Origin of the sequence: Franzmannia pantelleriensis (assembly GCF_900102875.1) — a bacterium.
Lineage (GTDB): Bacteria > Pseudomonadota > Gammaproteobacteria > Pseudomonadales > Halomonadaceae > Franzmannia > Franzmannia pantelleriensis.
This window is the reverse complement of sequence record NZ_FNGH01000005.1, coordinates 226,730-273,518: the sequence shown is the minus strand read 5'-3', so window position 1 is coordinate 273,518 and position 46,789 is coordinate 226,730. Positions and strand designations below refer to the sequence as shown.

General features: G+C 65.2%; 46 protein-coding genes (1 of these 46 only partly in view). 11 read left to right on the top strand and 35 right to left on the bottom strand.

All coding sequences use genetic code 11. The features are described 5' to 3' along the window. The 8 genes from BLT16_RS21015 to BLT16_RS08420 all read right to left on the bottom strand — a co-directional run. Positions 1-113, bottom strand: a 113-nt coding sequence (locus tag BLT16_RS21015; protein WP_245701542.1) for a pyruvate kinase, incomplete at its 3' end; no start/stop codon positions are given. Beyond that, entirely contained in the window at positions 110-1,432 is a 1,323-nt protein-coding gene (locus tag BLT16_RS08450) for a glycerate kinase type-2 family protein (protein ID WP_089658086.1), read from the bottom strand. The genes BLT16_RS21015 and BLT16_RS08450, both read right to left, overlap by 4 nt. A gap of 222 nt (positions 1,433-1,654) precedes the next feature. Further along, a complete protein-coding gene (locus BLT16_RS08445; protein ID WP_089658085.1) occupies positions 1,655-2,539 on the bottom strand; it encodes a 2-hydroxy-3-oxopropionate reductase in 885 nt (294 codons plus the stop codon). Between the two features lie 200 nt (positions 2,540-2,739). Continuing rightward, positions 2,740-3,516: a hydroxypyruvate isomerase gene (gene hyi / locus BLT16_RS08440; RefSeq protein ID WP_089658084.1), complete on the bottom strand. Its 777-nt coding sequence runs from the start codon at positions 3,514-3,516 to the stop codon at positions 2,740-2,742. 243 nt (positions 3,517-3,759) lie between these two features. After that, complete coding sequence (gene gcl, locus BLT16_RS08435) at positions 3,760-5,535, bottom strand: glyoxylate carboligase (RefSeq protein ID WP_089658083.1); 1,776 nt, start codon at positions 5,533-5,535, stop codon at positions 3,760-3,762. 283 nt (positions 5,536-5,818) lie between these two features. Beyond that, positions 5,819-6,307 (bottom strand): ureidoglycolate lyase, encoded by a 489-nt coding sequence (locus tag BLT16_RS08430; protein WP_089658082.1) that lies wholly within the window; start codon positions 6,305-6,307, stop codon positions 5,819-5,821. Between the two features lie 94 nt (positions 6,308-6,401). Next, positions 6,402-7,235: a bifunctional allantoicase/(S)-ureidoglycine aminohydrolase gene (locus BLT16_RS08425; protein ID WP_089658081.1), complete on the bottom strand. Its 834-nt coding sequence runs from the start codon at positions 7,233-7,235 to the stop codon at positions 6,402-6,404. 201 nt (positions 7,236-7,436) lie between these two features. Continuing rightward, positions 7,437-8,300 (bottom strand): MurR/RpiR family transcriptional regulator, encoded by an 864-nt coding sequence (locus BLT16_RS08420; protein ID WP_089658080.1) that lies wholly within the window; start codon positions 8,298-8,300, stop codon positions 7,437-7,439. A gap of 283 nt (positions 8,301-8,583) precedes the next feature. On the opposite strand from BLT16_RS08420, the gene BLT16_RS08415 reads away from it, so the two are divergent. Then, positions 8,584-10,035 carry a YfcC family protein gene (locus BLT16_RS08415; RefSeq protein WP_218124424.1) on the top strand — a complete coding sequence of 484 codons (1,452 nt, stop codon included), beginning with the start codon at positions 8,584-8,586 and terminating at the stop codon, positions 10,033-10,035. A 93-nt stretch (positions 10,036-10,128) separates the two neighbouring features. Here BLT16_RS08415 and puuE read toward each other — a convergent pair whose 3' ends face one another. After that, positions 10,129-11,055 carry an allantoinase PuuE gene (gene puuE / locus BLT16_RS08410; RefSeq protein ID WP_089658079.1) on the bottom strand — a complete coding sequence of 309 codons (927 nt, stop codon included), beginning with the start codon at positions 11,053-11,055 and terminating at the stop codon, positions 10,129-10,131. 82 nt (positions 11,056-11,137) lie between these two features. Beyond that, entirely contained in the window at positions 11,138-11,818 is a 681-nt protein-coding gene (locus BLT16_RS08405; RefSeq protein WP_089658078.1) for an aspartate/glutamate racemase family protein, read from the bottom strand. A 321-nt stretch (positions 11,819-12,139) separates the two neighbouring features. Here BLT16_RS08405 and BLT16_RS08400 point away from each other — a divergent pair, with 321 nt between their 5' ends. Next, positions 12,140-13,498, top strand: coding sequence for an NCS1 family transporter (locus BLT16_RS08400; protein WP_089658077.1), 1,359 nt, complete (start codon positions 12,140-12,142; stop codon positions 13,496-13,498). A gap of 75 nt (positions 13,499-13,573) precedes the next feature. Here BLT16_RS08400 and BLT16_RS08395 read toward each other — a convergent pair whose 3' ends face one another. The 9 genes from BLT16_RS08395 to uraH form a co-directional block, all read right to left on the bottom strand. Further along, entirely contained in the window at positions 13,574-14,296 is a 723-nt protein-coding gene (locus BLT16_RS08395; RefSeq protein WP_089658103.1) for a GntR family transcriptional regulator, read from the bottom strand. Beyond that, positions 14,296-15,303, bottom strand: a complete 1,008-nt coding sequence (locus BLT16_RS08390) for an ABC transporter ATP-binding protein (protein ID WP_089658076.1) — start codon at positions 15,301-15,303, stop codon at positions 14,296-14,298. The genes BLT16_RS08395 and BLT16_RS08390 overlap by 1 nt, the downstream gene beginning before the upstream one ends. Continuing rightward, the gene (locus BLT16_RS08385) at positions 15,300-16,373 is read right to left on the bottom strand and encodes an ABC transporter ATP-binding protein (protein WP_089658075.1); all 1,074 of its coding nucleotides are present in this window, start codon (positions 16,371-16,373) and stop codon (positions 15,300-15,302) included. Before BLT16_RS08385 ends, BLT16_RS08390 begins: the two co-directional genes overlap by 4 nt. Continuing rightward, positions 16,370-17,260, bottom strand: coding sequence for an ABC transporter permease (locus BLT16_RS08380; RefSeq protein WP_089658074.1), 891 nt, complete (start codon positions 17,258-17,260; stop codon positions 16,370-16,372). Before BLT16_RS08380 ends, BLT16_RS08385 begins: the two co-directional genes overlap by 4 nt. An 18-nt stretch (positions 17,261-17,278) precedes the next feature. Beyond that, positions 17,279-18,232 (bottom strand): ABC transporter permease, encoded by a 954-nt coding sequence (locus tag BLT16_RS08375; protein WP_089658073.1) that lies wholly within the window; start codon positions 18,230-18,232, stop codon positions 17,279-17,281. 60 nt (positions 18,233-18,292) lie between these two features. Further along, entirely contained in the window at positions 18,293-19,924 is a 1,632-nt protein-coding gene (locus tag BLT16_RS08370; RefSeq protein WP_089658072.1) for an ABC transporter substrate-binding protein, read from the bottom strand. Positions 19,925-20,261: 337 nt separating this feature from the next. Next, positions 20,262-20,978 (bottom strand): GntR family transcriptional regulator, encoded by a 717-nt coding sequence (locus BLT16_RS08365; RefSeq protein ID WP_089658071.1) that lies wholly within the window; start codon positions 20,976-20,978, stop codon positions 20,262-20,264. A 194-nt stretch (positions 20,979-21,172) separates the two neighbouring features. Then, entirely contained in the window at positions 21,173-22,375 is a 1,203-nt protein-coding gene (locus BLT16_RS08360; protein WP_089658070.1) for a urate hydroxylase PuuD, read from the bottom strand. Positions 22,376-22,426: 51 nt separating this feature from the next. Further along, entirely contained in the window at positions 22,427-22,780 is a 354-nt protein-coding gene (uraH, locus tag BLT16_RS08355) for a hydroxyisourate hydrolase (RefSeq protein WP_089658069.1), read from the bottom strand. Positions 22,781-22,931: 151 nt separating this feature from the next. Between uraH and uraD the strand changes: the two genes are divergently transcribed. The 4 genes from uraD to BLT16_RS08335 all read left to right on the top strand — a co-directional run bounded on the left by uraD (position 22,932) and on the right by BLT16_RS08335 (position 26,251). Beyond that, entirely contained in the window at positions 22,932-23,456 is a 525-nt protein-coding gene (gene uraD, locus BLT16_RS08350) for a 2-oxo-4-hydroxy-4-carboxy-5-ureidoimidazoline decarboxylase (RefSeq protein ID WP_089658068.1), read from the top strand. 105 nt (positions 23,457-23,561) lie between these two features. Next, positions 23,562-24,395: an IclR family transcriptional regulator gene (locus BLT16_RS08345; protein WP_089658067.1), complete on the top strand. Its 834-nt coding sequence runs from the start codon at positions 23,562-23,564 to the stop codon at positions 24,393-24,395. Between the two features lie 77 nt (positions 24,396-24,472). Next, a complete protein-coding gene (gene pyrB / locus BLT16_RS08340; protein WP_089658066.1) occupies positions 24,473-25,501 on the top strand; it encodes an aspartate carbamoyltransferase in 1,029 nt (342 codons plus the stop codon). Between the two features lie 108 nt (positions 25,502-25,609). Continuing rightward, entirely contained in the window at positions 25,610-26,251 is a 642-nt protein-coding gene (locus BLT16_RS08335; protein WP_089658065.1) for a hypothetical protein, read from the top strand. On the opposite strand, the gene ruvX is transcribed toward BLT16_RS08335, so the two are convergent. From ruvX to BLT16_RS08295, 8 genes are all read right to left on the bottom strand, one after another. Beyond that, complete coding sequence (gene ruvX, locus BLT16_RS08330; RefSeq protein WP_089658064.1) at positions 26,248-26,688, bottom strand: Holliday junction resolvase RuvX; 441 nt, start codon at positions 26,686-26,688, stop codon at positions 26,248-26,250. The two genes, BLT16_RS08335 and ruvX, sit on opposite strands and share 4 nt — an antisense overlap. 16 nt (positions 26,689-26,704) lie before the next feature. After that, complete coding sequence (locus BLT16_RS08325) at positions 26,705-27,262, bottom strand: YqgE/AlgH family protein (protein WP_089658063.1); 558 nt, start codon at positions 27,260-27,262, stop codon at positions 26,705-26,707. A gap of 30 nt (positions 27,263-27,292) precedes the next feature. After that, positions 27,293-28,180, bottom strand: a complete 888-nt coding sequence (locus BLT16_RS08320; protein ID WP_089658062.1) for a cell envelope integrity TolA family protein — start codon at positions 28,178-28,180, stop codon at positions 27,293-27,295. 10 nt (positions 28,181-28,190) lie between these two features. Next, a complete protein-coding gene (gene gshB / locus BLT16_RS08315) occupies positions 28,191-29,147 on the bottom strand; it encodes a glutathione synthase (RefSeq protein WP_089658061.1) in 957 nt (318 codons plus the stop codon). A gap of 76 nt (positions 29,148-29,223) precedes the next feature. Next, complete coding sequence (locus BLT16_RS08310) at positions 29,224-29,907, bottom strand: CvfB family protein (protein ID WP_089658060.1); 684 nt, start codon at positions 29,905-29,907, stop codon at positions 29,224-29,226. Then, on the bottom strand, positions 29,897-30,646 hold the full coding sequence (locus BLT16_RS08305; protein WP_089658059.1) for a 16S rRNA (uracil(1498)-N(3))-methyltransferase: 750 nt from the start codon (positions 30,644-30,646) through the stop codon (positions 29,897-29,899). The genes BLT16_RS08310 and BLT16_RS08305 overlap by 11 nt, the downstream gene beginning before the upstream one ends. A 38-nt stretch (positions 30,647-30,684) precedes the next feature. Further along, a complete protein-coding gene (secB, locus tag BLT16_RS08300; protein WP_089658058.1) occupies positions 30,685-31,200 on the bottom strand; it encodes a protein-export chaperone SecB in 516 nt (171 codons plus the stop codon). Positions 31,201-31,248: 48 nt separating this feature from the next. Beyond that, positions 31,249-31,671: a rhodanese-like domain-containing protein gene (locus BLT16_RS08295; protein WP_089658057.1), complete on the bottom strand. Its 423-nt coding sequence runs from the start codon at positions 31,669-31,671 to the stop codon at positions 31,249-31,251. A gap of 407 nt (positions 31,672-32,078) precedes the next feature. On the opposite strand from BLT16_RS08295, the gene gpmI reads away from it, so the two are divergent. The 3 genes from gpmI to BLT16_RS08280 all read left to right on the top strand — a co-directional run bounded on the left by gpmI (position 32,079) and on the right by BLT16_RS08280 (position 36,207). Further along, entirely contained in the window at positions 32,079-33,644 is a 1,566-nt protein-coding gene (gpmI, locus tag BLT16_RS08290; RefSeq protein WP_089658056.1) for a 2,3-bisphosphoglycerate-independent phosphoglycerate mutase, read from the top strand. 8 nt (positions 33,645-33,652) lie between these two features. Beyond that, on the top strand, positions 33,653-34,807 hold the full coding sequence (locus tag BLT16_RS08285) for a murein hydrolase activator EnvC family protein (protein WP_245701531.1): 1,155 nt from the start codon (positions 33,653-33,655) through the stop codon (positions 34,805-34,807). 110 nt (positions 34,808-34,917) lie between these two features. Then, positions 34,918-36,207, top strand: coding sequence for a S41 family peptidase (locus BLT16_RS08280; protein ID WP_089658054.1), 1,290 nt, complete (start codon positions 34,918-34,920; stop codon positions 36,205-36,207). Positions 36,208-36,276: 69 nt separating this feature from the next. Here the strand turns inward: BLT16_RS08280 and BLT16_RS08275 are convergent, their stop codons facing one another. Genes BLT16_RS08275 through BLT16_RS08255 form a run of 5 tightly spaced genes read right to left on the bottom strand, consistent with a single transcriptional unit; the run spans position 36,277 to position 40,760 of the window. Beyond that, positions 36,277-37,014, bottom strand: a complete 738-nt coding sequence (locus BLT16_RS08275) for an MBL fold metallo-hydrolase (RefSeq protein WP_089658053.1) — start codon at positions 37,012-37,014, stop codon at positions 36,277-36,279. Next, positions 37,011-38,066, bottom strand: a complete 1,056-nt coding sequence (locus tag BLT16_RS08270; protein WP_089658052.1) for an ABC transporter ATP-binding protein — start codon at positions 38,064-38,066, stop codon at positions 37,011-37,013. The genes BLT16_RS08275 and BLT16_RS08270 overlap by 4 nt, the downstream gene beginning before the upstream one ends. Further along, positions 38,063-38,833, bottom strand: coding sequence for an ABC transporter permease (locus BLT16_RS08265; RefSeq protein WP_089658051.1), 771 nt, complete (start codon positions 38,831-38,833; stop codon positions 38,063-38,065). Before BLT16_RS08265 ends, BLT16_RS08270 begins: the two co-directional genes overlap by 4 nt. 2 nt (positions 38,834-38,835) lie before the next feature. Further along, positions 38,836-39,684 carry an ABC transporter permease gene (locus BLT16_RS08260; RefSeq protein WP_089658050.1) on the bottom strand — a complete coding sequence of 283 codons (849 nt, stop codon included), beginning with the start codon at positions 39,682-39,684 and terminating at the stop codon, positions 38,836-38,838. A 2-nt stretch (positions 39,685-39,686) separates the two neighbouring features. Next, on the bottom strand, positions 39,687-40,760 hold the full coding sequence (locus tag BLT16_RS08255) for an extracellular solute-binding protein (protein WP_089658049.1): 1,074 nt from the start codon (positions 40,758-40,760) through the stop codon (positions 39,687-39,689). Positions 40,761-40,884: 124 nt separating this feature from the next. On the opposite strand from BLT16_RS08255, the gene BLT16_RS08250 reads away from it, so the two are divergent. Next, positions 40,885-41,517 (top strand): TetR/AcrR family transcriptional regulator, encoded by a 633-nt coding sequence (locus BLT16_RS08250; RefSeq protein WP_089658048.1) that lies wholly within the window; start codon positions 40,885-40,887, stop codon positions 41,515-41,517. A 12-nt stretch (positions 41,518-41,529) separates the two neighbouring features. Here the strand turns inward: BLT16_RS08250 and BLT16_RS08245 are convergent, their stop codons facing one another. Next, on the bottom strand, positions 41,530-42,744 hold the full coding sequence (locus tag BLT16_RS08245; RefSeq protein WP_089658047.1) for a UbiH/UbiF/VisC/COQ6 family ubiquinone biosynthesis hydroxylase: 1,215 nt from the start codon (positions 42,742-42,744) through the stop codon (positions 41,530-41,532). Between the two features lie 201 nt (positions 42,745-42,945). Between BLT16_RS08245 and BLT16_RS08240 the strand changes: the two genes are divergently transcribed. Next, on the top strand, positions 42,946-44,328 hold the full coding sequence (locus tag BLT16_RS08240; RefSeq protein WP_089658046.1) for a uracil-xanthine permease family protein: 1,383 nt from the start codon (positions 42,946-42,948) through the stop codon (positions 44,326-44,328). Between the two features lie 56 nt (positions 44,329-44,384). Here BLT16_RS08240 and ubiH read toward each other — a convergent pair whose 3' ends face one another. Both ubiH and pepP read right to left on the bottom strand, forming a co-directional pair. Continuing rightward, positions 44,385-45,599, bottom strand: coding sequence for a 2-octaprenyl-6-methoxyphenyl hydroxylase (ubiH, locus tag BLT16_RS08235; RefSeq protein ID WP_089658045.1), 1,215 nt, complete (start codon positions 45,597-45,599; stop codon positions 44,385-44,387). A 65-nt stretch (positions 45,600-45,664) separates the two neighbouring features. Next, on the bottom strand, positions 45,665-46,789 hold the 3' portion of the coding sequence (pepP, locus tag BLT16_RS08230) for a Xaa-Pro aminopeptidase (protein ID WP_089658044.1). The gene runs 234 nt beyond the window's last position; the window shows 1,125 of its 1,359 coding nt (coding positions 235-1,359); the start codon falls outside the window, past its right edge — the gene reads right to left on this strand; its stop codon occupies positions 45,665-45,667.

Sequence of the window (46,789 nt, the reverse complement as noted above, 5' to 3'; positions counted from 1 at the left end):
ACCACGTCGACGCCGGCCTCGAGCATGGCTTCGAGGACGCCCTCGCGGTCGCTGGCCGGGCCCAGGGTGGCGACGATCTTGGTGCGGCGGATGGCAGGCAGGTCAATGCTCATGAGGCCCTCGGCAGCACCAGAATGGCGCGCAAATCGTTGACATTGGTGCGAGTCGGACCGGTGATGATCAGGTCGTCCAGCGCGGCGAAGAAGCTGTAGGCGTCGTTGCGCGCCAGGTGGTCGGCAACCGACAGCCGCGCGGCCTGGGCGCGGTCCCAGCACTCGGGGCCGAACAGCGCCCCGGCGTTGTCCTCGGAGCCATCGATGCCGTCGGTATCGATAGCCAGGGCATAGATGCCCTTGGCGCCCTTGAGGGTGTCGAACAACCCCAACAGATACTCGACATTGCGCCCACCGCGACCGTCGCCCTGGACGGTGACACTGGTCTCGCCGCCGGAGAGAATCAGCAGCGGCGCGCTGATCTCGCCCTGAGCGGTTAACGCCATGCGCCCCTGGGCGCGTCCCAGGTCACGCGCCTCGCCTTCGAGGTCGTCACCCAGCAGGCGCACCTGCACGCCGCTGCGCTCAGCGCGGGCCTGCGCAGCTTCCAGGGCATCGCTGGCCTTGGCCAGCACGCGTGAGATGTCGCGAGTAAAGCCAGGCGAGCCGACCTGAGGGGCCGAGACATCGCTCACCAGGTGGCGACGCACGCTGTCGGGAATCTCGATGGCGTGGCGCTCGAGGATCGCCAGCGCATCTTGCGGGGTGGTGGCATCCGGCAGTGTCGGGCCCGAGGCGACTAGCGTTGGATCGTCGCCGGGCACGTCGGAGATCAGGTAGGTCACGACCCGTGCCGGATGCGCCGCGGCGGCCAGGCGGCCGCCCTTGATTGCCGACAGGTGGCGGCGCACGGTGTTGATCTCGCGAATCGGCGCCCCGCAGCGCAGCAGCGCCTGGTTGATGGCCTGCTTCTGGCGCAGCGCCAGCCCTGCCGCCGGCAGCGTCATCAGCGCCGAGCCGCCGCCCGAGATCAAGACGATCACCAAGTCGTCTTCGCCAAGCCTGGCCACGCTATCGAGCATGCGGCGGGCGGCCTGCTCGCCGAGGTCATCGGGCATGGGGTGCGATGCCTCCAGCACCTCGATGCACCGCGCTTTGCCCTGTGGCGGCACCCCATGGCCATAGCGGGTCACCACGACGCCGTCGAGAGCAGCGTCCGGGTAGTGCTGTTGCCAGGCCCGCTCCAGCGCCCGCGCCATGGCGGCGGCCGCCTTGCCAGCGCCGACCACCACGGTGCGGCCGGCCGGTGGCGTTGGCAGGTTGTCCGGCAGCAGGCTGTCGGGATGGACGGCAGCGACGGCGCCCTGTGCCAGACGCAATAGCCACTGGCGTGTCGCCTCCGTGCTGGTAAAGGGGGGAGGGGGGGTAAAGGCATTCATTGGTCAACTCCTCACAGCACGCAGTGCGCGACGCAAGTGAAAGCGGGATAGCGTATCGGGGAAGCAAAAAAACCGGTGACAAGCCGTATGTCGCAGGGGGGGCACCTGTCACCGGTGGAAGGCCACATGCCGTGGCGATGGCAGACGACGACCCGACGCCTGCCAACTCATGCGGAGCGCTTGCGCGCTCCCTGTTCTAGCGCCCTCTTGGAGGCGTGAGGCTCAGCTGCCGACTTCGTGGTTGGCGAGCTGCTCGAGAGCACGCAGGATGCCGGCGTGGTCCCAGTCATCGCCACCGTGAGCAACACAGGCCTGGAACAGCTGCTGGGCGTTGGCGGTGCCGGGCAGCGACAGGTTGAGGCTACGTGCCCCCTCCAGCGCCAGGTTCAGGTCCTTCTGATGTAGTTTGACCTTGAAGCCCGGGTCGAAGGTGCGCTTGATCATGCGCTCGCCGTGCACATCGAGGATCTTCGACTGTGCCAGGCCGCCTAACAGCGACTCGCGCACCTTGGCCACGTCGGCGCCGGCCTTGGAGGCGAACAGCAGGCCTTCCGCCACCGCCTCGATGGTCAGCGCGACAACGATCTGGTTGGCGACCTTGCAGGTCTGGCCGGCACCATGATCGCCGATATGGGTGATGGTCTTGCCCATCACCTCGAGGAGCGGCAGGGCGCGCTCGAAGCCTTCCGCTGTGGCCCCCACCATGATGGTCAACGCGGCGTTGATGGCACCGCCCTCGCCGCCGGACACCGGCGCATCGACGTACTCACCGCCGGCGTCATGGATGCGCTTGGCGAAGTCCTGGGTGGCGATCGGTGCAATCGAGCTCATGTCGATCACCAGCGTGCCGGGCTTGAGGCCTTCGATCACGCCGCCTTCGCCGAACAGCACCTGCTCGACGTCTGGGGTGTCGGGCACAATGGTGATGATCACCTCGGCCTCGGCGGCGACGGCTGCCGGGGTATCCAGCTCGCGCATGCCCTTTTCGGCCAGGCTGGCGTCCAGCGCGCCGCGCTTCACCGTCAGCAGCTCATGGCCAGCGTCCAGCAGGTGGCCGGCCATGGGGCGGCCCATGATGCCCAGGCCAATAAATCCGATCTTGCTCATGATATGTCTCCTTTCAGCTTGTCGCTGTGCTTTCTGAATTAGCGCTCGTTGCCAGCTAATCGAGAGATGAGCGCCGGGGGCAAGTCGAAGCGAGGGTTATTTGCCATGGATGGCAATTGTAGCGCCCAGGGATGGGGTCACAGCGCCCTCGCGTAGGCTTGCCGCCGGAATAGCTCATCGCCGACGGGGACCCCACCTAATCATCGCACGCTATCCAGCCAGCCCAGCCCCTCGCGAGTACTGGCAGCCGGCTTGTACTCGCAGCCGATCCAGCCGTCGTAGCCGAGCCGGTCGAGGTGGGCGAACAGGAACGGGTAGTTGATTTCACCCGACCCCGGCTCGTGGCGCCCGGGGTTGTCGGCCAGCTGCACGTGAGCGATCTGCGCCAGGTGCGTCTCGATGGTCGGGGCCAGATCGCCCTCCATGATCTGCATATGATAGATGTCGTACTGCAGCTTGAGATTAGCGCTTCCTACCGATTCGAACAGCGCCAATGCCTGCTCGGTGCGGTTGAGGAAGAAACCCGGAATGTCGCGGGTGTTGATCGGCTCGGCGAGTAGCAGGATGCCTGCCGCTTCGAGCTTGTCGGCGGCATAGCGCAGGTTGTCGATCAGCGTCTGGCGCGCCTGCTCCTGGCTGACGCCCTGGGGCTGAATGCCGGCCAGGCAGTTAACCTGCTTGCAGCCCAGCGTCGTGGCATAGTCGATGGCCTGCTCGACCCCGGCGCGAAATTCCTCGACGCGATCAGGATGGCAGGCGATCCCCCGCTCGCCGGCGGCCCAGTCGCCGGCCGGCAGGTTGTGCAGCACCTGGGTCAGGCCGTGGGCATCGAGTTTGGCCTTGATCTCACTGGCCGGGTAGTCGTAAGGAAACAGGTACTCGACGCCCTTGAAGCCGGCCTGGGCGGCGGCCTCGAAACGGTCGAGGAACTCCTCCTCGGTAAACAGCATGCTGAGGTTGGCGGCAAATTTGGGCATATCGAATCTCCGTTGGGTCGTACGTCATTGCTCGGGGCTTGTCTTGCGACAGGCCTGCGAGGAGGCGCTGTGAATACATCCCTGTACGCTACCGATTCCCTGCGGCGCTCTCGCATCCTGCTTCCGCTTGCAGGGCCGGTGCTGGCCATCCATGGCCAGCCCGTTCGGAGCAGTGCTCCTCACCCCTGGAATCGGACCTCCTCTGCGGCCTGTACCAAGCGCCCCTTGGTCAGTGTGCAGGTTTCATGTCAGGGCGCTGATCGAGGTCGGCGCATCGGTCTGGTTCTCGGCCAGGTCCTCGAACTCGTTGACGCCGTCCAGATCGGTGCCCATGGCGATATTGGTGACCCGCTCGAGGATCACCTCGACCACTACCGGCACGCGGTGCTCGCGCATCAGTTTGCGGGCCTGCTCCAGCGCCGGGGCGATCTGCTCGGGCTCGGTCACACGCAGGGCCTTGCAGCCCAGGCCCTCTACCACCGAGACGTGATCGACACCGTAGTCGTTGATCTCCGGGCAGTTGATGTTCTCGAACGACAGCTGCACGCAGTAATCCATGTCGAAACCACGCTGGGCCTGGCGGATCAGCCCCAGGTAGGAGTTGTTAACCAGCACGTGGATATAGGGCAGCTTGAACTGGGCGCCTGCGGCGAGCTCCTCGACCATGAACTGGAAGTCATAGTCGCCGGAGAGCGCTACCACTTCGGCGCTCGGGTCGGCGCGACACACCCCCAGTGCGGCCGGGATGGTCCAGCCCAGTGGACCGGCCTGGCCGCAGTTGATCCAGTGGCGCGGCTTGTAGACGTGCAGGAACTGCGCCCCGGCGATCTGCGACAGGCCGATGGTGCTGACATAGCGGGTGTCGCGACCGAAGACCTTGTTCATCTCCTCGTAGACGCGCTGCGGTTTGACCGGCACGTTATCGAAGTGGGTCTTGCGCAGCAGGGTGCGCTTGCGCTCCTGGCACGACGCGGCCCAGGCGCTGCGGTCCTTGAGCGTACCCGCCGCCTGCCACTCCCTGGCGATCTCGACGAACAGCTCGAGGGCCGCGCGGGCGTCGGAGACGATGCCGTAATCGGGACCGAAGATGCGCCCGATCTGGGTCGGTTCGATATCCACGTGAACGAAGGTGCGCCCCTCGGTATAGGTCTCGAGGCTACCGGTGTGGCGATTGGCCCAACGGTTGCCGATGCCCATCACTAAGTCGGACTCGAGCAGGGTGGCATTGCCGTAGCGGTGGGAGGTCTGCAGCCCCACCATGCCCGCCATCAGCGGATGGTCGTCAGGAATCGTGCCCCAGCCCATCAGGGTCGGGATCACCGGCACCCCGGTGATCTCGGCCAGCTCGGTGAGCAGCTCACTGGCATCGGCGTTGACAATGCCGCCCCCAGCGACGAGCAGCGGGCGCTCGGACGCATTGAGCATCGCCATGGCCTTCTCGGCCTGGGCCCGTGAGGCGCTGGGCTTGTAGGCCGGCAGCGGCTCGTAGGTGTCCGGGTCGAACTCGATCTCGCTCATCTGCACATCGATCGGCAGATCGATCAGCACCGGCCCGGGGCGCGAGCTGCGCATCAGCTGGAAGGCCTGCTGGAAGGCTCGGGGCACCTGGGCCGGCTCGAGCACGGTGACCGCCCACTTGGTCACCGGCCCAGCGATGGCCTGGATATCCACCGCCTGAAAGTCCTCCTTGTGCAGCTTGGCACGCGGCGCCTGGCCGGTGATGCACAGGATGGGGATGGAGTCGGCGCTGGCCGAGTAGAGCCCGGTGATCATGTCGGTGCCGGCGGGGCCGGAGGTCCCGATGCACACGCCGATATTGCCGGCCTGGGTGCGCGTATAGCCCTCGGCCATGTGCGAGGCGCCCTCGACGTGGCGGGCCAGCACGTGATCGACACCGCCGACCTTGCGCATGGCGGAATAGAAGGGGTTGATGGCGGCGCCGGGGACACCGAACGCCATCTCGACGCCCTCTTTCTTCAACACGTGAATGGCGGCTTCTGCTGCGGTCATCTTGGCCACGACGATTCTCCTCAGTGACGTGAGCAACGGTTGTTGTATACCAAGCTAGACCGCCATCGAATCGGCGTCAATATTTTATGGAAAATATTTCCACTAAAAATATTATAACGGTTATTCGGCTCCTTTATTCAACCAGATGCCGATTGAGCAACAGGCAAAAACCGCTTCATGCTGCGGCCTTGGCGAGCACCGAACGGGCACGCCAAGAGGGCAGGAGGCAAGCCCCCCGCCCGCTAGAGCAGATGCTGATCGACACCGCCACGCTCGGCGGCAATGGGGTGAGTCAGTCGAGGCTGACGCGCAGCGCCAGCGGATACTCGTCGCAGTTATTACCCTCGCCGCCGCGGTCGACGACCAGGAATTCGCCCTCGCGCTCGAGCACCGACTGGATGGCATGCCAGGTACCCGCACGGTAGTTGACGCCCTGACGCCCATCGGTGACGAAGGCTCGTACCTCGGCAGGATCGATCTCATCGCCTGGCGGCGCCACCACGATGATGAAGCGCTCCTGGTGCAACGGCATGAAGGCCTGACTGCCCTGGGGGTGGCGCTCGAGGAAGTCGAGCTCGAGCGGCACATCCACCGGCTGGCTGACGAAGATGCTGATCAGCGTATGCGCCTGCTCACCCAGGGTCTCGACCTTGGCCAGGTCGTGATAGCGGCGGGTGCGCCCGGCGTTGATATGGAAGTAGTCCGCGGTGCGCGTATCGATGACATCACCAAAGAGGGCGAAGGCCTCCGGCGTCAGCGGTGCGGCGTTGAGTTCCAGCATGTCGATCTCCTCATTAGGTACCAGCGCTATCTATGGGTAGCGTTCCAGCGAGAGGCGCCGGCGCCTCTCGCTATCCGAAGTGCTCTGCTCGGTCTCAGCGAGCCCCGAGCCGCAGCGCTGGATGACGGTTGACGTCCTTGTAGAGCAGGTAGCGGAACGGACCCGGGCCGCCGGCATAGCAGGCCTGGGGGCAAAAAGCACGCAGCCACATGAAGTCGCCGGCCTCGACCTCCACCCAGTCCTGATTGAGGTGATAGACCGCCTTGCCCTCCAGCACGTAGAGGCCGTGCTCCATCACATGGGTCTCGTCGAAGGGGATCACGCCGCCCGGCTGGAAGGTGACGATATTGACGTGCATGTCGTGGCGCACGTCCGCAGGGTCGACGAAGCGCGTGGTGGCCCAGCGCCCCTCGGTGTCGGGCATCTCCAGCGGCGCGATATCGTTCTCGTTGGTGACGAAGGCCTCCGGCACCTCGAGCCCTTCGACGAACTCGAACGCCTTGCGCACCCAGTGGAAGCGCACCGGCGCCGCCGACTCATTGCGCAGCTGCCAATCGCTGCCGGGCGGGATAAAGGCGTAGCCGCCCGGTGTCATGTGGTGGCGCTCGCCGGCCAGGGTCAGGGTCATCTCGCCCTCGACCACGAACAGCACCCCCTCGGCGGCTGGGTCCAGCTCGGGCCGTTCACTGCCGCCGCCCGGCGCCACCTCCATGATGTACTGCGAGAACGTCTCGGCGAAGCCCGACAGCGGCCGTGCCAACACCCACAGCCGCGTGTCGTGCCAGAACGGCAGGTTGCTGGTGACGATATCGCCGAACACCCCCTTGGGGATCACCGCATAAGCTTCGGTGAACACCGCACGATCGCTGAGCAACTGGGTCTGGGGCGGATGCCCGCCGTGGGGGGCGTAGTAGCGTCGTGTCGTCATGCTCGGCTCCTCATGTGCAATGGCGGCCTAGGCATCGGCCGCAAAACCTATCTCTCACGTCTTGTGAAACTATATTCCCAAGGTTAACGTGTCCAGAAACTTTTGTTTCATGCGTTGGCAAACGAGAGGGCGTCCATGCATCTGGATCACGCCATCGCCTCACCGAAACCTCCCTATCCGCCCGGCAGCTACGCACAGGCGTCAGGGGGACAGCTCGTCCAGGCTCGAATAGAGCTCGCTGACGCTATCAATACGCGCTCGGCCCTGTACCAGCCGCTGGTGCAACAGCCCATTGGCCAAGAGACTCACCAAGCTCATGGCACTGGCATAACTGTCAAAAGCAGAAATGCTATCCAACGGACACTCCAGCCACCAGTCAGCCTGGACAGCGTAACCCGCAGCCGTCGCGTCACCGATCAACAGTACCCGAACGGGCATCTCGGTCAGGGTGTCCATCAGAGCGTCAAACAGCTTAGGGCGGCGCCGAAACCCGAACACCACGACCAGATCGTCCTCTGCCAAACCGGCCAGCTCCTCAGCCAGAGACTGGTTTGGCTGTGGCGCCAGCACGACATCACCACGAATTTGAACCAGCTGTTGGCGACAATGCATGGCCAGCGGGTAACTGTTGCGGAACCCCACCAGCAAGAGCCGTTGCGCTCGGTCCATGGCCTCAACAATGATCTCGAACGTAGCTGGTTCAATGCGCGACAAAACGCGCTGCAGATTGTCCTGCTCGCGCGCCATGTGGCGCTTGAAACGCTCACCGTTTCCACTCGCCGTGTTGGCATCGGTGACGAGCGGCATACCCAAGCTGCGAAGTTGCCGAGCATGCCGCTTCACAGACTGAAAGTTTTCAAAACCGAGGCGCTTAAAGAGACGGCTGACCGTGGACTTGGAGACGCCAGTCAGCCGGGCCAGGTCAGCCGCACTATAGACGGCCAGGTCATCAAAGTGATCCAGAATGAAACTGGCCACCCTCTGCTCCTGGGCACTCAGGTCGGCATACTGAGCCGATATCCGCTGACCAATGTGTGGCGTCATGGCCACCTGTGGCGTCCTCAAGTGCACCTCCTTTACGCGCAATCCACAACTGTCGAACTACGCCGGAAGGCGCAATTCTTCACAACCAGAAATATTGCGGAAATAATTTCCATAAACCATGATGACTGGTATGAAGTGCCGATAAATCCGCCACCCCCGCTCAGCATCACCCCAACGCATCATCCCCACTCTATCCACTACTGGCATGGGGCAGGTGACACCCGAAGCGCTACGACACCATAACGACACCACCACTCCCGACACCATTGATGTCGACTCCCTCAACAACAACGCGAGGTACATCATGACCAACTCCAACTCTTCGCCAAACCACCGCGACAGCGCCAATGATGGCCAAGGAGGCTGGCTCAGGATTCCCCATATCTACGTGATCCTGTTCGTATTTATCGCCATCGCTGCGGTGGCGACCCACTTTGTTCCTGCCGGTGAGTTCGAGCGCATCCCCGGCCCTGAGGGACGCATCACCATCGACCCCGAGTCGTTCCAACACGTCGAGCCTTCGCCAGTGGGCGTGGTCGACTTCATGCTGGCCATCCCAAACGGGCTGATGAGCGCCGGGGAGGTGGTGTTCTTTACCTTCATGATCGGCGGCATGTTCATGGTACTGCGACGCACCGGCATCATCGAGATCGGCGTCGACAAGCTGACTCGACGCTTCGCCAACCAGAGCCTGCTGATGATCCCGGTGTTGATGACGGTGTTTGCACTGGTCGCCACCATCATCGGCACCCAAGAGCTGGCGTTGGTCTATGTGCCCGTCATCCTGCCGTTGATGATCGCGCTGCGCTTCGACTCGGTGACCGCCGCCGCCGTGGCGCTGTGTGCTACTACCGCCGGCTTTGCCACCGGCGTGCTTAACCCGATCAACACCGGGCTCGGTCAGCAGCTGTCGGATCTGCCACTCTATTCCGGCTTCGGCCTGCGTGCAGTCGCCTTTGCCATAGTGCTTGGCGCCGGCATCTACTTCGTGATGCGCTACGCGCGCAAGGTACGGGATAATCCGGCACTGAGCCTGATGGCCGGCGACGCTACAGAAGCGGAAAAGCGGGACACCTACCAGCATGCCAATGACGAAGGTGCGTTGGTCGCCAATGCCCGTCAGAAGCTGGCGGCCCTGGCCACCTTCGCCTTCTTCGGCATCCTGGTCTATGGCGTGCTGCAGCAGGGCTGGTTCATGATGGAGATGGCCGGCCTGTTCATCGTCATGGGCATCGTCGTCGGCCTGATTGCCGGGCTCTCTACTGAAGCCATCTGCGAAGGCTTCAACAAGGGTTTTCGCGACGTACTGGTAGGCGCCATGATTGCCGGTGTGGCCCGGGGGGTGGCCGTGGTGCTTGAGGATGGCCAGATAATGGATACCCTGGTGTTCGGCCTTGGCAACCTGGTCGGCGAGCTGCCCACCATGCTCTCGGCGATCGGCATGTACTTCGCGCAATTGGCCTTCAATTTCGTGGTGCCATCTGGCAGCGGTCAGGCGTTGGTGACCATGCCAATCATGGCGCCGCTCTCTGACATTATTGGGGTCACTCGCCAGACCGCCGTGCTCGCCTTCCAGCTCGGTGACGGCATGGGCAATATCCTCTACCCGACCTCCGGCTACTTCATGGCCACCCTGGCCATCGCTGGTGTGCCCTGGCAGAAGTGGGTCAAGTTCTTCTTCCCGCTGTTCTGCGTATGGGTATTGATCGCGCTGGCCTTCCTGGCCTTCGCCCAGGCGACCCAGTGGGTCGGATGAGAGACTAGCCGTTACGCCAATGCGTCTGCCCCCTCGCCTAATCGGGCGGGGGGCAGGCCTGGACAAGGCAATCACCCTCCCCAGCATACCCACTCAGCGTTGCCGTGCAGGATGCTGCTCGGCCCAGTGGCGAGCAATATCCACGCGCCGCGTCACCCAGACCCGGTCGTGCGCTTCGATATGGTCGAGGAAGCGCTGCAGGGCACGGAAGCGTCCGGGGCGGCCGATCAGGCGACAGTGCAGGCCGATCGACATCATCTTCGGTGTGTCCTCACCCTCGGCGTAGAGCACATCGAAGGCATCACGCAGGTACGCGAAGAAGTGATCACCGGTGTTGAAGCCCTGGGGCGTGGCGAAGCGCATGTCGTTGGTATCCAGGGTGTAGGGCACCACCAGGTGGTCATGGGTCTCGCCCTGACTGTCCTGCTCGCGGGTCCAGAACGGCAGGTCATCGCCGTAGTAATCGCTGTCGTAAAGAAAGGAGCCCTCGTCGAGCACCAGCCGGCGCGTATTGACGCTGTCGCGGCCGGTGTACCAGCCCAGCGGTTTCTCGCCGTAAAGGGTCTGGAAGATCTCGATGGCACGCTGCATGTGCTCGCGCTCGAGACTCTCGGGCATGCCCTGATAGTGCAGCCAGCGGTAGCCGTGGCAGGCGATCTCGTGGCCCAGCTCCTTGAAGGCGTGCGCCACCTCGGGATGACGCTCCAGCGCCATGGCCACGCCGAACACGGTCAGCGGCAAGCCGCGTCGTTCGAACTCATTGAGCACCCGCCATACCCCGGCCCGTGAGCCGTACTCGTAGATCGACTCCATACTCAAATGCCGCTCGGGATAGGCCTCGGCGCCGACGATCTCGGAGAGGAACTTCTCGGAGTGGCTATCGCCATGCAGCACGCAGCTCTCGCCACCCTCTTCGTAGTTGAGCACGAACTGCACCGCGATCCTGGCCTTACCCGGCCAGTTGGCTTGAGGCAGGGAGCGGCCGTAGCCGATCAGGTCGCGAGGGTAGTCCTGGGTCATGGTCGAACCTCTCCTTGTTATACTGACAACATTTTATGTATACAATTTAAAGATAGAGTGTGTTCAGTTGACTTGCAAGTCCTCAGTTCCCTCCGCTGATGGCGTTCAGCAGCATCATCGCCTGCGTCTGGGCGAGCGCCGCATCCAGGCAGTCGATTACCCGGCACGCTTTCTCCAGCGGCAGTTCCGCTGCAAGCCCCGCGAACGCGGCCCCCCCCACGATAACAACCTCTGGTGACAGCTGTTGCTGCTGCCTCTCCAAGGTCGACGCGAGGCGCTGTCCCGCCAGATCACGCTGCGCCGGCAGGCGAAGGTCGTCGATGGAGATGGCGTCGATACCCACGCAGTGGCGCGACACCCCGAGATCATTGAGCTGATCCTCGATCATTCGCGGCCAGCGCTGCCCTGGCGTAATCACCGAGAAGCGCCCCCCCAGTTGCAGCGCGCTCAGCACCGACGCCTCGAGCATGCCCACTACCGGCACAGGGCTGATCTCACGCACTGCAGCGATACCCGGCTCGCCGAAACAGGCCAGCAGGATAGCGTCGAAACCTGCAGGGTCAGTGGCCAGATGATGCTCCGCCAGGCCCACCACGGCGGCGCCGGACAGCGCACAGTCACGCCGCGAGGCAATATAGCCGACGCTATCGACGGCGGTGTCGGCCACCACCTCGACACTGGCTCCCAGCAAACGCCTGGCCTTGGCGGCCATCTGTTCGGTCATGGCGAGATTGGCATTGCCATTGAGTAGCAGTAAACGCATGTGCGCCTCCTCATTCCACCCCCGGCGAATTATCCGGGGGACATATTGTATACAGGATATCCGAAAAAATGGCGTCAGCCCGCCATGGAACCCACGCGCTATGTTGCTTCTCGCCTCATCAAACATGGCAGCTCTTCTGGCTTTCAACCTAATGCGCTGTTTTTAAACGCATAAATAACTTGCGGCGATCAGCATTCATGGCTTGCAATTCAGCATAGCCTTGACTATTTTTGTATACAAATAAAAATTACTTTGTTCACGACACCACGCAACGCAGGTCGTACCACAACAATCACCAACTACCTTTGCGAGGACCGCGATATGACCAACAGCGATCAGTCAGCGGCACAGGCCGAGCTCTCCAGTTCGCCTACCAAAGCGCCAGGCCAGGAGAGCCTAGCCCCCCAGCAGACCCGTATCATGGGTCGCCCCTCCTACTTCCTGGCCTGGTTCGGCGGCTGCGTGTCGATCGGCACCTTCGCCATGGGCTCCAGCGTGGTCGGCACACTCAACCTGATCCAGGCCACCCTGGCGATCGCCATCGGCTGCTTCGTCATCGGTATCGCCCTGGCCATCAATGGCGCTCCCGGCTACAAATACGGCATCCCCTTCATGGTCCAGGCACGCAGCGCCTTCGGCTTTGCCGGCACGCGCATTCCGGGATTGGTGCGGGCGGTACCGGCCATCGTCTGGTACGGCTTCCAGAGCTGGATTGGTGCCGGCGCCCTGAATATGGTGTCGGCGACGCTATTCGGCTTCGATAATCTGATCTTCTACTTCATCAGCTTTCAGTTTCTGCAGATCGGTCTGTCGGTGATGGGTTTCCAGGGCATCAAGTGGCTGGAGAATATTGGCAGCGCCTTTATCCTCGCCTCGCTGATGTACATGTTCTACGCCACGGTGCAGCGCTACGGTGACGAGCTCTCCGCCAGCCTGCTGACCATGGAAGGCTCCTGGGGCATGCCCTTCTGGGGCGCCACCATGCTGTTCCTGGGTATCTACAGCACTATGATGCTCAACGTCAGCGACTACTCCCGCGAGCACAAGACAGGCACCGGTCCGGGCCTGCTGACCACCATTTATGCCATGTCGATCCTGCCCTGCACGCTGTTCATGGGGCTGATCGGCTACATGGTCTCCGAGGCCACCGGCACCGCCGACCCCATCCAGGTGTTCGCCAATGCCGTGGACAACACCCCGCTGCTGATGACCACCCTGCTGTTCATCGCCTTCGCCCAGGTCACCACCAACGTGCTTAACAACGTAGTGCCACCGACCTACGTGCTGATGGACGTCTTCAAGCTGAAGTTCCCGATCGCCACCGTGATCGTCGGCCTGCTGGCCTTCGCCACCTTCCCCTGGAAGCTGGTGCAGCCCGAATCCGCTGCCGGCCTGCAGCTGTTCGTGCAAACCTACTCGGCCTTCCTCGGCCCGATCTTCGCCATCCTGGTGGTCGACTACTACGTGATCCGCCGCCGCACCCTGGACATCGCCAAGCTGTATGACGAGGCCGGCCCCTACCAGGGCGTCAACTATGCGGCGCTGATCGCTACTCTGGTGGGTATCGTCGCCGCCCTGACCTTCTCCGCGGTCTCCTGGTACGCCAGCCTGATCCCGGCCGGGATCACCTACTACCTGTTGATGCAGCACTGGGCACCCTGCCAGCGCTTTCGCCAGTGACTACCGCACCTGTGACTCCGCCCGGCACCTGCCGGGCGGAGACGCCTCTGCCAATAATGACAACGCTAGCTTTTCTCATCCGCCAAAGATGCGCTGCAGGTCGGGAGCGCCGCTGGGCTCCTCGACCACCGTCAGCGAGGCCTCGATGGCCTTGAGATGGCGGCTCATGAAGGCGGCGGCGCGTTCTCCATCCCCCTGCTCCAGCAGGCGAATCAGTTCGTCATGGTCGTGGGACTCGCAGCCGAGGTGGCCAGGGTTGCCGTAGACGGCCAGGATCAGCGAGGATCGCGAGCAGAGCCTGGCCACGAACTCGGCCAGGGTAGCATTGCCGGCGAGCAGGGCCAGCCGCTCATGGAACATCGCCGAGAGCTTGATCGCGGTGCTCTGCTGGCCGCTGCGCAGCGCCTCGTGCTCACGCCGTGCCAGCTCGCGCAGGGCACTGACAGCGGCCGGCGTGAGATGTCTGGCGGCGGCGGCCATTAGCCCACACTCGACCAACTGGCGCGCCGCGAAGACCTCGCTGGCTTCCTCGACGGTGGGTCTCGTCACACTGGCGCCGCGGCGCGGTGTCAGGGTGACCATCTGCTCTAGGGCCAGGCGCTGGAGGATCTTGCGGATCCCGGTGCGACTGACGCCAAACACCTCCGCCAGGGCATCTTCACGTAGGCGTGCACCGGGCTTGAGGCGCTGCTCGATGATCGCCTCGCTGATCGCGCGATGAATCGCCTCGTGGCGCTCGGCGCCGTCGCCTGCCTTGCCACGACCGCGTGCGCCCGTCCCCGGTCGCGGCCCTGTCATCACGCCGGCAGCCGGCAGCAGGCCGCCCAATGGATGTCGCTCAACCCTCGTGCAGCAGGCACCGCCGCCAGGCACTCGTCGCTGGCCTGCGGACAGCGCGGCGCAAACGCACAGCCCTGGGGCAGTTCGGCGAGATCGGGCGGCGCCCCGGGAATCGCCTCCAGCCGTTGACCACGCTGCGCGCCCGAGGCACGCGACGCCATTAGTCCTTGCGTGTAGGGGTGCTGGGGGGCGCCAATCAGCTCCTCGACGCGCCCCGACTCGACGATGCGTCCGGCATACATCACCGCGATACGGTCGGAGATCTCGTTGGCGACCCCCATATCGTGGGTGACGAAGATCACCGACATCCCCAGCTCGCGCTGCAGGTCGCGCAGCAGCAGCAGAATCTGGATCTGCACCGTGGCGTCCAGCGCCGTGGTCGGCTCATCGGCGAGCAGCAGCTTGGGCCGACAGGAAAGTGCCAGTGCGATCATCGCCCGCTGGCTCATCCCCCCCGAGAGCTCATGGGGATAGTTGGCCAAGCGGCGCTGGGCCGAGGGGATGCGCACCAGCTCGAACAGCTCCAGCGCCCGCGCCAGCCCCTCGCGACGGCTGACGCCCTCATGGCGGCACACCGTCTCGGCGATCTGCTCGCCAATCGTGTAGACCGGGTCGAAGGCCAGCATCGGCTCCTGGAAGATCATCGACGCCGTGCGCCCGCGAAAGCGGGTCAGCTGGCGCTGCGACATCGCCAGCACGTCCTGGCCGTCGACGCTGACCCGGCCCGAGATTTGCGACCGCCGCTCCGGCAGCAAACGCATCAGGGTGCGCAGGGTGACGCTCTTGCCCGAGCCGCTTTCGCCGAGGATGGTCAACACTTCGCCGCGCTCGAGGCTCAGGTCGACGCCGTTGACGGCGTGTACCTGCCGCGTCGGGGTGCGAAAGTGCACGGTCAGATCGCTGATCTCGACCAGCGGGGGCTGGGACGCGGCAGCGGGGTCGGACGTCGCAGCAGCTAGGCTCATGTCGGGCTCTCCTCTGAGATGCGCTTGACGGGCACCGCACCGGCCATGACCTCATCAGCGCGCCGGCAGGCGACCTGGTGCGCGGTACCACAGGCTTCGAGTGCCGGCTCGGCGTCGCGACAGGCGTCCTCGACCATCGGGCAGCGTGGGCAGAAGCGACAGCCCGGCGGCAGGTCGATGGGGTTGGGCGGGTCGCCGACCAGCGGCGCCTGCTGGGTGCGCTGGTCGGGATTCATCGACGGCATCGCCGACAGCAGCGCCCGGGTATAGGGGTGCGCTGGTGCACGATAGAGCGCCTCCACCTCGCCCATTTCGGCGACCTTGCCGAGATACATCACCATCACCCGATCGCTGATATAGCGCACCACGTTGAGGTCGTGGGAGATGAACAGATAGGTCAGGCCATACTCCTGCTTGAGATCCATCAGCAGATTGAGCACCTGCGCCTCTACCGACTTGTCGAGCGCCGAAACCGCCTCGTCGAGAATCAGCAGCCGCGGCTCCAGCGCCAGGGCGCGGGCGATATTGACCCGCTGGCGCTGGCCTCCCGACAGCTCATGGGGATAGCGGTGAGCAAACAGACGGGACGACAGCCCCACCTGATCGAGCAGGCGCCGCGCCCGCTGGCGCGACTCGCGGCGATTCACGCCGTGCACCTGGGGGCCGAAGGCGATCGAGTCTTCGACGCTCATGCGCGGATTGAGCGAGGCGTAGGAGTTCTGAAACACCATCTGCACCTGGCGGCGCATCCCACGTACCGAGATACCGCCGCGCTGGCCGATCGGGTCACCATCGAAGACCATCTCGCCGTGATCCGCGGCCAGCAGATGCATCAGCAGCCTCGCGGTGGTCGACTTGCCGCAGCCGGACTCGCCGACGATGCCAAGTGTCTCGCCCTTGTAGACATCGAAGTCGACGCCGTCCACGGCATGCACCCGTTTCGCCTGGCGGCCCATCCCACCGCGGGTGATGGTGAAGTGTTTCTGGAGGCCACGCACCCGCAGCAGTGGCTGCGCCTTACCGCCGCGGTCGAGTGCGTCGTGCCGTGAGAGCGATAGCGAGTTGTTCATAGCTTGACGTCCATGGCCGAGCGCAGCCCGTCGCTGAGCATGTTGAAGCAGATCGACACCGTGAAGATCATCATCCCGGGCAGCACCGCCACCCAGGGATTGACGTAGATGGCGTCGCGCATGGTGTTGAGCATCAGCCCCCACTCCGGCATTGGTGGCCTGGCGCCTAGCCCCAGGAAGGAGAGCCCCGAGGCAAGGATCATGCTGACGCTGATCAACGAGGTGGCGTAGACGAAAATCGGCCCCAGCACATTGCCCAGCACATGGCGCCGGATGATGGTCAGACTGCGGGCGCCGCTGGCGCGGGCCGCCTCGATGTAGTCGACGCTGCGCACCTGGGTGGTGACGCTCTCCGCCACTCGAGCGATCGGCGGGATAAAGACGATCGTCAGCGACAGCAGCGAGTTGACCAGCCCGGCGCCCAGCGCACCGGCCAGCGCCACCGCCAGCAGCACTGCGGGAAAGGCGTAGAACACATCGATCACCCGCATGATCACGCTGTTCGTTCTGCCGCCAACGAAGCCGGCGACGATGCCGATGGCGCTGCCGATCACGAAGGCGTTGATCACCGGCATCACGCCGATCAGCAGCGACAGCCGGGCGCCGTGGATCAGTCGCGACAGCACGTCGCGCCCCAGCTCGTCGCTGCCCAGGGGGTAGCCCGGCGAGCCGATTGGCTGCAGGCGATTGAGCATGCTGGTCTGGAACGGGCTGGCCGGTGCCAGCCACGGCGCAAACAGCGCCGCCAGCAGGATCATCAGCAGCACGATACCCGATACCAAGGCGACTGGGTCGCGGCGCAAGCGGCCAAATACCGCGCCCCAGTACCCCTGGACCGGAGCGGGCACAGGCGCGTCGGCCTGAGCGCCATCGAGGGTCAGTGACATAGCGTACTCCTCGGCCGTTCAGCCACGCTGGATCCGGGGGTCCAGGCGCGCCTGGGCCAGATCGACGATAAGATTGAGCATCACGAAAAACAGCGCCAGCACCAGGATGGTCCCCTGCAGAATCGGCAGGTCACGCTGGAAGATGGCGTTATTGAGCAGCAGGCCGGTACCCGGCCACGAGAACACCGTCTCGACCAGGATCGACCCGCCGAGCAGATAGCCCAGCTGCAGGCCCATCACCGCCAGCGCGGTGGGCGCCACGTTCTTGACCACATGGCGAAACACCTGGCGCTCCGCCAGGCCCTTGGCGCGCAGCGCCTCAACGAACTCGTGGGCCAGGATATCGGCGACCATGGCGCGAACCGTGCGTGTTACCACGCCCATGGGAATCACTGACAGGGTCACCGCGGGCAGGATCAGATGGCGCAGATAGGCCCACTCGACATTCCAATCGCTGGAGCTGCCGGGGCCGGCCCCCGAAGAGGGCAGCCAGTTGAGCTCCACCGAGAAGATGATCACCAGCAGCATGCCCAGCCAGTAGTGCGGCACGCTGACGCCTCCCACGGCGATGCCGGTCACCAGGCGATCGAGCAGCGAGCCCTGAAAGTAGCCGGCCAGGGTGCCGAACACACAGCCCAGGGTGAAACCGATCAGCGAGGCGGCAAACGCCAGCAGCAGGGTGTTTTTCAGGGCACTGAACACCTCGGCGGTGACCGCGCGGCCGTTGGCCGCCGACAGCCCCAGGTCGCCCTGCACCGCACGCAGCACCCAGCGGCCATACTGCTCGGGTAGCGGGCGGTCGAAGCCGTAGGCGCGCTGTACCATCGCCACCACCTCCGACGGTGCGTCGGGGGAGACCACCGCATCCATCGGGTCGCCCGGGGAGAGGTGGACCAGCGAGAAACAGAAGAAGCTCACCGCCAGCGCAATGGGAATGACGTAGAGCACGCGCTTGAGGAAATAGATAGGCATGCGATCTCCAGGCGGGCAGCGACACGCCGGCAATGCTCAGCCGGCGTGTCGCTGCGCGGCTCACTCTTCGATGTAAACCGGGGTCAGGTCCTGGAACCAGTTCTGGGCCTGCACGAAGCCCTGTACGCGGGGGTTCATGGCCCGCGGCCCTACGTCGTGGGCCACCCACAGCCAGGCCGCATCGTCGACCATGCGCGCATGGAACTCGGCCAGCAGCGCGTCCTGGGCCTCCTGGTCGAAGGTCACCTTGGCTTCATCGAGCAGGCGATCGTACTCGGGGTCGTCCATGTAGCCCCAGTTGAAGCCGTTGGGCGGTGCCATGCTGGAGTGCATGAAGCGGTAAAAGGCGGCGAAGGGGTCGAGCCAGCCGAACGTAATGTTGGTGGCATGGGCGTCTAGGCTGGTCTCATGATCGGCCCCGCGGCGCCAGTTGGGGAACAGCGACTCCCAGTCCATTACCTCGAACTCCAGCTCTATGCCGACTTCTGAGAAGGTCTGCTGGATATACTCGTTCATCGCCAGCGGCTGCATCTGGCCGGAGCCGGAGGTGGAGATCAGCACCTTGATCTCGACCGGGTTATCCGGGCCATAGCCGCTCTCCGCGAGCAGCCGACGTGCCTCGTCGGGATCGTAGCTGATCTCGAACTCGGGCTCGCCAAACCAGGGGTGATCTGGGTTCACGGTACCCACTGCAGGCACCATCAAGCCCCCCAGAAGCGTCTCGAGGCCTTCACGATCCACCGCCAGGTTGGCCGCCTTGCGCACGTTGATATCGCGCCACGGGCTGCCCTCGAGCATCGAGAACTGGTAGGGCCAGGTGTGCGGATAGGGGTTGCTGGTAATGGTCATGCCCTGGGACTCCATACGCGCGATGGCGTCCGCGGCCGGCGATTCGATCCAGTCGACCTGGTCGGAGAGCAGCGCCGAGGTGCGGCTGCTCGACTCCGGCATCGGCAGCAGCTCCACGCGATCGACCTGCGGCACGCGATCGGCATCCCAGTAGTCGGCAAAGGGTTCGAGCACGGCGCGCTCCCGCGGCACCAGACGGGTCAGCTTGAACGGACCGGTGCCGGAAGGCTGGCGGGCAAACTCATCCCAGTCGCCGTCCAGCGCTTCCCACTGCGCCGGGCTAGAGAACAGCAGGAAGGTCAGCTGATAGGGGAACCAGGCATCCGGCTCACTGGTGGTAAAGCTGATGGTGTAGTCGTCGACCTTTTCGTAGCCATCCATGGAGGGGATACGGCCACGCACGTTGCCGGCCTGGCGGGCATCGAACTGCGGTGAATCCTCGTCGTAGACCTTGTCGAGATTCCAGATCGCCGCATCGGCGTTCCAGTCACTGCCGTCATGGAAGGTCACGCCTTCACGCAGATGGAAATGCCACACCTGCTGGTCGTCCTCGTCGACTTCCCAGGACTCGGCCAGACCCGGCGTCAGACCGCTGACCTCATCGGCGGACGACATATCCCAGTTGATCAGCGCATCGTAGATGGTGTAGCCAACGAAGCGGTAGCCTTCGAAGCCGCTATCCGGCTGGCCGGTGGTCAACGGAATATCCGACGCCGTCATGGCGATGCGTAGGGTTTGCTCGGCCTGGACGGTCGTTGTCGATGCCAGGGCGGCGAGGCCGAGGCTCAGGGCAGCGACGGGAGCCGCCCAATGCCAGGTTTGCGCAGTTTTTTTGTATACCATTGTTGCACTCTCCCCTCGTGGGTTTACCAGCCAGGCGACGCGACATCGCCTGTACTGCTAGAGGGGTTAATGCAAGAGTGGGGCCAGCTTTGCCGCGACAGGCGCGATATTCCCGCCAATATCGAAGAGCACTAAAATACAAAGACAGGATAATTTCGTATACAACAATAGCTTGGCTGCGTCTGTCGAGATACGAAGGAAGCGACTGTCCGTCGCTGCGCTGGCAGAGGCGACGGAGTCGATAGGGCGATTTTCCCCCACCCGATGCACCAAGGCGTGGCGCTAGTACCCGATCAGGGCACCGTCGCAGGGCAAGGGAGGAGGCGGCAATGTGGCATCAACCGCTGAAGATCTGCTCCAGATCGGGTACCTCTTCTTCTTCCTCGACGATCGACAGCGAGGCCTCGATGGCCTTGAGGTGACGGCCCATGAAGGCCGCAGCGCGCTCGCCGTCACCCGCCTCGAGAAAGCGGATCAGCTCGTCATGGTCGTGGGACTCGCAGCCCAGGTGGCCAGGGTTGCCATAGACCGCAAGGATCAGCGACGAGCGCGAACACAGCCTGGCGACAAAGTCGGCCAGGGTGGCATTGCCGGAGAGCTGGGCCAGGCGTTCATGGAAGGCCGCCGAGAGCTTGATCGCGGTGCTCTGCTCGCCGGCGCGCAGCGCCTCACGCTCGCGGTGCGCCATATCCCGCAGCGCGCTGGCATTGTCAGGCGTCATGTTGCGTGCCGTCGCCGGCATCAGGCCGCACTCGACCATCTGGCGGGCATCGAAGACATCCTTGGCTTCGTCCGCAGTGGGCCGTGTCACGCTGGCCCCGCGCCGCGGCGTCAGGGTCACTAGCTGCTCCAGCGCCAGGCGCTGCAGGATCTTGCGGATGCCGGTGCGGCTGACCCCGAACACCTCGGAAAGGGCGTCCTCGCGAAGTCGCGCACCGGGCTTCAAGCGGTGCTCGATGATCGCATCGCTGATCGCCCGATAGATGGCATCGTGCCGTTTGGCGCCATCGCCGTTCTTGCCCAGGCGCTTGCGCGGCTGGGCCTCGCTGGACATTGCCGTGGAAGCGGGTTGTCGCTCTGTCATGGTCGGCCTCTCTCCTCATCCTCGGCGTGGCAGGCGCTCGCTCCCGGCGCTACTGCACGCTTGCCATATCGGCCATTGTATACACATTGCCACAGCCGATACGACTGCGGCCCGCCGAGTTGGCGGGCCGCAGAGACGGCAGGCGAATGCCTGGGGATCAGCCGTTACTCACGCCAGGCAGCAATGGCCTCACGCTCCTCGTCGGTCATGTTGGTCATGTTGCCGAGCGGCATGTAGCCGCTCGCGACCACCTGCTTGATCTGACTCATCTGACGGCGAATCTGATCCTCGGTGTCGTAGGCGACACCGGCCGGCGCCGAGGAGAAACTGGCATGGCTGGGGCTCTGGGCATGACACTGCACGCAACGGTCCTCGATGATGGTGGTGACCTCGGCCATCGCCGTGCCCGCTTCGCCCTCGACGGCCGGCGCGCCTGAACCAGCCGGCATCGCCACCCATAGCGCCACGGCGATCAGGGCAGTGCCCGCCGCCGGGTAGGCCGGCTGGATCTTGCCCGAGTGCATCAGCACGAAGAACTGGCGGATCAGCGCCCCGGCGAAGATGAACAGCGACATGATCACCCAGGCATGGTCGTGGTTGTAGGCGAACGAGTAGTGGTTGCTGATCATCAACAGCACCACCGGCAGGGTGAAGTAGGTGTTGTGCACCGAACGCTGCTTGCCGCGCTTGCCATCCAGTGGATTAGGCGTCTCGCCGGCCTTCATCGCCGCCACCATGCGCCGCTGGCCGGGAATGATCCAGAAGAACACGTTGGCCGACATCGCCGTCGCCATCACCGCGCCGGTGAGCAGGAAGGCGGCACGTCCCGAGAACATCTGCACGCTGAGGTAGGCCACGACCACCATCATCACCGCCACGGCGAGACTCAGTAGCCCATCGCGTTCCATGTTGGGACTGATGCGCTTGCACAGCTCGTTGTAGACCACCCAACCGCCGAACAGGAAGGCCAGTGCCAGGATATTGGCTTCTGCGCCGCTGAGGTTGGCGGCCCACTCCCAGTTGCTGCTCGGATTGACCAGGTAGAAACTGGGGTTGGCCATGTACAGCAGCACGAACAGCGCAAAGCCCGACAGCCAGGTGGTGTAGGACTTCCAAAACGACCAGTGCAGGTCATCGGGCAGCTTGGCGGGTGCCGTGGCGTACTTCTGGTTGTGATAGAAGCCGCCGCCGTGGACCGCCCACATCTCACCGAACACGCCCTTGTCGCGATCCTCGGCGGCCTTGGGCTTCTTAAGGCCGTTGTCCAGCATCACGAAGTAGATCGATTCGCCGATCCAGGCAATGGCGGCGATGACGTGCAGCCATCGCAGCAGCAGGTTGGCGAACTCCAGGAGAAAGGATTGCATACGCTAGCTCTCGCTGTGGTTATTGTGTCGTCTCTCGGTCAGGGGCCCCGCTCAGCTGCCTCGGTAGCTCGAATAGCTATACGGCGACAACAGCAGCGGCACGTGGTAGTGCTCGCTGGCATCGGCGACGCCAAAGCGCAGCGGGATACGATCGAGGAAGCGCGGCTCACGACCGGCAACCCCCTGACGGGTCAGGTACTCTCCGGCGTGGAACAGCAGTTCATATTCGCCAACGGTGAAAGCATCACCCTCGAGGATCGGCGCGTCGCAGCGGCCATCGTCGTTGGTCACTACTTCGCCGAGGCGGGTGCGCTGCTCGCCCTCGAGGCGGAATACCTCGATACGGATACCGTGTCCGGGGCGGCCTAGCGAGGTATCGAGTACGTGCGTCGTCAAACGTCCCATGGGGATCTCCTATTGTTGGTGAGGTCGCTACTGCCTATCCTATGAAGACAGTTTTAGCTCTAAAGAGAGTACATTTCAAAGTTTTTTTGTATACAGTAAGTGTATTGCTTTCTTTCTCCCCTCGACGAGCACGCCCAAGGAGGCCGCCAGGATGAGTACTACCCAACTGACCCCACGCCCCAGTCAGCTCGACCGTAGCGCCTTCGTGGCAAGCTTCGGTGATATCTACGAGCATTCCCCATGGATCGCCGAACTGGCCTGGGATGCCGGTCTCGGCAGCGATCAGGACAGCCCCGCCGGCCTCGCCGCGGCGATGGGCGAGGTGCTACGCAGCGCCAGCGCCGAGCGTCAGCTCGAGGTCATCCGCGCCCACCCCGACCTGGCCGGCAAGGCGGCGCTGGCCGGCGAACTGACCGACGACTCGACCCGTGAGCAAGCCGGTGCCGGGCTCGACCAGTGCAGCCCCGAGGAGCTGGCACGCTTCGAGCGTCTCAATGACGCCTACAAGACCAAGTTCGGCTTTCCGTTCGTGATGGCGGTGAAGGGTAACGACCGTCATGACATTCTCGCCGCCTTCGAGACCCGCCTCGACAACGACCTCGACGAGGAGCGTCGTACCGCCGTCGAGCAGATCAATCGCATTGCTCTGCTACGCCTGGAAGGTCGTGTCGGCTAGCACCAGCAGGCAGAATGGAATCGATTTCCGTCAGCACGACAGTCCAACGCCGAGCGTGTATCCTGTGCGCAGTGATCACTGATGCACGGGGACGGAGAGCAAGGCGTGAGCGAGACCAAACGCAAGGCGGTAGGCCGACCGGCCGGGTCGGGCAAGAGCAGCGGCGGGCACAGCCAGTCGTTGGTGCGTGGGCTGAACATCCTCGAGGGGCTGGCCGCAGCGCCGGTCGGCCTGGCGCTGTCCGATATCGCTCAGATCGTCGGCCTGGCGCCCTCGACCACGCACCGGCTACTGCAGGCGCTGCACAAGCAGGGCTTCATCACTCAGGATGCCGAGCTGGGGCTGTGGAAGATCGGCGTCAAGACCTTCCAGATCGGCAACACCTTCCTCGAGTCGCGCGATTTCGTCGCCACTGCCCGGCCCTATCTGCGTCGGCTGACTGACGAGAGCGGCGAGTCGGCTAATCTGGGCATCCGCGACGACGGCATGGCGGTGTTCCTGGCTCAGAGCGAGTCGCCGCAGATGATGCGCATGATCACGCGCCTCGGTTCACGGGCGCCGATGCACGCCTCGGGGGTCGGCAAGGCGCTGCTTGCCTGGCTCCCGGAAAAGGAGGTCGAACGCATCCTGCAGGCCCGCGGGCTGCCCAAGGTCACCGACAACACCATCGATACCCCGGCCCGGCTGCGCCAGGGCATGGCCGAGATTCGTCGCCAGGGCTACGCCTGCGACCGCGAGGAGCATGCCGTAGGCCTGCACTGCGTAGCCGCCTCGATCCACGACGAACAGGGCAGCCCGTTGGGGGCCATCTCGGTCTCCGGTCCGGTGGCGCGAATTCCCGAGTCGCGGCTTGCCGAGCTCGGCGGCCTGGTCAGCCGTGCCGCCCGTGAGATCACCACCCAACTCGGTGGCAGACTGCCCAGCGCCGAGGAGTATTGATCACCGCGGGCCCGTGCCGTACCGCGCGTTCGCGGTTACACTGAGCGCCAGTTTTCCGCCGCACTACGAGGCCCGCGATGAGTCCCCACCTGCTGTCCGTCGATTCCCTGTCACGCGATCGCGTCGATCACCTGCTGCGGGTCGCCGCGCGCATGGAACCCATTGCCCAGCGCCGCCAGGTCACTCGGGTACTGGAAGGCGCCGTGCTCGGCAATCTGTTCTTCGAGGCCAGCACCCGCACCCGGGTCAGCTTCCACGCGGCCTTCTGTCGGCTCGGCGGCAGCGTCTGCGACACCACCGGTTTCACCTTCTCATCGATGGCCAAGGGCGAGTCGCTCTACGACACCAGCCGGGTGATGAGCGGCTACTGCGATGCCATCGTCATGCGCCACCCCGATCAGGGCTCGGTGGCCGAGTTCGCCGCCGCCACCCATGTGCCGGTGATCAACGGCGGCGACGGCCCCGGTGAGCACCCCAGCCAGGCGCTGCTCGACTTCTATACCATCGACAAGGAGTTCGCCCGCCTCGGCAAGCCGCTGGCTGGCGCCCATGTGCTGCTGACCGGCGACCTCAAGTACGGTCGCACGGTGCACTCGCTGATCAAGCTGCTGTCGCTCTACGACCCCTTGCGCATCACCTTGGTGGCACCGCCGGGGCTGGAGATGCCAAGCCACTTGATCGACCTGGTCGCATCCCGCGGACATCGAGTCGAGCAGCGCGAAAGCCTGGCCGACAACTATGCCGACGTGGATGTGGTCTACACCACGCGCATCCAGAAGGAGCGCTTTACTGCCGAGATGAGCGAGGGCTTCAGCCTGTCGCGGGACTTCAGCGTCGACCGCGACTTCATGAACAAGCGCTGCGGCCGCAACACCATCGTCATGCACCCGCTGCCCCGCGACAGCCGTGCCGAAGCCAACGACCTCGACGTCGATCTCAACGGCGACCCGCGTCTGGCGATCTTCCGCCAGACCGATAACGGCATTCCGGTGCGCATGGCAATCTTCGCCACCCTGCTGCAGGTCGAGGACCTGATCGAGAAGGATCTGCGCCCGGTGCGTTGGTTCGTGCCCGAGCGGGTCGGGGTCGATGACGCCACGTCCTAGCCAATGGGATAGGCTGCCGAATAGCGTGGAATGTGCGAGACTGCGAATATCGGCCGGACATCGTTCACCAACAACAACCATGCGTACCGTCAAGGAGTCACAGCGACCATGAACATGCACACCGCCTACCTCTCACTGGGAGCCTTCTACAGCCTGCTGATCGCCATCGGCGCCTTGGCGCTGCTGATGGGCGGCGGCTCGGCCATGTCGATCGTGCAACTTGGCATTGGCGCTCTGGCAGTGGTCGGCCTGTGGGGCTATACCCTGAGGCGCGGCTTCATGAATCCGCGCATCTGGCGGCCGTTGGCGGGCATCCTGGCGATTGCCGTGGTCCTGCAGCTGATCCTGGTGCTGACTGCCGGGCTGTCGAAGACTGACATCACCTGGATGCTGATCAGCGCGGTGTTCTCGGCGCTGCTGGTCGTGATCCTGTTCAACTATGGCAACCGCGACCAGGCGCTGTGGGCCTCCGAGGCCGACGTCGAGGGAGGCAAGACCCTCGAGGCACTGCTCAAGCGCCAGTCGCCGCTGAGCGCCGAGAACGTCACCGACAAGCGTAAAGCCAGCGTGACCGTGGGCTGCGAAGGCAATCACTACAGCGTACGCGTACGTCGCGAGCACGGTGGCGAGGTCGAGCAGTTCGAGGAGCGTTTCAATCACCCGGCAACGCTGGCGTTCTTCATCGAGAAGTACACCTGCATCACCGCCGACGACATCGCGCAGCAGAACGCCGCTAGCAAACAGTCCTAGGGTATCAACCCCTCCTGGCGAGCAAACCAGCCCTCCAGGATCAGCACCGCGGCAATGCCGTCGACGCTATCGTCACGGTAGTTGCCACGGTGCCCCGCCTCACGGGCAATGGCCTTGGCCTCTCGGGTCGAGCCGCGCTCGTCGGCCATTTCGCAGGGAATGCCGTAGCGGCCGAACAGCCGCTTGCCAAATTTGCGCGCACGCACGCTCATCTCCTGCTCCTCGCCGTCGCGGGTCAGCGGCAGGCCAACCACGAACAGGTCCGGCCGCCATTCGTCGACCAGCTGAGTGATCACCGACCAGTCGGGAATCCCGTCGCGGGCGCTGAGCGGCTGGAGCTGGCGGGCACTAGCCAGCAGCTCGTTGCCCACCGCCACGCCGATCCGTCGCGTGCCGAAGTCGAAGGCCAGGATCAGGCGTTCACCGGCCTTGCCCATCAGCCGTGCCTCCGGGTCATGAATGGCCCGCCTCGCGACTCATCAGGTTGAGATCCACGCCCAGGCTACCGGCAGCGGCCTGCAGGCGCTGCTCGGGCAGTGTATCGAAGAGAATCTGCGCGCTGCCCTCCACGGTCAGCCAGGCGTTCTCCTTGAGTTCGTTCTCGAGCTGCCCGGCCTCCCAGCCGGCACACCCCAGACACACCAGAAACTGCTCAGGGCCGCGGCCGTCGGCCAGCGCCTGGAGCATGTCCATCGACGTGGTCAGAGCGATCTCCTCGGCGACCTGGATGCTGGAGTCCCAGGCGCTGGCCGTGCCGCGATGCAGGATGAAGCCGCGATCCTTGTGCACCGGCCCACCGTAATAGACCGGCGCATCGCGGTGCGGGCTGTCATCGCCGCCCAGGTCGAGTTGCTCGAACAGGGCATCGAGGGTCAGGTCGAGGGGGCGATTGACGATCACCCCCATGGTGCCATTGTCATCATGATCGCACAGGTAACTCAGGCTACCGGCGAAGTTGGCGTCCTCTAGATGAGGCATCGCCAGCAAAAAATGGTGTTTCAAGCTTTGCATGGGCCTCCCGGGCGCGGGGCGGTCCTGCCCTCATTGCACGCCGATATGATTGCCTTTCCCGAAGCGCCAGACACGGGTAATCGACAGACTGTCGAGCGCCCCCAGAGCGTCGTCGAAGGGCGGGTAGGGAGCCGCGCCGCGCACGGTTGCCAACGCCACCCGATCGAGTTCGGGATGTGGCGACGATTGTACCACCTCTGACTGGCGGAGCTGACCATCACGGCCGATCACCACGCGGATCCGCAGCTCGCCATCAAGATGCGGCGGCGCTGGATAGTCGCGATTACCGTAGGTCTCGATGCGTCGCGTCCAGGCCTCGATATAGCGCGCCTCGGCGGCCTCGCGGGCGGCCTGGCGAGCGTCTCCCGCCTGCTCGGCGGCCAGCGTGGCGGCCTCACCTTGCTGGCGCTGGCTCAGCGCCGCCTGGCCAAGCAGATCGCGACTATCACGCGCGCCCGCATGAGCCTCGGGCCGTGGATCGGCCAGGGCCGGCACTTGCGCCAGCGCTGGATCGACACGGGTCGGGCTCGACGCTCCCTCGCTGGCGCTGACCACCGCCGTCAGCGGTGCCGCTGGCGTGGCAGCAAGGTCAGGCGTCAACTCGCCGGCCTCGACGGCGGGGGCCGTAAGCGCCTGGTCGGCGGCAGCCAGGCTGGCCGCCGCCGCGCTGGCGTGGGTGTCACCGCGTGCCTGCTGGTCGGCCTCGGCGATGCTGTCGCTGTCCACCGGCTCGCGGTCCGGCTGGCTGACCAGCACCACGTCGATGCTTGTGCGTTCTACCACCTCGGGACTCAGCGTCCAGCTTGCCACCCCCCCCAGGACCGCCAGGTGCAGCACGATCGCCAGCGCCCAGGCCAGCCAACGCCGATAGGCGCGGGTGACCGGAGCATAGTCGATGGCATCGCCGACGCTGGCCACGAGGGTCGCCTCAGCCTAGCCGCCGCAGGATGGCGTCCATGAGCAGCCCGGCGATGTCGGTACCGCGCTGGTCGTCGATCTCGCGCACGCAGGTCGGGCTGGTGACGTTGATCTCGGTGATGTAGTCACCGATCACGTCGAGGCCAACGAACAGCAGTCCCTTGTCGCGGATCATCGGCTGAACCTGTTCGATCAGCCAGTGATCGCGGGCGGTCAGCTCGCGGCTGACGCCGGTGCCGCCGGCGGCCAGATTGCCGCGGGTCTCGCCGGCCATCGGCACCCGCGCCAGGCCGAACGGGACCGGTTCGCCGTCGACCAGCAGGATGCGGGTGTCACCGTCACGGATCTCAGGGATATAGCGCTGAGCCATGATCTGGCGCTGACCGCGCTCGGTGAGGGTCTCGATGATGGCGCCGAGATTGCGGCCCTCGGACTGGACGTGGAAGATGCCACTACCACCCATGCCATCCAGCGGCTTGAAGATCACGTCGCCATGCTCAGCGTGGAAGGCGCGCAGCACCGGCTCGCTGCACGATACCAGGGTCGGCGTGCAGCACTGCGGGAACTGCTGGGCGAAGAGTTTCTCGTTGCACTCCAGCAGCGCGCGGGTCGGATTGACCACCAACACACCCTCACGCTCGGCGAAGCCGAGCAGGTGCACGGCATTGAGAAAGTGGGCATCCACCGGCGGATCCTTGCGCATCAGGATCACGTCGAGCTCGGCCAGCGGCCGCGCGGCTGGCGCGCCCAGATCGAACCAGTGCTGGGGGTCGCGATGCACGTAAAGCTCGGACTGCCGGGCATAGGCGCGGCCGTCCTGCAGGAACAGATCCTCCTGCTCCATGTAGACGAGCGACCAACCGCGGTCCTGAATCGCCCACAGCATCGCCATGGTGGTGTCTTTCTTGAAGGCGATATCGGCAATGGAGTCCATCACCACGCCAACCCTGAGTGCGCGCTTGCTCATCGAGGGGTATCCATGCAGTCAACTGATAGTGGACGCAGTATGACCCAGCGCCTCTATCGAGACCAAGCCGGGGCAGTCACTCCACGCGGCGGGCGCTCGGCACCAAGCGAATGCCGCCCTCCTCGATGACGATCAAGCGGCGCTTGTAGAGCCGCCCGATGGCCTGCTTGAAGGCACTCTTGCTGACCCCCAGGCGCGCCTTGATCTCCGGCGCCGGGCTCTTGTCGGCCAGCGCCAGGTAGCCACCGCTTTCGCGCAGCGCCTTGAGCACCGCCTCACCTACCACGTCTAGCTTGGCTTCGCCCGGCGGCAGCAGCGACAGGTCCAGGCGACCGTCGTCGCGTACCCGCTTCACGTAGCCGACCAGGCGCTGGCCGCGACGCGGTGCACGGGGCAAGTCGTCGTGATAGAGCAGGCCCCAGTAGCGGTGGTTGACCACCGCCTTGACGCCCAGGTCGGTCCGGTCTTCGACCACCAGGGCCACTTCATCTCCCGGCGCCAGCCCCTCGGCGGCGTCGATGATGAAGCGATCGAGCCGCTGCGAGGCCACCGGACGGCCCTGCTGATCCTGATAGATCATCACCAGCACCCGCTTGCCCACATCGGGGCGGAAGCGCTGCTCGCCGAACGGCAGCAGCAGATCCTTGGGCTGGCCCCAGGCCAGAAAGGCCCCGGTGGCGTTGACTGTGACCACCTCCAGATAGGCCACCTCGCCGACGCGGGGTAGCGGCGAGGGACGCTTGGCGGTATCAGTGATCATGCTCAGACTCCTGATCGAGATCCCCGAACCGATACTGCAGCAGCGTCAGCGCCACCACCGGAGCGGTCTCGGTGCGCAGGATACGCGGGCCGAGGGTGAGGGGGGAGAAGCCGGCGTGCCGGGCGGCATCGACCTCGGCTGGGGAGAGGCCACCTTCGGGGCCAATCAGCAGGGCGACCGAAGCAGCGGCCTCGGTGCTCTCGAAGGCGCCGTCGGTAGCCGGGTGCAGCACCAGGCGCAGCGCCTCATCACGGGCCGCCAGCCAGTCGCCGAGCGGCTGCGGCGGGTGCACCGGCGGCACGCTGGCACGGCCGCATTGCTCACAGGCACTGACCGCCACCGCCTGCCAGTGGGCGAGCTTCTTGGCTTCGCGCTCGCCCTTGAGGCGCACGTCGCCGTGCTCGGTATACAGCGGGGTAATGGCGGCCACCCCCAGCTCGACGGCCTTCTGGATGGCGTAGTCCATGCGGTCACCCTTGGAGATCGCCTGGCCCAGATGGACCACCAGTGGCGACTCACTGCGCCCGGGGGCAACGGCCTCGACGCGCGCTACCACCCGCTTGCGTTCGGCTTCGACCAGCACCGCGTCGGCTTCCTGGCCGCGCCCGTCGAACAGCGCCAGCCGCTCGCCGGGGCGCATGCGCAACACGCGGCCGACGTGGCGCGCCGCGCCCTCGGGCAGAACGACGTCGCCGCCGACACTGAAGTCGGCGGCGACGTGGATGCGCGGGCCGCTCAACGAGGCGCTCCGCAGGTCACGAGCAGGTGCATAGGCCCTTACTGCGTGGTTTCGCTGGCCTGTTGGGCCTCGCGCTTCTTCTTCTGGGCGTAGATCGCTTCGAAGTTGACCGGCGCCAGCATCAGCGGCGGGAAGCCACCGCGGTTGACCAGATTGTCGATGCATTCACGAGCATAAGGGAACAGCATATTGGGGCAGAAGGCGCCCAGGGTATGCTCGAGTTGCTGCCCTTCGATGCCGGCGATACGAAACAGGCCGGCCTGCTCGATCTCGGCCAGGAACGAGGTGTTCTCGGTCTCGCTGTGCTTGACCTCAGCGGTAACCTTGACCACGACTTCGTACAGATCATCGCCAATCTGGCTGCTCGAGGTGTTGAGATCGAGGCTGACCTTGGGCTTGAACGGCTGCTGAAACACCGCCGGCGCATTGGGCGACTCGAAGGAGATGTCCTTGACGTAAATGCGCTGCAGGGAGAACTTCAGCTGGGGCTTTTCCTGTTCGCCGGCAGCGCCCTGGGGGTTGCTGGCTGCGGGCTGATTGTTGTCTTCCGCCATGAGATAGGTCCTTGACGTCTGTTGCGTGTGAAAAGTGAGTAGCGCTGGTTACTTCTTGACCACCGGCATGCCGTCGGCCTGCCACTGAGTCATGCCACCCTTGAGCTTGAAGGCGCGTTCGAAGCCGGCCTTCTCCAGCTTGGCCTGGGCGGCACCGGATGACTGGCCGTGCTTGCAGACCACGATGATCGGCTTGTCCTTCGACTTTTCCAACTCGCTGATGCGGTTGTCGAGCTTGCTCTGGGGGATGTTGCGTGCCCCGGCAATGTGCCCGGCCTTGAAGTCATTGGCTTCACGGATATCGACCACCACGGCGTCCTCGCGGTTGATCAGCTGGGTCGCCTCGCTGGCCGAGACGCCGCTCTTGCTGCTGCCTCTCACCTCATAGGCGATCCAGGCGGTAAGCACCAACAGGAACGCCCCCACCAGCAGCGGGTGGTTCTGCACGAATTCGAAGAGCTGGTCGATCATGGGTCCGGATAACTCTTGTTGGGTAACGGTAGCGCCGAGCGGCGCCCAGTATACACAAGCTGCAAGATAACGTCTGTGCAGGGCGGCGCCGACGCCAGGGCTTTAGCAGCTAGCAGCACCGCTCGGGGTGGTCGCGGTTGCACACCCAAGCGAAGGACGCCGGGGGCAGGCCGAAGAGGAGGTGTCGATGCCATGGATGGCATCGGTAGCGCCCATGGATGGTTCACAGCGCCTCCTCGCAGGCCTGTCGACGGATCAGTCCGAGCGAGACCGCTTCCCGTAATAGCCCTGCCGCCAGGCTGACGCCCGACGCGGCTGTGCGATATGATGCCCCAAGGAGCCGTGAGTCGCGACCCCGGGACGCCATATCGCCACCGGGCCACGACCTTATCAATGAGGCCAATTGCATGTCTGATGCCACCCCGCGCCCCGTGGCGCTGATCATCCTCGATGGCTACGGCCACAACGAGGCCCTCGAGGCCAACGCCGTCGCCGCCGCCGATACCCCGGTGATGGACCGCCTGCAGCGCGATTGCCCCAGCAGCCTGATCCACACCGACGGCCAGTACGTCGGCCTGCCCGAAGGCCAGATGGGCAACTCCGAGGTCGGCCACATGAACCTCGGCGCCGGGCGCATCGTCTACCAGGACTTCACCCGCATTACCAAGGCCATCGAGGACGGCGACCTCGACCATAACGCCGCCCTGACCCATCCCATCGACGACGCCGTTGAGTCCCGGCGCGCGGTGCACCTGCTCGGCCTGCTATCGCCGGGTGGCGTGCACAGCCACGAGGACCATATCATCGCCATGGCCGAGCTGGCGGCACGGCGCGGCGCCCAGCGCATCTACGTGCACGCCTTCCTCGACGGCCGCGACATGCCGCCCAAGAGCGCCCTGGCCTCCATCGAGCGCGTCAACGAACGGCTCTCCGAGCTGGTCGGCGCCGATAATGGCTTTATCGCCTCGGTGATCGGCCGCTACTACGCCATGGACCGCGACAATCGCTGGGATCGCGTCGAGAAAGCCTACCGCCTGATCACCGAAGGCGTTGGCGAATTCGACGCGGTGAGCGCCGAGGTCGCACTGCGCGAAGCCTATCAGCGCAACGAGACCGACGAGTTCGTCAGTGCCACCAGCGTGCGCCCCGACAATGCGGCGGTGGTCATCGAAGACGGCGACGCGGCAATCTTCATGAACTTCCGCGCCGACCGCGCCCGCGAGCTGACACGCGCCTTCGTCGAGGACGGCTTCGACGGCTTCGAACGACGCACCCGGCCACGGCTCGCCGGCGATGGCCTGGTGATGCTGACCCAGTACGCCGCCGACATCCCGGCGCCGGCGGCCTTTCCGCCCGTAGCGCTGACCAACACCCTGGGCGAGGTGGTTGCCAACCGCGGCCTGACCCAGCTGCGCATCGCCGAGACCGAGAAGTACCCCCACGTGACCTTCTTCTTCTCCGGCGGCCAGGAGGCCGAATACCCCGGCGAGACCCGCATCCTGGTGCCATCACCACGGGACGTGAAGACCTACGACGAAAAGCCCGAGATGAGCGCCTATGAGGTCACCGACAAACTGGTTGCCGCCATCGAGTCCGGCGCCCATGACCTGATCATCTGCAACTACGCCAACGGTGATATGGTCGGTCATACTGGCGACTTCGACGCCGCGGTCAAGGCCATCGAGACAGTAGATGTGTGCCTGGGCCGGGTGGTCGACGCCATCCAGCGCGCCGGTGGCGCCTGCCTGGTCACTGCCGACCACGGCAATGCCGAGCAGATGGTCAACCCCGAAACCGGCAATCCGCATACCGCCCATACCACTTTCGAGGTGCCGCTGGTCTACGTCGGCTCGCGCTCCGTTCGTCTGCAGGACGACGGTAGCCTATGCGATCTGGCCCCAACGCTGCTGGCGATGATGGGCGAAGCGGTCCCCGAGGAGATGACCGGCCGCGTGCTGATCGACGATGCATGAGGCCTAGCATGCGTCGCAGCCTCCGGTACGGCCCGGCGGCCCTCGCCGTCGGGCTGCTACTCAGCCTGCCGCTAGCGGGCCATGCCAGCGAGGACCGCGAGCGCCGCGCCGAGGAGCGTCTGGACGCCATTGGTAGCGAGATCCAGGCGGTGTCGCGGCGCCTTGAAACGACCCGCGAGGACCGCGACGACGCCGACCGTGCGCTACGCGAGGTGGAGACCGCGCTGGCCGACACCCACCGCCGCCTGGATACCCTCCAGGCCGAGCGCCGCGAGGTGGCCGACGAGATCGACGAACTCGAGCGGCAGCGCGGCGTGTTGGAGGCCGAGCGCGACGCCCAGCTCGAGGCCCTCGCCACCCAGCTCGAGGCGCTCTATCGGCTGGGTCACACCCCGCAGCTCAAGCTACTGCTCAATCAGGATGACCCGGCACGCCTCGACCGCCTGCAGACCTACCTCAACCACCTGAGCCGCGCGCGCAACGAACGCCTCGATGCCATCGCCGCCCTCGATGAGCGCCTGGTCGAAAACCAGGCCTCTCTGGATGCCCGCGACGCCGAGCTGGCTGCACTGGGCGACGAGCTGGCCGAACGCAGCGCCGACCTGGCCGAGCAGATGCAGGAACGCGAAGCGCTGGTGGCCTCGCTGGATGCACGTTACGCCAGCGAGCAGCAACGCCTCGACGGCCTCGATCGCGACCGCGACGACGCCGAGCGAGTGCTGCAGCAGGTCCGCGAGGAGATGGCACGACTCTCGGAGCCGCCGCCTTCCACCGCCATCGCCGAGACTCAGGGCGACCTGCCCTGGCCGGTACAGGGGTCGGTGACCTCGAGTTTCGGCCGCGGTGACGGCATCAGCCGCAACGGCATGCTGATCCAGGCCGGCGAAGGCACCCCGGTCACGGCCGTGCACAGTGGCCGAGTGGTATTCGCCGACTGGATGCGCGGCTTCGGTAATCTGCTGATCGTCGACCACGGCGATCAGGTCATGACCCTGCATGCCCACCTGCAGCACTTCTCCGCCGAGGTCGGCAGCGCCGTGTCGCGGGGTGACGTACTGGGTGCGGTCGGCAACAGCGGCGGCCAGGGCCGCAGCGCGCTCTACTTCGAAGTGCGGCGTAACGGCGAGCCGATCGATCCTCAAGGCTGGATCGCACAACGCTGAGGAAATGTGGTCATAAGGCCACTATGGATTCACCGACGGCGCAGCGGCTATGCTGGGCATCTCCATCGGCGTGCGCTGGTGCCGTCTCTTACCTGCGGATCGGAGTCATCATGCTCGACACTGCTTGCAAACCCCTGATCGCCCTGGCCGCCTCGCTGGCGCTGCTGGCGATGCCCCTGCACGCCACGGCGGCCAACAGCACGCCGGTCAATGAGCTGCCGGTCGAGGATGTTCAGACCTTTGCCGAGATCTTCGAGCGCATCAAGCGCGCCTATGTCGACGAGGTCGACGACAGCACCCTGCTGCGCAACGCCATGCGCGGGATGCTCAGCGAGCTCGACCCGCACTCGGCCTACCTCGACCAGGACGAGTTCCGCTCTCTGCGCGAATCGACCCAGGGCGAGTTTGGCGGTATCGGCATCGAAGTCGGCATGGAAGATGGCCAACTGACGGTGATCACCCCCATCGACGACACTCCTGCGTCTCGCGCCGGCCTGCAGTCCCGCGACCTGATCATGCGCGTCGAGGGCCAGTCCACCGATCGCATGTCGCTGCAGGAGGCGGTCAACCTGATGCGCGGCGAGCCCGGCACCGACCTCGAGATCACCATCCAGCGTCGCGGCGAGGACAGCCCCCGCGAGATCACCCTGACCCGCGAGGTGATTCGCAGCGAGAGCGTGCGCAGTGAACTGCTCGAGCCCGGCTACGGCTACCTGCGGGTCAGCCAGTTCCAGAACCGCACCGGTGATCAAGTGCGCCAGGCGCTGTCCCGTATGGAGGCCGACGCCCCCCTTGACGGCCTGGTGCTCGACCTCCGCAACAACCCCGGCGGCGTACTCCAGGCCGCGGTGGCAGTCTCCGACGCCTTCCTCGACAGCGGCCTGATCGTTTATACCGAGGGTCGTCTGGCCGACAGCGAGCTCAGCTTCTCCGCCAACCGCGACACCGCCGCTCCGGACGTACCGCTGGTGGTCCTGATCAACGGCGGCAGCGCCTCGGCGGCGGAGATCGTCGCCGGCGCCCTGCAGGATCAGCGCCGCGCCGTGGTGATGGGCACCGAGAGCTTCGGCAAGGGCTCGGTGCAGCAGGTCATGCCGCTGGGCAACGGCGACGGCCTCAAGCTGACCACCGCGCTCTACTACACCCCCAACGGCCGCTCGATTCAGGCCCAGGGCATCGTGCCCGACGTAGAAGTAGTGCGCGGACGGCTGGAAGTGACCGAGAGCAGCCGCCAGCTGCGTGAATCTGACCTCGAGGGGCACCTTCGCTCGCGGGAAGAGACGCGCGAACCTGGTACCAGCAGTAGCGAACGGCTGCGCGATGACTACCAGCTCAACGAAGCACTCAACCTGCTCAAGGCGCTCAACGTGGTGGGCCACCGCCGCTCCGCGGCAGGCTAAGCCGCAACGACATCAGGGCTTGGCGGTGAGCCGCCAAGCCCTGACCTCATCGCATCGAGGCTGCCTATATCAGCGGCAGCCCTCTTTGCCTTCCAGCCAGGCATGGATAATCTGGCGGTGCCGCTCACGCCCGTAGCTGGGGAAGTGGCCGCCGTGGACCACCCTCAGTGGCAGATCGTACAACCGCCGCATCGAGCGCTCGTAGTCGGCGGCGTTGGCGTGGTAGGTATCCTCGATCAGCGGCCCGTCGTAGACGATATCGCCGGTAAACAGGATGCCGCTGCGCGCCTCCCACAGGGCGATCCCGCCGGGGGAGTGGCCCGGCGTATGGATTACCTCGAAGACCCGGTCGCCGAGATCTATGACGTCACCGTCCTCCACCTGTCGGGTGGCGGGGGCCGCCTTGACGGCGTAGGTGGTGGCCGCAAAGGGCAGCGGCGGCAGCCGGTCAAAGATCGCCTCGCTGACATAGGGGTCGGCCAGGGTCGCGCGCCGCCCAGGGCTGGCGAGGATATCCGCCTCGGCGCGGTGCACCACCCTGTCCTCGAACTCGTGATGACAGCCGATATGGTCGAAATGGGTATGGCTGGCCACCGCGGTCAAGGGCCGTTCGGTGACCAGCGGCACCCACTCGCGCAGCGACACCACGCCCATGCCGCTATCGACCAGCATGTCGCGATCGCGGCCGCGCACGTGCCAGATATTGCAGCGATAGAAGGCCTGGATAAAGGGCTCTTCGATGTGCGTGACGTCGTCACCCACCGTCTGCGTGGCATACCACTCCTCGGGACGGGCACGCTGGCTCATGACGACACCTCTTCGGCGGCGAAAACACTCAGTTGAGCCGGATCCACCGACAGCGCCAGCCTGGCCCCGGGCTGCGGCTGCACCTCTGGCGGCAGGTGGGCAATCAGGGTGGTGGCGGCCTCATCTTCACAGTGTAGGTGGCAGCGGAAGTGGGTGCCGAAGAAGGCGCTGTCGCCGACGCGGGCACTGCCCAGCGCCCAGCCCTCGGTCCCGCTGCGAATCTGCTCCGGGCGCAGGCAGACGGTAAAGGGCCCGTCGCCGATCAGCGCCTGCGGAGGCGCGAGGTGGCCAAACGGCGTCTCCAGCCCGTGTTCACCACGCGTGGCGGGTAGGCGGTTGGTCTCGCCCATGAAGTTGGCGGCGAACAGGCTGGCGGGGCGCTGATAGACCCGCGTTGGCGGCCCCACGTCCTCGATACGGCCGCGATTCATCACCACGATGCGGTCGGCGATGGCCATCGCCTCCTCCTGATCGTGGGTGACGTGAATGAAGGTGGTACCGAACTCGCGCTGCAGACTCTTGAGCTCATCCTGCATGGTGCGGCGCAGCTTGAGGTCCAGCGCTCCCAGCGGCTCATCCAGCAGCAGCACGTCCGGCTCTACCGCCAGGGCGCGTGCCAACGCCACCCGCTGGCGCTGACCGCCGGACAACTCATGGGGGCGCTTGCCAGCATCGCCGTGCAGCCCTACGAGCTCGAGCAGCCGCTCGGCGCGGGCGTGGCGCTCGCGCCGCGCCATGCCACGCATGCGCAGCCCGAAGGCAACGTTGTCGCGCAGGGTCATATGCGGGAACAGCGCATAGTCCTGAAACATGGTGGTGGTGGGTCGCTTGGCCGGCGCCACGCCGGTCATGTCGCGACCGCCGATCTTCACCGCGCCCTGGGTCGGCACGATAAAGCCGCCGAGGATCGACAGCAGCGTGGTCTTGCCGCAGCCCGACGGGCCGAGCAGCACGATGTACTCGCCCGCGGCGATCTCCAGGTCGATATCGTGCAGGGCGCGAAAGTCCTGGAAATCGTGGCACAGCGACGCGATGGTAATGGGTGCGGTCATGGGCGGCGTCTTCCGAAGATGAACAGTTCGAGTAGCAGCACGATGGCGGCCGAGCCAAGGAACACGATGCTGCCGATGGCATTGGTCTTCGACGAGAGCCCCGAGCGCAGCAGGCTCCAGATCTCCACCGGCAGGGTCACCTCGAAGCGGGTGAGCAGGAAGGCGATCACGAACTCATCCCAGCTCAGGGTCATGGCCAGGAAGAATGCCGCCAGGATCGCCGGCGCCAGCATCGGCACCGTGACCAGGGTGATCACCCGCGCCTCGCCGGCGCCGAGATCGCGGGCGGCGCGCTCGATATTCTGCTGCTGGGCGCCCATCGAGGCGTAGATGATCGCAAAGCACAGCGGCAGGTTGATCACCACATGGCCGATGCCCGCCGCCCACAGCGACAGGCCGATGCCGAGCTGGTTGAAGACGATCAGCAGGCCCAGGCCGACGATCAGGTAGCTGACCGTCATCGGTGCAATCAACAGCCCGCGCAGCCACAGCGACCCCGGCAGCACGTGGCGCGCCAGACCGTAGGCGGCCAGAAAGCCCAGCACGCAGGCGGTCAGCGACGAGCCCACCGCCACCATCAGCGAGTGGCCAAGCGCCGCCATCAGCCGTCGATCGCCGAGCACCTCGCCATACCAGCGCAGGGTCGGCCCCTCGAAGGGCGGTAGCGGCAGGCTGCCGTCCTTGAACGAGAACAACACCAGCGAGGCCACCGGCAGGTAGATGAAGGCAAAGGCCAGCAACAGATATCCCCACTGCAGTCTACGCATGATCACACCCTGTCCAGTCGCAGCCAGCGTGCGCTGGCCAAATAGGCGAGTGTCACCAGCCCCATCAGCACGATGGACAGCGCCGCGGCCAGCGGGAAGTCGCCGCGCCGCCCCAACTGCACCATGATCACCTGGGGCACCGTCAGTTCATTGTTGCCGCCGAGAATCTGCGGCGTGATGTAGTCACCGATGCACAGCACGAAGGTCAGGAAGGCGCCCACCATGATGCCCGGCAGGGTCAGCGGCAGAATCACGTGGCGAAACGCCTGCCAGCCGCTGGCGCCGAGATCGGTCGCCGCACGTCGATAGTTGGGCGACAGCTGGACCAGATTGGCGAAAATCGTCAGCGTCAGCAGCATCACGAAGAAGTGCACGAAGCCAGTCACGGTGGCGAAACGTGTGCTGGCCATCTGCAGCGGCTCGGCGATCACCCCCAGCGACATCAGGGCATTATTGACGATGCCCTCGCGGGACAGCACCAGCAGCCAAGAGTAGGAGCGCACCACATAGGAGGTCCAGAACGGCAGGATCGCCAGCAGCAGCACCAGCCGCTGCCAGCGCGGCGGCACCCGGAAGGCGATGATCCAGGCCAGCGGATAGGCCAGCAGGATCGAGATCAGCGTCACCGTCAGGGTGATCTGCAGCGAGACGATAATGGCACCGGACAGGAACGACTGACCGAACAGCCGGCGGTAGTTGGCGAGGTCGAGGCCCCAGATCAGCTCACGGCCTTCCAGGGTCGCCAGGCTCATCGCCACCATAATGGCGAAGGGAGCGACGAAGAAGGCCAGCGTCCAGAACAGGGCCGGGGTGACGAAACCCCAGCCGCGAAGCGTGTTGGATATCGCCATGATCAGTGCTGCAGCATCTCGAGCCACAGATCCTGCATCTGGCCGTCGAGCTGCGCACCCGGTGCCGGATAGAGCTGGCTGCGCGACAGGTAGTCGTCCTGCTCGTCCCAGCGCAGCACCGCCCTCTGCTCATCGCTGAGCAGCTCACCGGCACGCTGGTTGGCGGGCATGCCCCAGAAGCACGACGAGGTCGCCAGCGCCGCCTGGCCTTCCGCGCTGACGACGTACTTGACGAACTCCACTGCCAGATCCTGGTTCTGGCTCTCCTCGAGCACGGCGATGGACTGCGACCAGCGCACCGCGCCCTGCTCGGGAATCGTCCAGGTCAGCTCGGGCTGCTCCTCGGCCAGTACCGCGGTCAGCCATTCACCGCCGCCGACGATGATGTCCGCCTCACCGGTAGCCAGCGCGGTCTGGCTCGCCACCACCTCGCCTACCGACCGCGACGCCGCCTTCATCTTGAACAGCTCGTCACGAATCGCCGGCAGGTCGTCGGCGGTGAGATCCGAGGTGTCCAGCCCCAGTCCCACCGCGACCAGGCCGATCACCGGCAGGTAGTAGTCGTAGATCGCGAGGCGTGCACCGCTCTCGCCGGACCAGATCGCCAGCAGATCATCGAGGTCGGCAGGATCGACCCGGTCGGCATTGTAGGAGATGGTGTTATAGCCGAACTTCTCGGTCACCGCATAGGTCGTGCCGTCGACGCTATTACTGGAGGCCATCACCACCTCGGGGAAGAAGTCGTCGGTGGGCAGTTCATCATCCGGCAATGCGGCCAGCAGGCCCGCCTCGACGGCGCGCGGCACATCGATGGTATCGATGACCAGCACGTCCCAGTCGCCGGGGCGTGACTGCTCGAGCATGGCGAAGGCGGCACCGGTGCCCTCATACTCGCGCAGGTTGACGGTGACGCCATGGGCCTCTTCGAAGGGTTCGATCAGCGCGGCATCGGTGTGATCGCACCACACCAGGGCATTGAGCGTATCCTGGGCCTGAGCCTGGGCGGGGAGTGCCGCCAGACCGAGCAGAGCACAGGCGGGCAGGCCAGCGGCCTGTGTCAAACGGATCTTGTTCATCTTGTTGTCTCCCGGGGAGTGGGCAGCACCGACAACGGGCGGTCGGCTCAAAAAAATATTGAACAGGTTCAAGTTTAACGTCAATAATATTTTTAAACGCTATTCATCACCCGGGAGAAGGTGAGTGACGGGACTTCGCACACGCCAGAAAGCCGACCGCAAACGCCGGATCCTTGCGGCGTCCACGCAGCTGTTTCGCAGCAGCGGCTACCGCCATGTGCGTATCGAGGACATCGCCGAGATCGCCGAGGTATCGGTAGGTACGGTCTACAACTACTACACCACCAAGGGCGATATCCTGATCGCCATCGTCGCCATGGAGGTGGAAGAGGTGCTCGCCGCCGGTGAGACGCTGCTGGCCACCCCCCCGGCGGGAATGCGCGAGGCCCTGCAGGCATTGATCAGCCACTACTACAATCACTCGCTCAACTACCTCAGCAAGGAGATGTGGCGAGCGGCCATGGCGCTATCCATCGAGGCGCCACTGACGCCTAACGGGGTGCTCTATCATCAGCTCGATGAGCGCCTGCGCGCCCAGGTCCAGGCGCTGCTCGCCAGCGGGCAGGCTCAAGGAGAGATCGATGCGCAGATGGATACCGACGCGCTGGGCGACCTGCTGTTCAACAGCCTCAACATGATGTTCGTGGAGTTCGTCAGCGACGATGCCATGACCCTGAAGGCACTCAACGCGCGCCTGTCACGCCAGCTCGATGCCATGACACAGGTCTGGACCTCGGCCGCTCAGGTCCCGGCGTAGCGAGCACGTGATTCAGCGACATGCCAACGGCAGGCGGCCACGTTCGCCGATGGCCTGGCGCATCATCAGCCGCTTGAGCGGGGTCAGCCGGTGGACGCCTGAAAGGCCGACGTTGCGGGCCAGGGTCAGCGCCGGGTGGCGTGTGCCGAACAGCAGCCGAAAGCCATCCATCAGCGCCAGCATGGCGGCGTTGTCGCCACGCCGCCGTCGCGCATAGCGCGACAGGATGCGCGGGTCACCGAGTGCCGCGCCGCGCCGCTGCGCCTCGGTCAGCTCCTCGGCGAGGACTGCGGCGTCCATCAGGCCCAGATTGACGCCCTGGCCGGCCAGTGGGTGAATGCTGTGCGCGGCGTCGCCGATCAGCGCCAGACCAGGCAGCACGTAGTCGCGGGCATGACGCTGCACCAGCGGGATAGCGATGGCATCATCGATGACCTCGACATCCCCCAGTCGTCCCTCGAAGGCCTCATGCAGCGCCAGCGACAGTGCAGGGCGAGACAGACCGGCCAGCCGCTCGGCCTCATCCGGCGACGTCGACCAGACGATCGAGCAGTAGTGGGGCTCACCCTCGAGGGTCAAAGGCAGAAAGGCCAGCGGGCCGCTAGGCAAGAACACCTGGCGTGCGACCCCGGCGTGGCTGCGTTCGACCCGCACCGTGGTGACCAGCGCGTGCTGGCCGGTGTCCGCCTCGCGGGTCTCGATACCGGCCATCCCTCGCAGCGGCGAGCGCGCACCATCAGCGGCCACCACCAGCGGCGCCTCGAGCGTCTCGCCACCCTCGAGCGTCAGGCGGCTACCCGAGACGCCATGAACCAGGCCAACGGCCCGGGCCGCGTAGCGCTGGGTGACGCTGGGCAATTCGGCCAGACGCGCTTCGAGGGCCGCCAACACCACCTCGTTCTCGACGATATGGCCCAACTGCGGCACGCCGGCCTGATCGGCGCTGAAGCGAATCTCGCCGCTGCCCTCGCCATCCCACACCTGCATACCGGCGTAGGGTGTGATCCTCGCCAGCCGCGGCCATACCTCAAGTCCTTCCAGCAGGCGCTGTGACACGGGTGTCAGGGCGCTGACGCGCGGCGAGGGCGTATCGCTCGGCACATAGGGCTGCGTCAGCGGCGCGGGACGCCCGTCGACGACCGTCACCGTCAGCCCGGCCTGACCCAGTAGCGCCGCCAGGCTGGCCCCCACCATGCCGCCACCGACGATGATCACATGCGCCTGCATGGGCGTCTCCTCAACTCCTGAGTGATGTCGACGAGTATCTCACGCCGGCGCAGCGCACTCGAGTCAGCGCTGCGCAACACACAAAATGGGTGGAAATGTTTTTCATAGACGTCTATTTTGTGTACACAATAACCGGGTGTGATGTGCTCAATGTCACCCCATCTGCGGTATACAAAAATAATGCACAGTAGAGGCTATCCCATGAGTAACCCCGAACAGGGCCAGCGGCCCTCGCGCACCATCAATCAGGATCCCGAGGCCATGCCGCCGCTCGGCAAGGCAATTCCCCTAGGTATTCAGCACATCATGGCGATGTTCGCCGGCAACGTGACGCCGCCCATCATCATCGCCGGCGTGATCGGTGCCACCACCGGCGAACAGATCTTCCTGATACAGGTTGCTCTCTTCGTGGCCGGTATCGCCACCCTGGTCCAGACCATTGGCATGGGACCCATCGGCGCCCGCCTGCCCATCGTCCAGGGCACCAGCTTCGGCTTCCTGCCGGTGGCCCTGCCCCTGGCTGGCACCTTCGGCTTGCCCGCCGTGCTTGGTGCCTCGCTGGTGGCCGGACTCCTGCAGGTGGGCCTAGGGGCCTTCCTCAAGAAGATCCGCCACTGGTTCTCGCCGGTGGTGACCGGCATCGTGGTGCTGTTGATCGGCATTACGCTGATGCCGGTGGGCCTCAACTACGCCGCCGGCGGCGTCGGCAGCGACAACTTTGCTTCCCCCACCAACCTGGGCCTGGCCTTCTTCGTGCTGGTGGTCACCATCGGCGTACACCAGTTCGGCCGCGGCTTCCTCAAGGCGGCCTCCATTCTGGTGGGCCTGGCCAGCGGCTATATCCTGGCGATCCTGCTCGGCATGGTGGACTTCGCCAGCGTCGGCGACGCCGCCTGGTTCTCCATTCCTAAGCCCCTCCAGTACGGCCTGGAATTCCAGCTGACTGCCATCATCGGCATGACCCTGATCATGTTCGTGGTGGGGCTGGAGACCATTGGCAATATCTCCGCCATCACCATCGGCGGCGCCGGCCGCCAGGCCAAGGATCGCGAGCTCTCCGGTGGCGTCATGGCCGACGGCGTGGCCACCTCCTTCGCCGCGCTGTTCAACACCCTGCCCAACACCGCCTACGCCCAGAACGTCGGCCTGATCACGCTGACCGGGGTCGTCAGCCGCCACGTGGTGACCATCGGCGGTATCCTGCTGATCTGCATGGGCCTGTTCCCCAAGCTCGGCGGCCTGGTGGCGGCCATGCCCCACGCCGTACTGGGCGGTGCCGGGGTCGTGATGTTCGGCATGATCGCCTCGGCGGGACTCAAGATCATCCAGGAGTGCGAACTCGACCAGCGCGCCATGCTGATTATCGCCGTGGCACTCAGTCTGGGCATCGGCCTACCGGCGGTGGAAGCGATCTCCGAGACCATGCCCGGGCAAGCTGGACTGCTGCTCAAGTCGGGCCTGGTGCCGGCGGCAGTAGCCGCCCTGGTGCTGGACGCCATTCTGCCCGGAAAACCCGGCCGCCAGCAGCCTAGCGCCGATGAGGCAGTGGCCAGCAAGAGCGAGGACGCCAAGTCCAACGTCTGAACGCAGCACGCTCTGGCGCGGCGCCCCGGCGGGAAATCCACCGGGGCGCCGCGCCGTTAGCGCTCCAGTCCCATCGCTCGCCGCGCCAGGGTGCGGCGCAGTGGTCCCACCAGGTTGAGGCCCACCAGCCCCGCCGCGCGAGCGTGGGAGAGCCAACCGTTGTCGATGCCGAACAGTCGGATCAGGCCATCGCTGAAGCGAATCACGTTGTGGCGATCAGCGCCGCGGCGGCGTTCGAGGTCGGCCAGGGTTTCGGCACTGCCCAGCCCCGCACCGCGCTGCTGAGCCGCCTCCAGCGCCGCGACCAGATCCATGACCCCGCGCAGTGCCAGATTGAAGCCCTGGCCGGCTACCGGATGCAGCGCATGAGCGGCGTTGCCCAGCACCACTAACCCCGGGCGAGTCGGCTCCTTGGCAGTGACCAGCGAAAGCGGGTAGCAGTGGCGCGTGCCGACGCGCCGGAAACGGCCGGCGCGGTCACCGAAGGCCCATTGTAGCCGCGCCAGAAAATCGCCGTCGCCAAGCGCCAGTGTCTGCGCTTCGCTGCCGGCACGGTGCGTCCAGATCAATTCCATCCGCTGCCCGGGGAGTGGCAATAGCGCCAGCGGGCCATCCGCCGTGAAGCGCTCGTAGGCCATACCGTTGTGCGGCCGACTGACTTCCAGGTTGGCGATCAGCGCTACCTGGTCATAAGGCGTCGCCTGGCTGGCGATCCCCAGCTGCTCCTTGAGCCCCGAGCGACCGCCGTCGGCCAACACCGTCAGCTCAGCTTCGAGCGTCTCGCCATCCGACAGCGCTAGACGATGCCCGCCCGGGTGCGCTTCGATACTCTCGACCCGCGCCGGGCAGTGCCAATCGAGCCTCAACCCAGCCAACCGCTGGTGCAGCACCTGCCCCAGCCAGGCATTGGGTATCACATGCCCCAGTGCTGACACCCCCAGCTCAGTGGCGCTGAGTCGGGTCACGCCCAGCCGCCCTCGCTCACTGACATGAATGGTACGAATCGGCTCGGCCTGCTCGGCCAGCTGCGGCCATAGTCCAAGCCGTGCGAAGTGCTGGCACGAGCCCTGGGCGATGGCGCTGGCGCGCGCATCGAAACTGGGTTGCACCTGCTGAGCGGCGTCTATACTCGTGGGCAAGGGACTCGGCTCGATCACCGCTACCTTGAGTCCCCGGCCCTCGATCAGCGGCGCCAAAGCCGCCGCCAGGCTGGCCCCCACCAGCCCGCCGCCAACGATGGCGATATCCACCCGTGAGACGTTTTGTGTCATGCGTAGCGCACCTCGCCAATATTACGTAATTTACGTAACCCAGTTTTCGCCATGCTCTCAGCTGATCACGAATTGATCATCAGGGCTTCAATATCCGCCACCTGCTTGGGCACGCCAGCGGTAAGCACCTCGTGGCCATGCTCAGTCACCGCGACATCGTCCTCGATGCGGATGCCAATACCGCGGAACTCGACCGGGATATCGTCGGCGTCGGGAACGTAGAGCCCGGGCTCGACGGTCAGCACCATGCCCGGGGCCAGTGGCCGCGGCTCACCGTCGCGGCGATAGTCGCCAACGTCGTGAACATCCAGGCCCAGCCAGTGCGAGGTGGAGTGCAGGTAGAACCGACGATAGGACGCACTGTCGATATTGGCCTCCAGCGCTCCTTCGAGCAGACCTAGCGCCAGTAACCCCTCGGTCAGGTCACGTACCACGCCATCATGGATCGCCTTGAGTGTCACTCCCGGCTCCACCATAGCGACGGCACGCTCCTGGGCCGCCAGCACCACCTCGTAGAGCGCCCGCTGAGGCTCGCTGAAGCGGCCATTGACCGGAAAGGTCCGGGTGATATCGCCGGCATACAGGTCGAACTCGGCACCGGCGTCGATCAGCACCAGCTCACCGTCGCGCAGCGCATCGCGGTTGCTGATGTAGTGCAGCACGCAGGCATTGGCCCCGCCGCCAACGATGCTGGCATAGGCAGGGCCACTGGCGCCGTGCCATACGAACTCGTGCTCCAGCTCCGCCTGCAGCTGGTACTCATATAGCCCCGAAGCCGCTGAGCGCATCGCACGCACGTGAGCCCGCGCCGAAATCTCCCCAGCATGGCGCAGTAGCGCAAGCTCGGCCTCGCTCTTGATCAGGCGCTGTTCGTGCACCAGCGAGGTCAGATCACGAAAGCCCCCAGGCGCCACGGCCCCCTGCCGCCGGCGCCCCTGCAGCTCGCCGCGCACTGCTTCGGCCAGGGCCATGGCCTCGCCATCATCGAGGGGCAGATAAAGCGTCTCGCGCCCGTCCAGCAGTTCGGCCAGTCGCGCCTCGCGCTCGGCGTTCTCGAACGCCTGGTCGATGCCAAACTCGCTCTCGGCGCCTTCGGCACCCAAACGAATGCCGGTCCAGGCTTCCAGGGTGGCGTCCTTGTCCTGACAAAACAGCACACATTCCCCGGCCTCTCGCCCCGGCAGCAGCAG

Excerpts from the sequence above, each read along its gene's own strand:
- BLT16_RS08260 (WP_089658050.1), bottom strand. The coding sequence starts at position 39,684 with ATGGCGATATCCAACACGCTTCGCGGCTGGGGTTTCGTCACCCCGGCC.
- BLT16_RS08380 (WP_089658074.1), bottom strand. The coding sequence starts at position 17,260 with ATGTCACTGACCCTCGATGGCGCTCAGGCCGACGCGCCTGTGCCCGCT.
- BLT16_RS08395 (WP_089658103.1), bottom strand. The coding sequence starts at position 14,296 with ATGACAGGGCCGCGACCGGGGACGGGCGCACGCGGTCGTGGCAAGGCA.
- BLT16_RS08370 (WP_089658072.1), bottom strand. The coding sequence starts at position 19,924 with ATGGTATACAAAAAAACTGCGCAAACCTGGCATTGGGCGGCTCCCGTC.
- BLT16_RS08245 (WP_089658047.1), bottom strand. The coding sequence starts at position 42,744 with ATGCAGGCGCATGTGATCATCGTCGGTGGCGGCATGGTGGGGGCCAGC.
- BLT16_RS08295 (WP_089658057.1), bottom strand. The coding sequence starts at position 31,671 with ATGATCGACCAGCTCTTCGAATTCGTGCAGAACCACCCGCTGCTGGTG.
- BLT16_RS08385 (WP_089658075.1), bottom strand. The coding sequence starts at position 16,373 with ATGAACAACTCGCTATCGCTCTCACGGCACGACGCACTCGACCGCGGC.
- BLT16_RS08335 (WP_089658065.1), top strand. The coding sequence starts at position 25,610 with ATGAACATGCACACCGCCTACCTCTCACTGGGAGCCTTCTACAGCCTG.
- gpmI (WP_089658056.1), top strand. The coding sequence starts at position 32,079 with ATGTCTGATGCCACCCCGCGCCCCGTGGCGCTGATCATCCTCGATGGC.
- BLT16_RS08275 (WP_089658053.1), bottom strand. The coding sequence starts at position 37,014 with ATGAGCCAGCGTGCCCGTCCCGAGGAGTGGTATGCCACGCAGACGGTG.
- uraH (WP_089658069.1), bottom strand. The coding sequence starts at position 22,780 with ATGGGACGTTTGACGACGCACGTACTCGATACCTCGCTAGGCCGCCCC.
- BLT16_RS08265 (WP_089658051.1), bottom strand. The coding sequence starts at position 38,833 with ATGCGTAGACTGCAGTGGGGATATCTGTTGCTGGCCTTTGCCTTCATC.
- BLT16_RS08430 (WP_089658082.1), bottom strand. The coding sequence starts at position 6,307 with ATGCTGGAACTCAACGCCGCACCGCTGACGCCGGAGGCCTTCGCCCTC.
- uraD (WP_089658068.1), top strand. The coding sequence starts at position 22,932 with ATGAGTACTACCCAACTGACCCCACGCCCCAGTCAGCTCGACCGTAGC.
- BLT16_RS08450 (WP_089658086.1), bottom strand. The coding sequence starts at position 1,432 with ATGAATGCCTTTACCCCCCCTCCCCCCTTTACCAGCACGGAGGCGACA.
- ubiH (WP_089658045.1), bottom strand. The coding sequence starts at position 45,599 with ATGACACAAAACGTCTCACGGGTGGATATCGCCATCGTTGGCGGCGGG.
- BLT16_RS08255 (WP_089658049.1), bottom strand. The coding sequence starts at position 40,760 with ATGAACAAGATCCGTTTGACACAGGCCGCTGGCCTGCCCGCCTGTGCT.
- BLT16_RS08375 (WP_089658073.1), bottom strand. The coding sequence starts at position 18,232 with ATGCCTATCTATTTCCTCAAGCGCGTGCTCTACGTCATTCCCATTGCG.
- gshB (WP_089658061.1), bottom strand. The coding sequence starts at position 29,147 with ATGAGCAAGCGCGCACTCAGGGTTGGCGTGGTGATGGACTCCATTGCC.
- hyi (WP_089658084.1), bottom strand. The coding sequence starts at position 3,516 with ATGCCCAAATTTGCCGCCAACCTCAGCATGCTGTTTACCGAGGAGGAG.
- ruvX (WP_089658064.1), bottom strand. The coding sequence starts at position 26,688 with ATGGGCAAGGCCGGTGAACGCCTGATCCTGGCCTTCGACTTCGGCACG.
- secB (WP_089658058.1), bottom strand. The coding sequence starts at position 31,200 with ATGGCGGAAGACAACAATCAGCCCGCAGCCAGCAACCCCCAGGGCGCT.
- BLT16_RS08415 (WP_218124424.1), top strand. The coding sequence starts at position 8,584 with ATGACCAACTCCAACTCTTCGCCAAACCACCGCGACAGCGCCAATGAT.
- puuE (WP_089658079.1), bottom strand. The coding sequence starts at position 11,055 with ATGACCCAGGACTACCCTCGCGACCTGATCGGCTACGGCCGCTCCCTG.
- pyrB (WP_089658066.1), top strand. The coding sequence starts at position 24,473 with ATGAGTCCCCACCTGCTGTCCGTCGATTCCCTGTCACGCGATCGCGTC.
- BLT16_RS08285 (WP_245701531.1), top strand. The coding sequence starts at position 33,653 with ATGCGTCGCAGCCTCCGGTACGGCCCGGCGGCCCTCGCCGTCGGGCTG.
- BLT16_RS08325 (WP_089658063.1), bottom strand. The coding sequence starts at position 27,262 with ATGCAAAGCTTGAAACACCATTTTTTGCTGGCGATGCCTCATCTAGAG.
- BLT16_RS08240 (WP_089658046.1), top strand. The coding sequence starts at position 42,946 with ATGAGTAACCCCGAACAGGGCCAGCGGCCCTCGCGCACCATCAATCAG.
- BLT16_RS08390 (WP_089658076.1), bottom strand. The coding sequence starts at position 15,303 with ATGAGCCTAGCTGCTGCGACGTCCGACCCCGCTGCCGCGTCCCAGCCC.
- BLT16_RS08445 (WP_089658085.1), bottom strand. The coding sequence starts at position 2,539 with ATGAGCAAGATCGGATTTATTGGCCTGGGCATCATGGGCCGCCCCATG.
- BLT16_RS08280 (WP_089658054.1), top strand. The coding sequence starts at position 34,918 with ATGCTCGACACTGCTTGCAAACCCCTGATCGCCCTGGCCGCCTCGCTG.
- BLT16_RS08310 (WP_089658060.1), bottom strand. The coding sequence starts at position 29,907 with ATGATCACTGATACCGCCAAGCGTCCCTCGCCGCTACCCCGCGTCGGC.
- BLT16_RS08400 (WP_089658077.1), top strand. The coding sequence starts at position 12,140 with ATGACCAACAGCGATCAGTCAGCGGCACAGGCCGAGCTCTCCAGTTCG.
- BLT16_RS08425 (WP_089658081.1), bottom strand. The coding sequence starts at position 7,235 with ATGACGACACGACGCTACTACGCCCCCCACGGCGGGCATCCGCCCCAG.
- BLT16_RS08365 (WP_089658071.1), bottom strand. The coding sequence starts at position 20,978 with ATGTCCAGCGAGGCCCAGCCGCGCAAGCGCCTGGGCAAGAACGGCGAT.
- BLT16_RS08405 (WP_089658078.1), bottom strand. The coding sequence starts at position 11,818 with ATGCGTTTACTGCTACTCAATGGCAATGCCAATCTCGCCATGACCGAA.
- BLT16_RS08360 (WP_089658070.1), bottom strand. The coding sequence starts at position 22,375 with ATGCAATCCTTTCTCCTGGAGTTCGCCAACCTGCTGCTGCGATGGCTG.
- BLT16_RS08270 (WP_089658052.1), bottom strand. The coding sequence starts at position 38,066 with ATGACCGCACCCATTACCATCGCGTCGCTGTGCCACGATTTCCAGGAC.